The 57,671-nt window shown below is 71.6% G+C and carries 48 protein-coding genes, 1 tRNA gene and 2 pseudogenes (2 of these 51 running past the window's edge); 31 read left to right on the plus strand and 20 right to left on the minus strand.

Going from position 1 to position 57,671, the window contains the following annotated elements; translation table 11 throughout:
• The 5 genes from ABZT12_RS01525 to ABZT12_RS01545 form a co-directional block, all read left to right on the plus strand.
• Positions 1-1,486, plus strand: the 3' portion of a protein-coding gene (locus ABZT12_RS01525) for a (Fe-S)-binding protein (RefSeq protein ID WP_356375437.1). Its footprint begins 806 nt before the window's first position; 1,486 of the gene's 2,292 nt are visible here — the last part of the coding sequence; the start codon falls outside the window, past its left edge; the stop codon is at positions 1,484-1,486.
• A gap of 321 nt (positions 1,487-1,807) precedes the next feature.
• Positions 1,808-2,221, plus strand: a complete 414-nt coding sequence (locus tag ABZT12_RS01530) for a hypothetical protein (RefSeq protein WP_356375440.1) — start codon at positions 1,808-1,810, stop codon at positions 2,219-2,221.
• A gap of 104 nt (positions 2,222-2,325) precedes the next feature.
• Complete coding sequence (locus ABZT12_RS01535) at positions 2,326-2,766, plus strand: hypothetical protein (RefSeq protein ID WP_356375443.1); 441 nt, start codon at positions 2,326-2,328, stop codon at positions 2,764-2,766.
• 211 nt (positions 2,767-2,977) lie between these two features.
• On the plus strand, positions 2,978-4,474 hold the full coding sequence (locus ABZT12_RS01540; protein ID WP_356375446.1) for an FG-GAP and VCBS repeat-containing protein: 1,497 nt from the start codon (positions 2,978-2,980) through the stop codon (positions 4,472-4,474).
• Positions 4,475-4,618: 144 nt separating this feature from the next.
• Positions 4,619-5,542 (plus strand): Yip1 family protein, encoded by a 924-nt coding sequence (locus ABZT12_RS01545; protein WP_356375449.1) that lies wholly within the window; start codon positions 4,619-4,621, stop codon positions 5,540-5,542.
• 151 nt (positions 5,543-5,693) lie between these two features.
• Here ABZT12_RS01545 and ABZT12_RS01550 read toward each other — a convergent pair whose 3' ends face one another.
• The 4 genes from ABZT12_RS01550 to ABZT12_RS01565 form a co-directional block, all read right to left on the minus strand.
• Positions 5,694-5,942 (minus strand): SCO4226 family nickel-binding protein, encoded by a 249-nt coding sequence (locus ABZT12_RS01550; RefSeq protein ID WP_356375452.1) that lies wholly within the window; start codon positions 5,940-5,942, stop codon positions 5,694-5,696.
• A gap of 212 nt (positions 5,943-6,154) precedes the next feature.
• Positions 6,155-6,664 carry a phosphoribosyltransferase gene (locus tag ABZT12_RS01555; protein WP_356375455.1) on the minus strand — a complete coding sequence of 170 codons (510 nt, stop codon included), beginning with the start codon at positions 6,662-6,664 and terminating at the stop codon, positions 6,155-6,157.
• A 1-nt stretch (position 6,665) separates the two neighbouring features.
• Positions 6,666-7,241 (minus strand): dCTP deaminase, encoded by a 576-nt coding sequence (gene dcd / locus ABZT12_RS01560; RefSeq protein WP_356375458.1) that lies wholly within the window; start codon positions 7,239-7,241, stop codon positions 6,666-6,668.
• A gap of 100 nt (positions 7,242-7,341) precedes the next feature.
• Entirely contained in the window at positions 7,342-7,515 is a 174-nt protein-coding gene (locus ABZT12_RS01565; RefSeq protein ID WP_356375461.1) for a hypothetical protein, read from the minus strand.
• Between the two features lie 262 nt (positions 7,516-7,777).
• Between ABZT12_RS01565 and ABZT12_RS01570 the strand changes: the two genes are divergently transcribed.
• The 3 genes from ABZT12_RS01570 (at position 7,778) to ABZT12_RS01580 (ending at position 9,358) form a co-directional block, all read left to right on the plus strand.
• A tRNA-Gly gene (locus tag ABZT12_RS01570) sits at positions 7,778-7,851 on the plus strand.
• 219 nt (positions 7,852-8,070) lie between these two features.
• Positions 8,071-8,346, plus strand: coding sequence for a hypothetical protein (locus tag ABZT12_RS01575; RefSeq protein WP_356375464.1), 276 nt, complete (start codon positions 8,071-8,073; stop codon positions 8,344-8,346).
• A 22-nt stretch (positions 8,347-8,368) separates the two neighbouring features.
• On the plus strand, positions 8,369-9,358 hold the full coding sequence (locus ABZT12_RS01580) for a hypothetical protein (protein WP_356375467.1): 990 nt from the start codon (positions 8,369-8,371) through the stop codon (positions 9,356-9,358).
• A 570-nt stretch (positions 9,359-9,928) separates the two neighbouring features.
• Here ABZT12_RS01580 and ABZT12_RS01585 read toward each other — a convergent pair.
• Positions 9,929-10,255: a hypothetical protein gene (locus ABZT12_RS01585; protein WP_356375470.1), complete on the minus strand. Its 327-nt coding sequence runs from the start codon at positions 10,253-10,255 to the stop codon at positions 9,929-9,931.
• 91 nt (positions 10,256-10,346) lie between these two features.
• On the opposite strand from ABZT12_RS01585, the gene ABZT12_RS01590 reads away from it, so the two are divergent.
• A complete protein-coding gene (locus tag ABZT12_RS01590) occupies positions 10,347-10,808 on the plus strand; it encodes an IS5 family transposase (protein ID WP_356375473.1) in 462 nt (153 codons plus the stop codon).
• A 50-nt stretch (positions 10,809-10,858) separates the two neighbouring features.
• On the opposite strand, the pseudogene ABZT12_RS01595 reads toward ABZT12_RS01590, so the two are convergent.
• The 3 genes and pseudogenes from ABZT12_RS01595 to ABZT12_RS01605 form a co-directional block, all read right to left on the minus strand.
• Positions 10,859-10,990, minus strand: a pseudogene (locus ABZT12_RS01595) (IS5/IS1182 family transposase); the annotation flags it as partial.
• Positions 10,991-11,856: 866 nt separating this feature from the next.
• Entirely contained in the window at positions 11,857-12,180 is a 324-nt protein-coding gene (locus ABZT12_RS01600) for a hypothetical protein (RefSeq protein WP_356375476.1), read from the minus strand.
• A 571-nt stretch (positions 12,181-12,751) separates the two neighbouring features.
• Positions 12,752-15,814 (minus strand): tetratricopeptide repeat protein, encoded by a 3,063-nt coding sequence (locus tag ABZT12_RS01605; protein ID WP_356375479.1) that lies wholly within the window; start codon positions 15,812-15,814, stop codon positions 12,752-12,754.
• A 180-nt stretch (positions 15,815-15,994) separates the two neighbouring features.
• Between ABZT12_RS01605 and ABZT12_RS01610 the strand changes: the two genes are divergently transcribed.
• Positions 15,995-18,445: a tetratricopeptide repeat protein gene (locus tag ABZT12_RS01610; RefSeq protein WP_356375481.1), complete on the plus strand. Its 2,451-nt coding sequence runs from the start codon at positions 15,995-15,997 to the stop codon at positions 18,443-18,445.
• A 621-nt stretch (positions 18,446-19,066) separates the two neighbouring features.
• On the opposite strand, the gene ABZT12_RS01615 is transcribed toward ABZT12_RS01610, so the two are convergent.
• Positions 19,067-20,311: a hypothetical protein gene (locus ABZT12_RS01615; protein ID WP_356375483.1), complete on the minus strand. Its 1,245-nt coding sequence runs from the start codon at positions 20,309-20,311 to the stop codon at positions 19,067-19,069.
• 368 nt (positions 20,312-20,679) lie between these two features.
• Here ABZT12_RS01615 and ABZT12_RS01620 point away from each other — a divergent pair, with 368 nt between their 5' ends.
• Positions 20,680-23,886 carry an alpha-L-rhamnosidase gene (locus ABZT12_RS01620; protein ID WP_356375485.1) on the plus strand — a complete coding sequence of 1,069 codons (3,207 nt, stop codon included), beginning with the start codon at positions 20,680-20,682 and terminating at the stop codon, positions 23,884-23,886.
• Positions 23,887-24,002: 116 nt separating this feature from the next.
• On the opposite strand, the gene ABZT12_RS01625 is transcribed toward ABZT12_RS01620, so the two are convergent.
• Together ABZT12_RS01625 and ABZT12_RS01630 are read right to left on the minus strand one after the other, a co-directional pair.
• Entirely contained in the window at positions 24,003-24,446 is a 444-nt protein-coding gene (locus tag ABZT12_RS01625) for a PIN domain-containing protein (protein WP_356375487.1), read from the minus strand.
• A complete protein-coding gene (locus tag ABZT12_RS01630; protein WP_356375489.1) occupies positions 24,443-24,709 on the minus strand; it encodes a CopG family transcriptional regulator in 267 nt (88 codons plus the stop codon). Before ABZT12_RS01630 ends, ABZT12_RS01625 begins: the two co-directional genes overlap by 4 nt.
• A 171-nt stretch (positions 24,710-24,880) precedes the next feature.
• Here ABZT12_RS01630 and ABZT12_RS01635 point away from each other — a divergent pair, with 171 nt between their 5' ends.
• The gene (locus ABZT12_RS01635) at positions 24,881-25,114 is read left to right on the plus strand and encodes a DUF2945 domain-containing protein (protein ID WP_356375492.1); all 234 of its coding nucleotides are present in this window, start codon (positions 24,881-24,883) and stop codon (positions 25,112-25,114) included.
• A gap of 20 nt (positions 25,115-25,134) precedes the next feature.
• Here the strand turns inward: ABZT12_RS01635 and ABZT12_RS01640 are convergent, their stop codons facing one another.
• The gene (locus tag ABZT12_RS01640; protein ID WP_356375495.1) at positions 25,135-25,926 is read right to left on the minus strand and encodes a hypothetical protein; all 792 of its coding nucleotides are present in this window, start codon (positions 25,924-25,926) and stop codon (positions 25,135-25,137) included.
• A gap of 187 nt (positions 25,927-26,113) precedes the next feature.
• Entirely contained in the window at positions 26,114-27,064 is a 951-nt protein-coding gene (locus ABZT12_RS01645; protein WP_356375498.1) for an ACP S-malonyltransferase, read from the minus strand.
• A 198-nt stretch (positions 27,065-27,262) separates the two neighbouring features.
• On the opposite strand from ABZT12_RS01645, the gene ABZT12_RS01650 reads away from it, so the two are divergent.
• From ABZT12_RS01650 to ABZT12_RS01695, 10 genes and pseudogenes are all read left to right on the plus strand, one after another.
• A complete protein-coding gene (locus ABZT12_RS01650) occupies positions 27,263-28,975 on the plus strand; it encodes an acyl-CoA carboxylase subunit beta (RefSeq protein WP_356375501.1) in 1,713 nt (570 codons plus the stop codon).
• Entirely contained in the window at positions 28,972-29,199 is a 228-nt protein-coding gene (locus tag ABZT12_RS01655; RefSeq protein ID WP_356375504.1) for an acyl-CoA carboxylase subunit epsilon, read from the plus strand. Before ABZT12_RS01650 ends, ABZT12_RS01655 begins: the two co-directional genes overlap by 4 nt.
• A 164-nt stretch (positions 29,200-29,363) precedes the next feature.
• Positions 29,364-30,413, plus strand: coding sequence for an AfsA-related hotdog domain-containing protein (locus tag ABZT12_RS01660; protein WP_356375507.1), 1,050 nt, complete (start codon positions 29,364-29,366; stop codon positions 30,411-30,413).
• Positions 30,410-31,471: a 3-oxoacyl-ACP synthase gene (locus ABZT12_RS01665; protein ID WP_356375510.1), complete on the plus strand. Its 1,062-nt coding sequence runs from the start codon at positions 30,410-30,412 to the stop codon at positions 31,469-31,471. The genes ABZT12_RS01660 and ABZT12_RS01665 overlap by 4 nt, the downstream gene beginning before the upstream one ends.
• Before the next feature lie 122 nt (positions 31,472-31,593).
• Positions 31,594-33,363, plus strand: coding sequence for an FAD-dependent monooxygenase (locus ABZT12_RS01670; protein WP_356375512.1), 1,770 nt, complete (start codon positions 31,594-31,596; stop codon positions 33,361-33,363).
• Positions 33,360-34,373, plus strand: a pseudogene (locus ABZT12_RS01675) (beta-ketoacyl-ACP synthase III); the annotation flags it as partial. The gene ABZT12_RS01670 and the pseudogene ABZT12_RS01675, both read left to right, overlap by 4 nt.
• A gap of 338 nt (positions 34,374-34,711) precedes the next feature.
• Positions 34,712-35,953, plus strand: a complete 1,242-nt coding sequence (locus ABZT12_RS01680; RefSeq protein ID WP_356375515.1) for a beta-ketoacyl-[acyl-carrier-protein] synthase family protein — start codon at positions 34,712-34,714, stop codon at positions 35,951-35,953.
• A 110-nt stretch (positions 35,954-36,063) separates the two neighbouring features.
• The gene (locus ABZT12_RS01685; RefSeq protein ID WP_356375518.1) at positions 36,064-37,029 is read left to right on the plus strand and encodes an aldo/keto reductase; all 966 of its coding nucleotides are present in this window, start codon (positions 36,064-36,066) and stop codon (positions 37,027-37,029) included.
• Between the two features lie 101 nt (positions 37,030-37,130).
• Complete coding sequence (locus ABZT12_RS01690) at positions 37,131-38,864, plus strand: 3-hydroxyacyl-CoA dehydrogenase family protein (protein WP_356375521.1); 1,734 nt, start codon at positions 37,131-37,133, stop codon at positions 38,862-38,864.
• 36 nt (positions 38,865-38,900) lie between these two features.
• The gene (locus ABZT12_RS01695) at positions 38,901-39,641 is read left to right on the plus strand and encodes an HAD-IB family hydrolase (RefSeq protein ID WP_356375524.1); all 741 of its coding nucleotides are present in this window, start codon (positions 38,901-38,903) and stop codon (positions 39,639-39,641) included.
• On the opposite strand, the gene ABZT12_RS01700 is transcribed toward ABZT12_RS01695, so the two are convergent.
• Positions 39,601-40,530, minus strand: coding sequence for a ScbA/BarX family gamma-butyrolactone biosynthesis protein (locus ABZT12_RS01700; RefSeq protein ID WP_356375528.1), 930 nt, complete (start codon positions 40,528-40,530; stop codon positions 39,601-39,603). The genes ABZT12_RS01695 and ABZT12_RS01700 overlap by 41 nt on opposite strands.
• Positions 40,531-40,645: 115 nt before the next feature.
• On the opposite strand from ABZT12_RS01700, the gene ABZT12_RS01705 reads away from it, so the two are divergent.
• Together ABZT12_RS01705 and ABZT12_RS01710 are read left to right on the plus strand one after the other, a co-directional pair.
• On the plus strand, positions 40,646-41,335 hold the full coding sequence (locus ABZT12_RS01705; RefSeq protein WP_356375531.1) for a ScbR family autoregulator-binding transcription factor: 690 nt from the start codon (positions 40,646-40,648) through the stop codon (positions 41,333-41,335).
• On the plus strand, positions 41,328-42,056 hold the full coding sequence (locus ABZT12_RS01710) for an HAD family phosphatase (protein ID WP_356375534.1): 729 nt from the start codon (positions 41,328-41,330) through the stop codon (positions 42,054-42,056). Before ABZT12_RS01705 ends, ABZT12_RS01710 begins: the two co-directional genes overlap by 8 nt.
• 194 nt (positions 42,057-42,250) lie before the next feature.
• Here the strand turns inward: ABZT12_RS01710 and ABZT12_RS01715 are convergent, their stop codons facing one another.
• The gene (locus ABZT12_RS01715; RefSeq protein ID WP_356375537.1) at positions 42,251-43,021 is read right to left on the minus strand and encodes a glucose 1-dehydrogenase; all 771 of its coding nucleotides are present in this window, start codon (positions 43,019-43,021) and stop codon (positions 42,251-42,253) included.
• Between the two features lie 175 nt (positions 43,022-43,196).
• Here ABZT12_RS01715 and ABZT12_RS01720 point away from each other — a divergent pair, with 175 nt between their 5' ends.
• From ABZT12_RS01720 to ABZT12_RS01730, 3 genes are all read left to right on the plus strand, one after another.
• On the plus strand, positions 43,197-43,892 hold the full coding sequence (locus ABZT12_RS01720; RefSeq protein ID WP_356375540.1) for a TetR family transcriptional regulator: 696 nt from the start codon (positions 43,197-43,199) through the stop codon (positions 43,890-43,892).
• Between the two features lie 313 nt (positions 43,893-44,205).
• The gene (locus tag ABZT12_RS01725; protein WP_356375543.1) at positions 44,206-45,375 is read left to right on the plus strand and encodes a transposase; all 1,170 of its coding nucleotides are present in this window, start codon (positions 44,206-44,208) and stop codon (positions 45,373-45,375) included.
• A 204-nt stretch (positions 45,376-45,579) separates the two neighbouring features.
• Positions 45,580-46,386: an AfsR/SARP family transcriptional regulator gene (locus tag ABZT12_RS01730; RefSeq protein ID WP_356375546.1), complete on the plus strand. Its 807-nt coding sequence runs from the start codon at positions 45,580-45,582 to the stop codon at positions 46,384-46,386.
• Between the two features lie 16 nt (positions 46,387-46,402).
• Here the strand turns inward: ABZT12_RS01730 and ABZT12_RS01735 are convergent, their stop codons facing one another.
• On the minus strand, positions 46,403-47,347 hold the full coding sequence (locus tag ABZT12_RS01735; RefSeq protein WP_356375549.1) for a LysR family transcriptional regulator: 945 nt from the start codon (positions 47,345-47,347) through the stop codon (positions 46,403-46,405).
• A gap of 174 nt (positions 47,348-47,521) precedes the next feature.
• Here ABZT12_RS01735 and ABZT12_RS01740 point away from each other — a divergent pair, with 174 nt between their 5' ends.
• The 3 genes from ABZT12_RS01740 to ABZT12_RS01750 all read left to right on the plus strand — a co-directional run bounded on the left by ABZT12_RS01740 (position 47,522) and on the right by ABZT12_RS01750 (position 50,347).
• Entirely contained in the window at positions 47,522-49,024 is a 1,503-nt protein-coding gene (locus ABZT12_RS01740; protein ID WP_356375552.1) for an MFS transporter, read from the plus strand.
• A gap of 145 nt (positions 49,025-49,169) precedes the next feature.
• A complete protein-coding gene (locus tag ABZT12_RS01745; RefSeq protein WP_356375555.1) occupies positions 49,170-49,997 on the plus strand; it encodes an MBL fold metallo-hydrolase in 828 nt (275 codons plus the stop codon).
• A 200-nt stretch (positions 49,998-50,197) separates the two neighbouring features.
• Positions 50,198-50,347, plus strand: a complete 150-nt coding sequence (locus ABZT12_RS01750) for a hypothetical protein (RefSeq protein WP_356375558.1) — start codon at positions 50,198-50,200, stop codon at positions 50,345-50,347.
• A gap of 13 nt (positions 50,348-50,360) precedes the next feature.
• On the opposite strand, the gene ABZT12_RS01755 is transcribed toward ABZT12_RS01750, so the two are convergent.
• The gene (locus ABZT12_RS01755; protein ID WP_356375561.1) at positions 50,361-53,390 is read right to left on the minus strand and encodes a BTAD domain-containing putative transcriptional regulator; all 3,030 of its coding nucleotides are present in this window, start codon (positions 53,388-53,390) and stop codon (positions 50,361-50,363) included.
• A 243-nt stretch (positions 53,391-53,633) separates the two neighbouring features.
• On the opposite strand from ABZT12_RS01755, the gene ABZT12_RS01760 reads away from it, so the two are divergent.
• Positions 53,634-53,921 carry a helix-turn-helix transcriptional regulator gene (locus ABZT12_RS01760; RefSeq protein WP_356375564.1) on the plus strand — a complete coding sequence of 96 codons (288 nt, stop codon included), beginning with the start codon at positions 53,634-53,636 and terminating at the stop codon, positions 53,919-53,921.
• A gap of 49 nt (positions 53,922-53,970) precedes the next feature.
• Here ABZT12_RS01760 and hisC read toward each other — a convergent pair whose 3' ends face one another.
• The 3 genes in view from hisC to ABZT12_RS01775 are tightly spaced (at most 52 nt apart) and all read right to left on the minus strand, a layout consistent with a single transcriptional unit that may run on beyond the window.
• Positions 53,971-55,059: a histidinol-phosphate transaminase gene (gene hisC / locus ABZT12_RS01765; RefSeq protein WP_356375566.1), complete on the minus strand. Its 1,089-nt coding sequence runs from the start codon at positions 55,057-55,059 to the stop codon at positions 53,971-53,973.
• 32 nt (positions 55,060-55,091) lie between these two features.
• On the minus strand, positions 55,092-56,450 hold the full coding sequence (locus ABZT12_RS01770; protein WP_356375569.1) for a hypothetical protein: 1,359 nt from the start codon (positions 56,448-56,450) through the stop codon (positions 55,092-55,094).
• Between the two features lie 52 nt (positions 56,451-56,502).
• Positions 56,503-57,671 carry the 3' portion of an MFS transporter gene (locus ABZT12_RS01775; protein WP_356375572.1) on the minus strand. The gene runs 100 nt beyond the window's last position, so only the last 1,169 of its 1,269 coding nucleotides appear in the window; its start codon lies off the right edge, out of view; its stop codon occupies positions 56,503-56,505.

Consider the following 57,671-nt stretch of genomic DNA (forward strand, 5'->3'; position numbering starts at 1 on the left):
CAAGCCGATCGACTTCACCGACCCCGGTGACGACGACGTCTTCGGCGTCTCCCAGGTCGAGCAGTTCTCCTGGAAGGGCCTGCTGGACTTCTCCACCTGCACCGAGTGCGGCCGCTGCCAGTCGCAGTGCCCCGCCTGGAACACCGGCAAGCCGCTCTCCCCCAAGCTCCTGATCATGTCCCTGCGCGACCACGCGCACGCCAAGGCGCCCTACCTGCGCGCGGGTGGCGGCAAGACCATGGAGGGCGAGGAGAGGGCGAGCGCCGAGCAGCTCAAGGACGTACCCGCCGCGGCCCTCGCCGAGGCCGAGCGCCCCCTGATCGGCACGGCCGAGGAGAACGGCGTCATCGACCCCGATGTCCTGTGGTCCTGCACCACCTGCGGCGCCTGCGTCGAGCAGTGCCCGGTCGACATCGAGCACATCGACCACATCGTCGACATGCGCCGCTACCAGGTGATGATCGAGTCCGCGTTCCCGTCCGAGGCGGGCACGATGCTCAAGAACCTGGAGAAGAAGGGCAACCCCTGGGGCCTGGCCAAGAAGCAGCGGCTGGAGTGGACCAAGGAGGTCGACTTCGAGATCCCGGTCGTCGGCCAGGACATCGAGGACCTCACCGAGATCGAGTACCTGTACTGGGTCGGCTGCGCCGGCGCCCTGGAGGACCGCGCCAAGAAGACCACGAAGGCCTTCGCGGAACTCCTCCACATCGCGGGCGTCAAGTTCGCGATCATGGGCGGCGACGAGAAGTGCACCGGTGACTCCGCCCGCCGCCTCGGCAACGAGCCCCTCTTCCAGGAGCTCGGCATGGAGAACGTGGCCGCCCTGAACATGGCCTTCGGCGAGGAACTCGACGACGAGGGCAACGCGGTGGCCGAGTCGGCCAAGCCCCGGTCCGCGAAGAAGATCGTCGCGACCTGCCCGCACTGCCTCAACACCATCGGCAACGAGTACCCGCAGCTCGGCGGCGACTACGAGGTCATCCACCACACCCAGCTGCTCCAACACCTGGTCGACGAGGGCAAGTTGATCCCCGTCACCCCGGTCGAGGGCCTCATCACCTACCACGACCCGTGCTACCTGGGCCGCCACAACAAGATCTACACGCCCCCGCGCGAGATCATCGCCAAGGTCCCGGGTCTGCGCAACGAGGAGATGCACCGCCACAAGGAGCGCGGCTTCTGCTGCGGTGCCGGCGGCGCCCGGATGTGGATGGAGGAGCGGATCGGCAAGCGCATCAACAACGAGCGCGTCGACGAAGCCCTCGCCCTCGACCCGGACATCATCTCCACCGCCTGCCCGTTCTGCCTGGTCATGCTGACCGACTCGGTCAACGGCAAGAAGAACGACGGCAAGGCGAAGGAGTCCGTCCAGGTCGTCGACGTCGCCCAGTTGCTCCTGGACTCGGTGCGGACCCCGCTCGACGACGACCCCCCGGCGGGCACGACGGACCCGGAGAACGCCCCGGAGCCCGAGCCGGTGAAGTAACGCCCACGACGGCGACACCAGCCGAAACGGCCGTAGCAGCCGTGACAGCTGTGTCAGCTGTGTCAGCTGTCACAGGCGGATCCGCTACGGCGACGCCCCGCATCCCTCCGAGAGGGGTGCGGGGCGTCGTCGTGGCCGTCTCCGCCGGCGGCTCCGTAAAGGCGCCCGTGGTGGTGTCCGCGGCCGGGTGACCGCACGGGGTCCGCGGTCGGGGTGTAGCGGAGTACACCCCCGATCCGGGAGAGCGGTCCCTCGTGGTGGCGAGCGCGCGACGGAATCGTGGAGGGCAGAAGATCCCGCCCTCCACCCGAAGGACATCCCGTGAGGTCACCGCTCGCCACCCTGAAGTCGTTCGTCGCCGACCTGCTGCTGTGGTCCTGCTTCGCCGGCGGTCTCGCCACGAGTACGGCGTCCGGCGCCGTCCTCGACGGCACGGCCAAGTCCGCGGCCACCTTCGCCGGCATCGCCGTCGCCCTCGTCGCCGGCTCACGCATCGCGAAGAAGCCGAAGATCAAGGCGTTCCTGTCGAGGACGTCGACGCTGTGGTTCCTGTTCCTCTTCAACGGCGGTGTGGCCGTGGCCTGTTACCTGACCATGGACGGCGCCAAGGGCATCGCGACCGCCGCCGGCATGGGTCTGGTCTCGCTCGGCGCGGCGGGCGGCCTGATCGGCAACGTGCGCCGCCCGAAGGCCGGTTCGGCGCCGACGCGGACCGCCGAGGAGCCGTGGGCCTGACGGTCCGAGGGTCGCGCCGTACCACGAGTCGCCGTGCCCGCTGTTCCGCTCTCCCGCCGATGACGCGCCAGGAACCGCCCCCTCCCCCCGTACGAAAGGCCCCCATGACCAACCGAGTCCGCCCTCGCCGCCGCCCGCGCCTCACGGCCCACCGCGCCACCACCGTCCTCGCCCTCATCACGGCCGCCGCGCTGGCCACCGTCCTGCTCACGGGCTGCGACCCCACGGACACCGCCAACTCGTCTGCCTGTGGCCGGAGTTGGACCACGATCGCCGACAGCCTCAAGGCGATCCACGAGGCCGGCGCGGAGGCGGCGAAGGACCCGGGCCGCACCGACGACTCCATCGCCACGATCGACGAGAGACTCGACAGGATCGACGCGACCGACACGGACTCCGACGACAGCGAGACCGCCCGGGCGGTCGACGACCTGGACCAGGCGATCTCCGACTACAACACGTCGATCCTGCACGGCGACACCCACCCCGACACCAGTGGGATCGACACGGCGGCCGACCGGCTCAAGGACCTCTGCACGCCGTAGAAAGGGGACAACTGAGCCGATTGCAGGGGGCCTTGACCGCCCGTACCAAAGATTTGCCGACCGCCCGTACAACTGTCCCGCCCCCACCGAAGTCTCCTGATCGCCAACCGTCCATGAAGCCAGGGCCAACGCCCGGCGAACGGGACGGCACGCACCCCATCGACGCGGATTGCCCGCCGGGCATCCTCCGCATGCCGCAGGAGACCCCCGCATGCACCAGCAACACCAGCCGTACCTCAGACTCGCCCTCGCGACGGCCGTGGCCGCCACGCTGACCGGCGGTCTGCTCACCCTGACGGCGGCGACGGCGACCGCCGCCGACTCCTTCAGGACCGCGAAGGCCGACTTCAACGGCGACGGAATCGGTGACGTCGTCACCTCCGCGCCCGGCGCCTCCGTCAGCGGCCACACCAACGCGGGCCAGATCGTCGCGTTCTACGGCACCGCCACCGGCGTGACGTCCACCCGGCACTCGACCCTCAGCCAGAACTCGGGCACCGTGCCCGGCACCGCCGAGCAGGGCGACGGCTTCGGCCGTGAGACGGCGTACGCCGACTTCAACGGCGACGGCTACGACGACCTCGCCGTGGCCTCGCCGTTCGAGAAGGTCGGCACCGACACCGACGGCGGCGCCCTCGCCATCCTCTGGGGTTCCGCCAGCGGCCTCACCGGCAAGGCCAGCGACGTACCGGACCCGGCTCCCTCCGCACACGACGACTGGGGCCAGTCCCTCGCCGCCGGCGACTTCGACGGCGACGGCAGAGCCGACCTGGCCGTGGGCAGCTCGGCCGCCACGGTCTACGTCTACAAGGGAGGCTTCAGCGCCTCCACCGGGACGCCCGGCGGCCGTTACACCATCAAGCCCCCGATCAGCTCCGGCAGCAGCGGGTTCCCCTACGGCCCGGAGAGCCTGACCGCAGGCGACATCAACGGCGACGGCCGGACCGACCTGGTGGTCGACGGCTTCGAGACGCAGACGTCCAACGGCTGGAACACCAACTACTACGTGCCCGGCACCGCGAGCGGCCTCAGCGTCACCGGCGTGCGGACCCTGAAGACCGGCATCGTCACCGGTATCGGCGACATCAACGGCGACGGCTACGGCGACATCGTCACCGGCGCCGACTGGGACGCCAAGACCGACGACGGCCGGACCATCCCGGACTCCGCGAACGGCGGCAAGGTGAACATCACCTACGGCTCCGCGTCCGGCCCCGCCGCCACCACCGGCATCACCCAGAACACCGGTGCCGTACCCGGCACTTCGGAGAAGTCCGACGCGTTCGGCTGGGACCTGGACCTCGGTGACGTCAACGGCGACGGCTACCAGGACATCGTGATCTCCGCCCCCGAGGAGGACCTCGGCAGCGTGACCAACACCGGGATGCTCACCGTCCTGTACGGCTCGGCGAGCGGTGTGAACACCACCACCGGCATCCAGTCCTTCGCGCAGAGCACCGCGGGCGTGCCCGGCACCGACGAGAAGAACGACCTCTTCGGCATCGACGTCAAGCTCGACGACGTCACCGGCGACGGCAAGGCCGACCTGGTCATCGGCTCGTACGAGAACGGCGGCGACGGCGCGGTGACCTACCTGCCCTCCAACGGCACGAAGATCGTCACGACCGGCTCCCGCGCCATCGCCCCGAGCGCCCTGGGCGTCTCCACCACCGGAACACCGCAGCTCGGAAGCCTCTTCGCCGACTAGCCCGCACTTTCGTCACGCCGCCCGGCCCACCCCCGTAAGGGGCCCCGGGCGGCCCCCCTAGGGGATGTCACAGCTCGGCAGCAAAGCCGGGCCCGGAGACCCGGGCCCGGCACGCGATCGTTCGGGACCGGGTACGTTCGATCCGTGGCTGGATTCAGGAACGGACGCGGCGGCCGTAACGGCCGGGCCCCGCAAGCGCGCCCTCAACAACCTCCGTACGGGCAGCAGGCCCCCCAAGGTCAGCCGTACGGCTACCCGCAGGCGCCGCAGCAGCCCTACCCGCAGCAGCAACCCCGGTACGGCGGAAGCGGCGGCGGCTACGGCGGCCAGGGCAACCAGGGCGGCTACGGCGGCCACGGCGGCGAACCCGAGTACTTCGGGGACGGCGGCAACGGCTACCCCCAGGGCACCCCGGACCCGTACGCGGCCAACAACCCGGGACACACCCAGTCCTTCTCCGTAGGTGAGGACCCCTACACCCAGGGCGGTACCTACCACGCCGGCTCGGCCCCGGCCGGCCCGATCGGCCCCCGCCTGCGCTGGAAGGAACTGCTGCGCGGGATCGTCCTCGACCCCCGGCAGACGTTCCTGCGGATGCGGGACTACACGATGTGGGGCCCCGCCCTGATCGTGACGTTCCTCTACGGCCTGCTCGCGGTCTTCGGCTTCGACGGCGCCCGCGACGAGGCCATCCACGCCACCCTGGCGAACGCGGTACCGATCGTCCTGATCACCGCCGTCGCGATGGTGGTCTCCTCGTTCGTCCTGGGCGTGGTCACCCACACCCTCGCCCGCCAGCTCGGCGGCGACGGCGCCTGGCAGCCCACGGTCGGCCTCTCCATGCTGATCATGTCCATCACGGACGCGCCCCGCCTGGTCTTCGCCCTGTTCGCCGGCGGCAACGCCACCTTCGTCCAGGCCCTCGGCTGGGCCACCTGGGTAGCGGCCGGCGCCCTCCTCACCGTGATGATCTCCCGCTCCCACGACCTCCCCTGGCCCAAGGCCCTGGCCGCGTCGTCGATCCAGCTGATCGCCCTGCTGTCGATCGTCAAACTGGGCACGTTCTGACCCCGCCGCACACGCGAGAAGAGGGCCCCCAGGCTGAAACCTGGGGCCCTCTCCGCGTCTCCCGCTTTCCCACTCCCGCGCTCTCCCGCTCACTTCTCCGGCACAGGCCGACGGCGCGGACGTAGCCGTGGCCCGTGCGCGAGGACCCTGCTCACGCGGTCAGCGGAACCGGGTGGATCTCGTCGGCCTGGTGACCGGCGCGTTCGTGAACGCGCTGGACCGCTTCGGCCGAGGGGGCCTCGGAGAGGCAGTAGACGGTTCCGGACTCCGGGTCGGCCCAGGCCTTCTCGAAGTGGACGCCTTCTTCCTTCTCGATCGCCAGGTCGGCCTGGTGGGCTTCCATCAGCTGGCCGCCCGTGAGGCCCTTCATTCCGTGGTGGACGTCCATGAACTGGGCCATGGTGTCGTGCCTCCTTCGGCTGCCGCGCCCGGCGGACGCCGAGTCGCCTGCCGGCTTCGTTACGTCCATCCTGTGCCCATCCGCCCACGACGGCGACCGTGCGACACCCGCGCCCGGATTCCGGCACGGACGGCGAACGACGAGGAACCGAGCGACCGTCCCCGCCCCGCCCCGCCCGGGTGACCGGCTACTCGCCGCTGGAGCGCTCGTCGCTAGTGCGCTTCCTTCGACGGCGTCACCGGCTCGCCCGACTTGCGTACCACCGGCAGGACGCTCCACGGGAAGTTGATCCACGCGTCGGTCCGCTTCCACACGTACTCGCACTTGACCAGCGACTGCGACTTCTCGTAGATCACCGCGCTGCGCACCTCGGCCACGGCGTCGAGGCAGAAGTCGCGGACCAGTTTGAGGGTCTTGCCGGTGTCGGCGACGTCGTCGGTGATCAGCACCTTCTTGTCGGAGAAGTCGATCACGTCCGGGACCGGCGCGAGCATGACCGGCATGTCGAGCGTGGTGCCTACTCCGGTGTAGAACTCGACGTTGACGAGGCTGATGTTCTTGCAGCCCAGGGCGTAGGCGAGACCGCCCGCGACGAACACCCCGCCCCGGGCGATGCTCAGGACGATGTCGGGCTCGTAGCCGTCGTCCACGATGGTCTGCGCCAGCTCGCGCACGGCGACGCCGAACGCCTCGTAGGTCAGGTTCTCCCGTGGGACGCCCACATCACACCTGCGTGCGGTGGAAGTTGAGGAAGGACCGGGAGGCCGTCGGCCCGCGCTGGCCCTGGTACCGGGAGCCGTAGCGCTCGCTGCCGTACGGGTGCTCGGCCGGCGAACTGAGCCGGAACAGACACAACTGGCCGATCTTCATGCCCGGCCACAACTTGATCGGCAGCGTCGCGAGATTCGACAGCTCCAGCGTCACGTGCCCGGAGAACCCGGGGTCGATGAACCCGGCGGTGGAGTGCGTCACGAGTCCGAGCCGCCCCAGCGAACTCTTCCCTTCGAGCCGCGAGGCCAGATCGTCGGGCAGCGAGACGACCTCGTAGGTCGAGGCGAGCACGAACTCGCCGGGATGGAGAATGAACGGCTCGTCGCCCTCGGGCTCCACCAGCCGCGTCAGGTCGGCCTGTTCGACGGAGGGGTCGATGTGGGGGTAGCGGTGATTCTCGAACACCCGGAAGTAGCGGTCGAGGCGCACGTCGACACTGGACGGCTGCACCATGAATTCGTCGTAGGGATCGATCCGGACCCGCCCGGCGTCGATCTCGGCCCGGATGTCCTTGTCTGAGAGAAGCACGCCCCGAGGATACGCAGGGCGCGCCGGGCCACCACAATCGCGACGACCCGGCGCGCCCGGCTCCCTACCACTCCACGCGGCCCGTGCCCGCTTACTACGCCTACCGCTCCTGCTTCTCCAGGGTCACCGGCACCACACTGCGGAGCCGGGCACACCGTGGACACCGCACGAGCCGGCCGGGGCCGAGCCGCTCGGCCTGCTGCATCGGGAACGAAGCGGTGCTGAACACATGCCCATCGGCACAACGGACGACGGTGCGCTCCATCAAGTCCATGAGTCCCTTCCCCAAGAGCCGCGCCGGGCTGCTGCTCGCCCGACACCGAAAGGCACATTACGGGATCAAAGAGACACCCTCACAGGCGGCACTCCGGTCCCCCCGGACCCCCGCGCCACCCCTCCACCGTACGCCCCAACTCCGGCGCCGCGCAGCCCCGTCCACCCCCCGGAACACCCCCGGACCGGACGGCTTCAGCACCGCCGGCCAGGCATGAGGTAGAGTGACCGAGCACTCGACACCGGCCCGACCGGCGTCTTGCGCGGGTGTAGTTTAGTGGTAGAACATCAGCTTCCCAAGCTGAGAGTGCGAGTTCGATTCTCGTCACCCGCTCCACGACAAAGGCCCAGGTCATTGACCCGGGCCTTTTTGCTGTGCTCTGCGATCACTCGCCGCGTGCCAGATTCGTGCCAGAACGGTGATCGTCGGGGCGGCCGTCCTCGGTTCTGGCACGGCCGCAGCTTCCTGCACTTCTTGGCGTGCCTTGCGGACGGTCGCGTCAAGGCCAGCTGCGAGGTGTTCGTTCCCGGCCGGGTCAACGCGGCAGGCAAAACCGTGACGGACTTCGAAGTGCATCCGAACCACATCGCGGATGCCATCCGCAGCAATCCCAACTACCACGGCGAACCGGTACGCCTCATCTCCTGCTACTCCGGCGCCGACGCGAGACCTCCCGAGCTGCCCCTGGCTCAGTCCGTCGCCAACGAGCTCGGCGTACCCGTGACCGCCCCCACGAGCAAAGTGGGGACGTCACCCCAACTCGGCCTCAACCAGAACCCCACCATCGGCAACAATGGCTATTGGCGCACCTACCTGCCCATGGCCCACTAGAGGCAGGCTCACAGGAGTGAAGATGATCAAGCGAGCAGGCTTCTACAGGGAGATCGGCGGCCAGGCCACAACCGGAGACGATGCGCCGTCCCTGCGGGATGCCGTACGGGACAGTGGGCCCTGGGACCAGGACCGCGTCCTCACCTACCTGGAATCGGCCCTGGAGATCTACACCACGATGGGCGTCGAGCGCGACGCCCTCACCGGCGAAGAGTGGATCACCGGCTCCGGATCCCTGATGACGGATGGCACCTGGCTCTGGCCCGTTGACCTCGTGCACTACGTGCGCCGTCACCACGCTGCCCTCCCGCAGGAGTTCCTGGACCACATCCGGACCACCAACTACACGGTCCCTGCCGTACCCGAAGACCAAGCCAGACGCATTTTCCAGGAGGAGTTCCTGGACAGCGCCCCCGCCACGACTCCGTCCAAGGCAATGGGCTTCTTCACCTGGTACGTGCCGAAGCTGAACAGCACGAGCGCCCATCAGTTCCTCGCCCATCTGGAGACCGCGGGACTCTCCGCCGTGCACCCCCTGACAAACCAGCTCTTCGGATTCCGCGAGACGCCGACCGGAAACCGCGAACCCCTGATGGGTGATGGCACAGCCCTCGCGGCCGCCCTGGCCGACGACCGCTACCCGAGAGCCGAGTTCACCTGCTGGAAGGGGTACGACCAGTCCCTGACCGGCATCGTGCTCCGCACGGACGAGACGATGCAGAGCATCACACTGCGCCTTACCGACGTCCCGGCACCCGACCGCGAGGAGGCCGTAGCAGCACTGGTGCGCACGCTCGACCAGGACGCGACCGAGTGCCGCGGTTTCGTCATCGACCGGACCGGCGTTTCGGCTTCCCAGGACTGGGACCGCATTCTCACGGGCTACGGAGCACCCTTCACCGTGTGGCCCGACACCATCGGCATCCTCCGGGACCGCGTCGGTAACCACCCTGAGCTGGCCCACAGCAAGCCGACCGCTTACGGCCCGCTCGACGTCTTCCACCGCGTGTGAACCAACGAAACGCCGTAGCAGGCCCCCGGGATGAGGGCGTCGCCACCACAACAGCGTGGCTGAGGCCGATGGTGGTGCAACAAGACACACGCGCGCCTGATCGGTTGGGTGGCCCGGCATCGTGGCCGGCTGCCGCCGGCTGAGGTTCAGACGGGCGGAGTCGAGGGCGCCGCCGTCGGCCGAGCCGGCGTTCGCAATGATCAACGATGGGACGTCCGACGGTAGCCGAGGTCACTCACCGGCTGCCAACAACGACAGACCAGCCCCGATGAGGGCAACAGCACGAAGAGATCGCGCCAGAACCGTGCCAGTTCGTACGGGGAACCACGAGGAACCACGGGGAATGGCGGGGTCCAAGTCGTCGACCAGCCAGGTGCGGTAGCCAGTCGCCCCGCCGCAGGTCAGGCCGGCAATCGCCCCCAGAGGACCCAAGCTCCCCAAGCTGAAAGTGCGAGTTCCGATTCTCGTCACCCGCTCCAATACGAACCCGCAAGTCATGGACCCGGGGGTTATCTGTTGTCCGTACCAGTGGGCGGGGTGCGCACCACATCCCGCGCCACAAGGGCGCGGCTAGGGCCGCGACCGGGTGGCGATCACGGTGGCGGTCGTGCCCGCCGTTCCGTACAGCGTGTACAGGAGGCCCTGGCCCAGGAGGTCTCCGCGCTTCACCTCCTGGGCGTACTTGAGCTGATCATATGTGGCCGTGCCGGTCGAATCGCCGCCGTGGACGCTGTAGTCGAGCGCGCAGGTATAGCCCTGCCGCATGGGGCCGGGGTGGTCCTCGCCGTCCTCGCCCAGCTGAAGCCCCGGGCAGTCCGGAACGCCGTGGGCCGTCCCGGCCCTCAGCAGGGTGATCACCCCCCACGCCAACGGCACCAGGAAAAGTGCGATGAACACTCCACGTAACCTCATTGCAGCACCCTAGGTCGTTTCTGATGGCTCTTGGTGTTCCGGGTGGATCTCGGAGGTTGCCGGGCAGGACGCTCGAATGGTGCGGCGACACGAGCTCACGGACGCGCAATGGCGGAAGATCGAGTCCCTTCTGCCGGGCAACGGCAGGCCGGGCGGGCAGTGGGCGGATCACCGCAGGGTGATCAACGGGGTGCTGTTCCGGGCCCGGACCGGGGTGCCCTGGCCTGACCTGCCGGAACGGTGCGGGCCTTGGCAGACCGTCTACGAGCGTCAGCGCCGCTGGTCGGCCGACGGCACCTGGAAGACCGTCCTTCAGGAACTGCAGAGCGAAGCGGCTGCCGGGGAGCCGGACGGGGTGCTCGCCCGTCCCTTAGGCCGGCAGGAGTGGGCCGTGAACATCTACTCGACCTCCTGCTGGCCGCATCAGCACGCGGCCGGGGGCGCCCTGCAAGCCCCCGGCCGATCACCCGCAAAAAGGGCGGGACGCGTGAGGAAGCGCATGGGCGCGAGGCGTTGGGACGTTCGCGGTGCGGGCTGACCACCAAGGTCCATCTGTTCTCCGACGACCGGGCCCGGCGTCCCCGGTTCCTTGCGGTGGGGCCGCTGGTCGTCGGGGTGCGCGATGGTGGCTTTGATGCCGCGCCGTCGCAGGTAGGCGCGGTTGTCGCGGCTGGAGTAGGCCTTGTCTCCGCGTACCCGGTCCGGCCTGCTGCGCCGGCGGCGAACGACTCGACGCCTACTCCGCTTACGCCGGCACGCTGATCAACTACCGCCGCTGCCTCGTACACCTGTGGTTCTGTGAGCACGAACAACCGCCACCGGAAGATCCCGACACCGTCCGGATCCGCGCATACGACCTGCGCTCCAGCGCACAAGAGGCCCCGTGAAAGCGGCCCAACTCGACCGGACCCCAATCCACCTGTTCGCCCAGTTCAATGACCGAACCAGCCACAAGTACCCGCAGCTTCCCAAGCTGAGCGTGTGAGTTCGATTCTCGTCACCCGCTCCATGGTTGAGGTCCAGGGCAGCGATATGGGCATTCTTCGTCGTCCGGTCCTGTCCGGTTGTCACGCGCCACACCTCCGCACCATTGCGGCCGGCAGCGGCCGCTTACCGTGCCCCGTCGCCCGTCGCCCGCCTCGGGTCGCCGCCGGCACCTCGCGAAAGGGAGTGCCGTTCAAGGCTGCGGGTGCGTAGGCGCTCGCGGCTGGGTCCGTCCCGGGTGAGGCGTGGGGTGACAGCGCTGGGTCGGTGACAGGCACGCAGGCACCGGGGCCACAACCGGGGGATGATCCGCTGATGCGCGTACGACGAGAGGCTCGTTGGGTCTTGTGGGGGTTGTGGGGTGCGTGTCTGGTGTTCTCCATCTGGTTCGTGGCGGAGGTGATCACACTGTTCCAGGCCGAGTCCTGGTGACGCGGCGAGGTGTCGTGTCGTCGCGTCAGTTCCGCGCCGAACGGGTGCGGAATCAGGGGGGATTGGGGGGGCGCCGGGGTGCGTATCTCCGCACGGAAGCTCAAGTCAGGATGCCTCGGGTCACGTCTGTGACCGTCCGACCTCGCTCTTGATGTGGGCGTCCAGGGCGCTCATCGTGTCCACACCCGCTGGAACTCCGCGGCGGGGACGGTGTCCAACGGATCCTCTTCAGGGTCGACCGCTTGGTCTGTCAGGCCGCCGTGCTCGTCTTCCAGGTGCCCCCAGCTGTACCGGTGGAGCCGGCCGGCCGGAGTGAGTTCCGCTTGTTTGATGACGATCAGCTCACCGTGGTCCGGGTCCGGTACGGCCTCGACGTACCAGAGGCCGCCTTCCTCATCAGCGTGCCGGAAGTGGTGGCGCAGGGTGGCGCACTCGTCGAGTGTTCGGTAGTACGCCGTGGTCTCCGCCGCGATGCGCTCCAGGTGGTCAGTCACGGGACCAACATGCCAGTGCGCACGCGCTGTTGCTCCGGCGTGGCATCCACGAGTGACAGCAACAGCGCTGGAAGCCAGCGTCTCTGGAGGGTTGCTCTCGGGCCCAGTCGTCGTCATCTGCGGGGTCCGGCCACGCCCCAGGAACGGGCGTCATCGTTTCAGGGCCGCCTGCGCACCGGAGCGGTCGCTGTCGGCCACGTCGAAAAGCCGGTGTCCGGCACCGGGCCGCGCGTCGGCGGTAGGTACCGGACACCGGGTCACTCACATGCCCAGATAGGTCGGGCCGGAGCCACTGGTGATTGCGTATGCAATGCATGTAAGTGTCGCGGCCACGAGCAAGAATTTCACGAAACCATGTACCCTTCGGTTTTTCACGGGGCGTGTGGCGCTGGTCAACGTCTGGAGCGCGAGCAAGGCGGACCTCCGACCAGGTATGGCGGCGTCAGAACCTCGCACGTGAAGATACTACGGCCTCACTCGGACATGCGTGTGCTCACCGATGGCAGCGCGGCTGAACGCGGCGACGGTTTACGCGCGTATACCCGCGCTCCGACCGCGCCGCCCTATCTCGCTACGTCCTGAATTCGCCCCGCAGCTCGGCCAGCATTTTCGCGGCACGAGCCGCTTCGAGGGGCGCCTCTATACCTTCGCTGATCGCGAGGCCCTGCTCCAGGTGAGCCATGGCCTGAGCCGTGCGCCCCGCATCCCGTTCGGCCAGGGCCAGGTTGTAGAGCACGTCTGCCTCGACACCCGCCGCGTGAATGGCACGCGCCACCTGAAGCGCGGCGACGTGATGCCGCAGGGCATCCTCCGTGCGGCCGATCGTGCGGTAGGCCCTTCCGATTCTCGTGAGCGCGATAGCCTCCGCACGGCGGTCTCCGACGGCCCTCAGTACCGGTAGCACCATGGCGAACAACGTGAGGGCTTCGTCGGTCCTGCCGAGCTCATCCATGACGGACGCCACATTCATCTGGAGTGTGGCTTTATCCCTCGGATTTCCCATCCGCTCCGCCACGATCATCGCCTTTCGGTAGGCGACTTCTGCGGCCTCCAAGTTTCCTGTTCTCTTGTGTAGTTCCGCTGTGTTGTTCAGCGCGGTGTATCTTCCACGCTCGTCTCCTATTGTCGTGAAATCGGCAATAGCTGAGGTGAAGCACGCCAATGCGTCCTCATTCTCCGCGAGATGCAGGTGGGCCATTCCGAGTAAGTTTCGGCAGCGTGCGATCCGCAGCGTGTCGCCTGTTTGCAAGAGGAAATCTAGCGCGTGTATTTGAAGTGATCGGAGAAGTGTGTACTGACCTGTTTGCCATAAGGCGATCGAAAGTTGGTGGATGGACTCGCTCTCCAGTTCCCGGTCCCGGAGAGACCGCGCGACATCGAGCGCCTCACGCGCGGCCGAGATCGCCTCGCCGTAGCGGGAGCCGTGGGAGTACACGGCGCAGAGGTCGAGCAGAGCTCGCGCCCTGGACCCGGCGTCACCTGCGACGTTCCAGTGGTCGGCGGCGCGTATCAGCAAGGGCTCGGCCGCGGCGAGGTGTCCCTCCATGTCCAGGAATCCTGCCAACACGTGGACGGATAAGGCGAGTTGCTGTTCCGTTCCAAACTTTACAAGCCAGCCCAGCGTGTCCAGGAGATTGGTCGACTCGGCGATCAGCCACTGTTCGGCCGACTGCGCGTCGATGATTTCCGGATGCGTTGGCCAGGCGAAATCCTCGGCAGCGAGATCAGTACGGGAGCGGAAGGGATAGGCCAGCCGGTCGGCCCGGTCGGCGGTGTGAACGTAGTGATCCACCAGGTTCTGTGCGGCCCGTCGGACGTCGTTCTCGGAATCGATGTCGGCGGCCAGTGATCGCGCGTAGTCGCGTAGAAGATCATGCATGGTGAATCGGTACGGCGTGGGCTCGGACACAAGGCAATGGGCCAGAAGTTCTTCGAGGACCCGTTCGGCCGTTTCCGCGCTGAGTCCTGAGAGTGCGGCAACCGCCCGAGGCCCGAACTCCACTCCCACATGCAGTCCGATACGGCGGAAGACCAGCTGCTGCTCGGCGTTCAGCGCGTCGTAGGAGACTGCGAAGACATGGGTCAACGTCCTGTCTGCATCGCGCAGTTGGGCCAGATGGCCGCCCTCACCGCCGCCGCCCAGTTGGCGCAGCAGGTCCGATGTGGTCCACGAGGGACGGGCGAGCAACCGGCTCGCGGCGATCTCGACGGCGAGCGGGAGGTGCCCACAGATACGGAGAATGTCTGCCACGTCCGACGGATCGGTGTCGCGCCCTCTCCCCAGCCGCTGCGAGAAGAGCGTGGCCGCGTCCTCGGGCGACAGAACGTCCAGCGAGACCGGCCGTATGCCAGGGAGTCCGGGCAGCCGACGGCGGCTGGTCACGACGACCGCTGTCGGGGAAGCCCCCGGAAGCAGGGGACGGATCTGAGCGGAGGAGCTCGCGTCGTCGAGGATCACCAGCATGCGGCGGTCACGTGTCGCCGAGCGCCAGAGGGCGACCAACTCGTCGAGCTCGGAGGGGAGTTTCTTGGTGGCCGTGCCGAGCAGCCGCAACAGTTCGGTGAGCGCCCGGACAGGAGTCGGCGGTGTCCGTTCGGCGGAACCGCCCAGGTGAAGGAAGACGCGCCCGTCCGGAAAGCGGTCCCGTAATCGGTGGGCCAGATGGACGGCGAGGGCGGATTTACCGACACCGCCCATTCCATGGATCGCCTCGACCGTGACGACGTCCGAGGCGCCCTGTCCCTCCCCGAGCGCCGCGGTGAGCCGCCGTAGTTCATCGCGCCGTCCGGCCCAGGGAACATCGCGCGGCAGATTGTCCGGTACGTGACGCGGCGGCCGCCGGGTCGGCTCCTCGGCCGCTCGGGCGTGGGGGAGGAGGGCCGCCGCAGGAGTCCCCGCCAGGATTCCCTGGTGGACGCGGTGCAGCCCGCGCCCGGCGTCAAGACCGATGTCACGGACGACCCGTTGCCGCGTCCGCTGGAGGAGTTTGGTCGCCTCGGCCGTCCGGTTGCTGCCGTACAGGGCGACGGCCAGTCGTTCGGCCAGGGACTCGTCCACGGGATGCGCCTCGGCCAACGGCAGGAGCACGGGAACGGCGTCCGTGAACTTCCCGCCGCCGAGCAAAATGTCGGCTCGGGTCATCGCGGCCACGAGACCGGTCGCACCGATGGCGGCGCGCAGTTGCTCGGCCCAGGATCCGGAAATTCCCGCCAGCGGTTCACCGTGCCAGAGGCGTTCCGCCCGGTCCAGCAGGCGCAGAGCGGTCACGTCGTCGCCGCCGTCCCGGAGGGAACGGGCTCGCTCGACGCAGGTGGCGTAACGCCGCAGGTCCACCCGGTCGGGGTCGACCTCCAGTGAGTACGCGTTCGTATGGCTGACGACGACGGGTGCGTCGCCCGCGGCGGTCCGCAGCGAGCCGCGGATGCGTGAGATGTGCGCGTGCAGCGCTTCCCTGGCCTTGCCGGGCGGATGCTCGTCCCAGATGCGGTGGATCAGTGTGTCGACGCTCACCGTACGGCCCGCGTCCCAGGCGAGGGCGGCGAGCGTCACCCTCGTTTTCGTCGACCCGAGATCTTTACGGCGGCCCGCTACCCGAATTTCCACCGATCCCGAAAGCCTGATCTCGAACTCCACCAGCGTCCTCCCCGCCGGTAGGGCCTGATAGCGCCCCGAGCATTCGAGAGTGTCATGGCCTGGCGCGAGTGACCATAAGAGGATGTCAGGCGCTCAAATTTGACCGATAAACAGCAGTCGTAGTTCACGCCTTCTCCGGAGCGGGGAGTGACTCCCTGGAGACCGAAAGGGGTTGCGTACGTGCGTGCTTTCTCGTCGGACGGACTGGAGGCGTTGCTGTCGGCCGTGGCCGCCTGCGGCGCCGACGCGGAATCTCCCGCGTGGCGCGATCTGGCCCGGGTGGTGGACACCGCGGCCCGCGCGGACCCGTCGGTGACCCGGTTCTGGCCTCCGTACGCCACGCGGGGACAGCCGACCGAGTCGGCACTCCGGCGTGAACTGGCCCAGAGACTGGTCGCGTTGGCCTCACTCGACACGGCGACACGGCTGGCGCTGACCGAGTGGTTGCACCAGCATTCTGGCCTCGCCCGCACACCACCCGACCCCGCACCCGCGGCGACCACCAATGCCATCAGCGGCCATTCCGTGCTCCACGGCCCCACCGTGCAGGCACGGGACATCCACGGGGGCATCCACTTCCACCCGCCCTCTCCCGCCTCCCCGTCCCGCGTCCCCGTGCCCCGTCAACTGCCTCCGGTGACCGCCCGGTTCATCGACCGGGAGGCCGACCGACTGGCCCTGGACACCCTGCGTGCCCAGCGGCCGGCACACGCACCGCAGGTGGTGGTGGTCAGCGGGCTCGCGGGTGTCGGGAAGACCGCCTTCGCCTCCCACTGGCTGTACGAGCACGCAGGCAGCTTCCCCGACGGCCAGCTCTACGCCGACCTGGGCGGACAGACCACCGGCACGGAGGACGGCCCAGTCCCCCCGGGCGTCGTCCTCGAAGCGTTCCTGGTCGCACTCGGCGCGTCCGAGGTGCCGGCCGGGACCGCCCAGCGGAGCGCGCTGTGGCGTTCGATGACCTCGGGCCTACGGCTGGCCGTCCTCCTGGACAGCGCGTTCACGGCTGCTCAGGTACGTCCGCTCCTGCTCGGTACAGCATCCGGCCTCACCGTGGTGACGAGCAGAAACAACCTCACCGGGCTGCGCGTCGACGGCGCGTCCGTGCACCGGCTGGAGGGGCTTCCGGCCGAGTCGGCCGTCGAGCTTCTCGCCGTCGGCGGCGGAACGCGGGTGACCCGGGAGCCGGCCGCCGCGCGTGAAGTGGTCAGACTGTGCGGCCGACTGCCCCTGGCCGTCGCCCTGGCCTCCGCCCAGCTCGCCCTGCGCCCCCACCACTCCCTGTCCGCCCTGGCCGCCGCCCTGTCCCAGGGTCAGGGTGCCGTCCACACACTGCGCATCGACGGTGAGGCCGTCATGCGAACGGCGCTCGACCTGTCGTACGAGGTCCTCCCTGACGCGAGCCGCGCGCTGTACCGCCGGATGGGACTGCTGCCGGCGGATCGCCACGATCTCGCGCTCCTGACCGCCCTGGCGGCCGACGGTGAGGGAGCGTGTGACCCCGTGCAGGCCACCGACATCGCCGTCCACTCTCTCGTGGAGGCGAATCTCCTGGAGGAGACGGGTGCGGCCACCTATCGATTCCATGACCTCGTCCAGCCGCATGCCCGTCGGCTCGGCGAAGAGCTGGAGGAGCCCGGCGGGCGCGAGCGCACGCTGCGCCGCTTCGTCGACTGGTGCCTGTCCACCGCGGCTGTGGCGGAGAGCATCCTCACGCCGAGCCACCGGCTGCCGGGGCACGACCTTCCCTCGGAAGCGGTGCCACCGACCCCCCTGGACGGACCCGAGGAGGCGCTCGCCTGGCTGAGCACACACCGGAACGGACTGATGGGCGCGGTGCGGCACTCGGCGCGGGTCGGCTGGCACTGGTCCTGCTGGCGCCTGACGGACCTCATGTGGCCCCTTTTCCTACGGTTGCGTCCGTCCGAGATGTGGATCGAGGCACACCACCTCGGTCTCGAAGCGGCTCGCCGAAGCGCATCGAGGGAGGGGGAGGGCCGCATGCTCACCTCCGGCGCGATCGGCCTGCGCAACGCCGGCCGCTACCCGGAGGCGGCCGACTGGTACCGGCAGGCGCTGGAGATGGCCACGGCCGACCAGGACGTCCGTCAACAGGGGCAGGCGGTAAGCGGATTGGGGCACGTCAGTCTCCTGGCCCACCGGCTCGACGAAGCACGCGACCACTTCGAGCACGCCCTGCGGCTGAGGGAGTCGATCGGCTACCGGCGCGGGGCCGCACTCTCCCGGCGGCGCCTGGGCGAAACCGCCCTGGCCGGCGGCGACCTGGTCACGGCCGCCGAGCAGCTGCGCCGGGCCGGCGACGAACTGGACTCGCTCGGAGAGACCTACGAGGCGACCCGTGTCCTGGCCCTTCTCGGCCATGTCCTGGACCGCCTTGGGGACCGTGAGGGAGGCGTCCGGCGACTATGGGAGGCACTTACACGCTTCCGAGCTGGTGACGCCCGGTCCGAGCACGGGGAGGCGCGCTGCCTGGAATGGCTCGGCCAGGCCGCCGAGTCACGTGGTGATCATGCGGAATCGATACACCACTACGAGGCCGCCCGGGATCTCTTCCGACACCTGAGTCCTGAGGACGCACAACGTCTGGACGGCCGGCTGCGGCAGCCGTGAGAGCCGCCGCAGCCGGCCGTCCCGACGGTCATCGACGCGGCATCGGGGTGAGGGAACGCAGCGTGCGGGGCGACCTTCCCGCCACCACCCAGGCATGGACGACCGCGACGATCACGTGCGGCGGGATCGGGGCGTCGGACCCGCCCCGCGCCGGCCGTACGAACGACAGGGCACCTGTCCGGTTCCGTACTCCGACGACACACCTCGTGGCCGTATCGGGTACCGCTGCGGCGAGACAGCCAGGATGGCTCGCCAGCAACTCACGCACCCGCCGGTGACCCGACTCGGGCGGCAGCGGCACACGGCTCACGAGCACATCGGCCTGTTCCCTGAGCGCTGTCCGTTCCGAAGTGTCCGCGTCCACCCACAGGTGCACATCGCAGGGAGACGGCCCGGGCGCGTGCGAGCAGGGAAGAGGATACGGACAGGGCTGCTCTCCCGTGGACGAGGGCAACGGGTCGGATCGGACGAGAACCGGACCGTGCGCCGCGTCCGAACGCCAGACGACGAACGAGGATCGGTCGTCCACGCCTTCGGCGCGGGGTGCCCCGCCGGTCCGTGTCACCCGGAAGCACACCGTGGCCCACGCGGCATCCGGTTCCGTGATCGCCGGCCGGCCGCTCACCGTGCCGTTCCGCTGCCGACGGAGCTCGCCCATCGCGTCAGCGACGGCGGAGGCGAAGGCGGTGCGACGAACGGCGGTCGGGCGGGCTCTCCCAGCCCGAGCATCCGGTAGACCACCGAACGCATCCGTCGGTGGAACTGACCCGGCGCCGACGACAGGGAGGCGGCGACCTCGTCGTACTGCCCCGGGCGGCGCAGCCGGGCCGCGTACTCCAGTTGCTCGGCCAATGGGTACACCGGCGAGACCACGGGCGCGATGGTGGAGAGCAGAGCCGCCGGAGAGCGGTCCGACACCTCGCGCCGGGGTCCGGCCGTCAGGAGCATCGTCGCGTCCGTGAGCGTGCCGTACGCGGTCAGCGATCCGTGGTCGCCGATGATCCAGTCGGCCGCGATCAGCAGTGCCTGCCAGTCGGCTTCCGGGGGGAGGACCGCGATCCCCTGGCTCCGGCAGCAGGACAGCCAGCCGTGCACCTGCCGGAGGCCGTGGCCCGCGAACACGTTGGGATGGACCAGCATCGCGACGCGGTAGTCGTCGCTCGGCAGCTGGCTCAGCAGTTGCGGTACCAGGGAGTCGAGCCGCCCGAACGTCGAAGCCGGTCCCCAGGTGGACGTGACGACCACGAGCCGCTGTCCGTCCTCGATTCCCAGCGCACGGCGGTAGGACCCGCGCAGGGGACCGCCTGCCGTGATCCGGTCGACGCACGGATCACCCACCACGTGGGCCACCGGAAGCGCCTCCGGGCAGGACCTGGCGAGCTCCTTCAGATCCCGGTCGTGCGCGTAGACGATCGCCGCCGGGACCAGCCGCCCCTCGTGCAGCAGGTGCTGGCGGCTCAGCATCCCGGGCGATCTCCGCTCTCCCGGCGCCAGTGTGCTGACGTCGGTGAGCAGTTTGATCTGCCCCGCCCCGTGGGAGATGCGAACGACCGGAGTCCGCAGTTGGTGAACTCCGCGGGAGCCCGCCGCGAGCGCGAGGTCGAACTCGGCACGCAGGGCCTCCTCCCAGGGCACCGTCGTGATGTCCAGGTTCCGCAGGTACTCGTTGACTCCGCTGCCGAAGGCATGTGGTGCGACCGTGAAGACCAGTTGAATGCGGAGGTCGGTCTCGAGCAACTCGAAGACCTCACGCAGTCGTTGGGCGAAGGTCACGGTGTGCGCGACCACCAGGACCCTCTTGCAGTCCCGGACCGTCAGCCAGTGGCCCTGTTCGATCAGTGCTGGTTTCGTCGTTCCGACAGACACGCGATCCCCCGTCGCTCGTCGCTGCGTACTTCAGACGGCAGGGGGGTTCCCGGTGCGGACGGCGCTTTCCTTGCATGCACCTTGCAGGACCCTTGCGCCGGCGTGTGGCGCGGGAGGGAAGGTGCCAGGGCGCCGTCCCGATCAGGGGTCGGGCCGTGTTCGGTTTCGGGTTCGCCGGTGGGCGATTGAAAGCGTTCAATTCGATCCCGCCCGGCCCGTTCACCGGGCTTGCCCGGAGTATGCGTCAAGTCGCCCTGGCAGAAAAAGATATGCACGACGATTGACCCTCGCCTCAAGGCGGCTCTACGTTACCCACGCCTCTTCAATATGAATCGATTCATCCATTCCGTGCGAGTGAGGGAGTCGTAATGATCAGCAGGAGGAACATTCTCGCGGGTGCGGTCGCCACGGTCGCGGCGGTGACCGTGGACGGTGTGCCGGCCGTGGCCGCGTCGGGGGCCGGGCCGGCGCGGGCGGGGGCAGGGCGTGGCGGACTGCGCGTCACGGCGCCGACCGTGGAGTACGTGCGGCATCCGTTGGGCCTCGACGTCCAACGCCCGCGGCTGAGCTGGCCGTTGGACTCCGACGGGGTGGGTGTGCGCCAGAGCGCCTATCAGATCCGGGTGGCCACCAGCGTGGCGGGACTGTCCCGGCCGGACGTCTGGGACAGCGGGAAGGTCACCTCCGGTGAGTCCGTCCTGGTGTCCTACGGGGGTCCCGCGCTGACGCCGCGGACGCGCTACCACTGGTCCGTGCGGGTGTGGGACGCCGACGGGCAGGTCTCCGGCTGGAGCGCGCCGTCCTGGTGGGAGACCGGACTGATGGACGCCGGGTGGAGCGCCGACTGGATCTCCGCACCGGCGAGCCTGGCGGTGGCGCCGTCGTTCGAGGGCGCTTCCTGGGTCTGGTTCCCGGACGGGGATCCGGCCAACGGCGTTCCGGCGGGCACCCGTTGGTTCCGCCGTACCGTCGGACTGCCCGACGGGATCACGGCGGCGACGCTCGCCATCACCGCCGACAACGTGTACGCCGTCTCCGTGAACGGAGCCGAGGTGGCCCACACCGACCTCGACACGGACAACGAGGACTGGAAACGCCCGGCGGTGATCGACGTACTGGACCGCGTGCGGGGCGGCGACAACGTTATCGCCGTCTCCGCCACCAACGCGACCGACGGCCCGGCGGGACTCGTCGCCGTCCTGGTGGTCGAGACGGCCGCCGGTGGGCAGAAGGTGTTCACCGACGCCTCCTGGAAGAGCACCGACCAGCAACCGGATGCAAACTGGCGGGAGTTGGCCTTCGACGACGGCGACTGGCGGGCGGTGAGGGTGGCTGCCGCGTGGGGCGGCGGACCGTGGGGAAGGGTCGTCCCGGTGTCGTACGCCGTCACCCAGGTCCGGCACGCGTTCCGGCTCCCGCGCCGGAAAGTGGCACGTGCGCGCCTGTACGCCACGGCGCTCGGCCTGTACGAGGCCCACCTCAACGGCAGCCGGGTGGGCCTCGACCACCTCGCCCCCGGCTGGACGGACTACCGCACCCGCGTCCAGTACCAGACGTACGACGTCACCTCGCTCCTGCGGCCCGGCGCCAACGCCATCGGGGCGTATCTGGCGCCCGGCTGGTACGCAGGCAACGTGGGCATGTTCGGGCCCGGTCAGTACGGCCAACACCCGGCTCTTCTCGCACAGTTGGAGGTGGAGTACGCGGACGGGACGAGCGAGCGCATCACGTCGGACACCGACTGGCGGGCCGCCTCGGGGCCGATCCTCGCCGCCGACCTGCTGAACGGTGAGACGTACGACGCGCGCAAGGAGACGCCCGGCTGGGCCTCGCCCGGCTTCGACGACACGGGCTGGCTCGGCGTCCGCGCCGCCGGGGACGTCGGTCCCGGCCTGATCGTCGCGCAGGTGGACGGTCCGGTGCGGGTGGAGCGGGAGCTGAAGCCGAAGAGCGTGTCCCAGCCCAAGCCCGGCGTCCACGTGTTCGACCTGGGCCAGAACATGGTCGGCGCGGTGCGGCTGCGGGTGTCGGGCGAGGCGGGGACGACCGTCCGGCTGCGGCACGCCGAGGTGCTCAACCCCGACGGCACCGTCTACACCACGAACCTGCGGAGCGCGGCGGCGACCGACACGTACACCCTCAAGGGAGGTGGGGAGGAGGTCTACGAACCCCGCTTCACCTTCCACGGTTTCCGGTATGTCGAGGTGACCGGGTTCCCCGGCACCCCCTCGGCGAAAGCCGTCACCGGCCGCGTCATGCACACCTCCGCCCCCTTCACCCTCGACTTCGAGACCGACGTACCGATGCTCAACCAGCTGCACCACAACATCACTTGGGGCCAGCGCGGCAACTTCCTCTCCGTTCCGACCGACACCCCCGCGCGCGACGAGCGTCTTGGCTGGACCGGGGACATCAACGTCTTCGCGCCCACGGCCGCGTACACGATGGAGTCGGCCCGCTTCCTCTCCAAGTGGCTCGTCGACCTGCGGGACTCGCGGACCGCGGAGGGCGCGTTCACCGACGTGGCGCCGATGGTCGGCACGGTCGGCAACGGCACGGCCGGCTGGGGCGACGCCGGGGTGACGGTCCCCTGGGCCCTCTACCAGGCCTACGGTGACCGGCAGGTCCTGGAGGACGCCTGGCCCTCGGTCCAGGCCTGGCTGACGTATCTGGAGAAGAACAGCAGCCACCTGCTGCGTCCGGACCAGGGGTACGGCGACTGGCTGAACGTCGAGGACGAGACGCCCAAGGACGTCATCGCCACCGCGTACTTCGCGCACGCCGCCGATCTCGCGGCCCGGATGGCCGGGGAACTCGGCAAGGACACCGCGCCCTACCTCGACCTCTTCGGACGGATACGCACGGCCTTCCAGAGCGCCTACGTCACCTCCGACGGCCGGGTCAAGGGTGACACCCAGACGGCTTACGTCCTGGCGCTGTCGATGGACCTGCTGCCGGACGCGGCGCGGAAGGCCGCGGCCGACCGTCTCGTCGCCCTGACCGAGGCCAAGGACTGGCACCTGTCGACAGGTTTCCTCGGCACGCCCCGGCTGCTGCCCGTCCTGACCGACACGGGCCACACCGATGTCGCCTACCGGCTGTTGCAGCAGCGCTCCTTTCCCAGTTGGGGGTACCAGATCGACCGGGGCTCCACCACGATGTGGGAGCGCTGGGACTCCGTCCGGCCCGACGGCACGTTCCAGGACCCGGGTATGAACTCCTTCAACCACTACGCCTACGGCTCGGTCGGGGAATGGATGTACACGAACATCGCCGGCATCTCGGCGGGCGGGCCCGGCTACCGCGAGATCGTCATCCGCCCCCGTCCCGGCGGCGCCGTCACCTCCGCCCGCGCCGAGTTCACCTCGGTCTACGGCCCTGTCTCCACGCAGTGGCGGACGCGGGCCGGGCACTTCAGCCTGACCTGCGTGGTGCCGCCCAACACGACCGCTGAGGTGTGGGTGCCCGCGTCCGGTCCGGAGGCGGTCGGACACACACACGGGACGTACCTGCGTCAGGAGGACGGTTCCGTGGTCTACCGGGTCGGCTCCGGTACCCACCGTTTCACCACCTGACGTTCCTCCGGACCCGCGAGGCGGACGCGGCTCGCCTGTGCCCGCCTCGCGGTGCCGAAGTCACCGGCCGACCTCTGACGTTACGTCACATGACAGGCGGGCAGGCCGTGTCGGTGTCAGAGCGGGAGATCGTCGGGCAGTACCCGGAACGCCTTGTAGCGGCCCAGCGGGCGTACGGCACGGAAGTCGCGGCGGTCGAGGGTGAGGATCGCGTCGGTGTCGTAGTCGGCGGCCAGAGCCACGTTCACGGCGTCGGCGAGGTCCAGGCCGAGCGCGCCGTAGCGGACCCGGACCGACTGTGCGGCGCTCAGGTGGTCGTCCGTGATCTCCGGCAGGACGACACGGCCGCGGCTCATCCAGCGCCGGATGTCGTCCACGGCGCTGTGCGCGGCCTCCCTGCCGAGTTCGCGCGTGGCGACGTGGTCGAGTTCCGCCAGCAGGAGGGGGGACATGACGAGGAGCCCGGCCGTCATGATCGCCTCGTTCGCGGCTCCGTGCTCCGGGTGTGCGGAGTCGAGGGCGGCCAGGAGGCCGGAGGTGTCCGCGATGACGATGATCACGCGGCTGTTCCCGGTCCCGTGCCGGTCTCCCGTCGGACGGCATCGGCGACCGCGTCACGCGTCTCGGCCCTGGACGGCGTACGCCCCGGCCCCTCGAAGGTGCGGGAGAACAGCGGCTCGTCCCAGACACGGTTCGCCATGGCCGCGAGATGGATGCCCTGGCGGATGATCTCGGCTTCGCTCACGCCCCGCCGCTTGGCAGCCTCCTTGATGATCGCCAGGTCCTCGGGGTCCGCGTAGACGTTCGTGCGCTTCATGGACATGTACCAAGCTTAGTCCATGTACGTGAGTGATGTATCTGCCCCGAGGTGCGCGTGCCGGCGTCCCGGCGTCTCGGACAGACGACCTCTCCGGCTGTCGCGTGCAGTGCCCGAGGTTGTTATGGAGGGGTCTGTCCGGGTACGCGGAGAGCCGGCGAGTGGAGGTGGCGGCCCATGTCCGCGAAGAAGCAACCGCGCGAGGGCGACCGGGTCTCGTGGAAGAGTCACGGGTCCGAGGCGACGGGCGAGGTGGAGCAGAAGATCACCGAGAGGACCGAGGTGGCCGGGCGCACCGTCGACGCCTCCGCGGAGGAACCGCAGTACGAGGTCCGCAGCGAGAAATCCGGGCGCACGGCTGTGCACAAGCCGGGGGCTCTTGAGGAGAAGAAGAAGGGGAAGGACGAGTGACGCAGCCGGGCCCCCGGCTGTCACGGCGCGGTGGCCGGGCGGACGTCCTTGTGTGTGGTGGCCAGGTAGGTGACGAGGGCGAGGATGGCGGCCGTCCAGTAGAGGGTGACCGGGCCGAGGCCCAGGTCGAGGCCGCCCCGGGTGTGGCTGAGGGCCATCCAGTCGGCGACGGACGCGCCGAGGGGGCGGGTGATGACGTAGGCGGCCCAGAAGGCGGTGACCGCGTTCAGGGTCCCCCACCGGTGTGCCACGGCCGGGACGGCGATGGCGAAGGCGTACAGGACGGCGGAGCCCAGGTAGCCGAGGCCGATCGAGGCGGTGAGGTCGCCCGCGGCGGTGCCCAGCGCGAAGGTGGCCAGGACGGCGGCCCAGTAGAAGGTCTCGCGGCGCCGGGTGTGGATGCTGTGGATCGAGAGGGTTCCTTCGGAGCGGTACCAGAGGACGAAGACGGCTGCCAGCGCGGCCATGAAGAACGGTGTGGAGAGCGTGTACGGCACGCCGAGGCCGACGTGCAGCACGTCCGCGGCCATCGTGCCGAAGACGCTGACCATGACGATCGCCGTCCAGTAGATCCAGGCCACGTACCGGCCGACGGCGAACTGGACGGCCAGCGCGGCGGCCAGGGCGAGACCGCCGAGGCCGACCGCGGGAATCGGGCCGAAGAGGTGCGCCAGGAAGTCGGAGGCCGTCTCGCCCATGCCGGTCGTCAGCACCTTGATGATCCAGAAGAAGACGGTCACCTCCGGGACCTTGCTCGCCGCGTGCCGGGTGCGGCGCGGAGGCCGGTTGTGCGTGAGGTGATCTGTCGTCATGGCGGCACCATGACACGGGCCACGACGGTTGCCCCAGTCCCCTTTGCCAGAGCTTTGTTGCTTGCGGTGCATGAATTGCCCGTGGCCCTCGCGGACCTGAACGCAACCTGAACGGCGCGGCCGAAGTGCTGGTCAGCGGCGTGCGACCGGTGGTATCGGGCTCCGCGTCCCGGCCCGCGGCGTGCGGTCAGGCCCGCTGCGGGACAGGTGCGCCGAAGCCGCGCGACGGCACCCCGGGCAGGGTGCGCTTGGCGAGGCTGGAGAGGGTGGTGCCGGGGCCGATGTCCAGGAACGCGGTGGCGTCCAGCTCCTCGTGGAGGGCGCGGAGGGTGTCCACCCAGCGGACGGGGGCGACCAGTTGGCGGGCGCACCGTTCGCGCCAGCCGCTGCCGCCGTAGTGCACCGCGGCGTCGACGTTGGCGACCACCGGGATCGCTCCGGCCCTGAACTCCGTCAGGTCCAGGGCCCGGCTCAGCGCCTCACCGGCCGGTTCCATGTACGGGCTGTGGCAGGCGGCGCCGACCGGGAGCACGCTGTAGCGCAGCCCGGCGTCGGCGGCGCGGTCGGCGGTGGCGAGCACGGCCGTACGGCTGCCCGCGATGACCGTCTGGCGGGGGCTGTTGTGGTTGGCCACCCACAGGTCGGCGCCGTCGCGGCGGGCCGCCTCCACCAGGGCGGTGACCCGCTCCAGGTCGCCGCCCATCACGGCGGCCATCGCTCCGGGCCGGCGTCGGGCCGCCTCGGCCATGGCCCGGCCCCGCTCGCCCACCAGCCAGGCGCCGTCGGTCACCGACAGCACCCCGGCCGCCACCAGGGCCGCGTACTCGCCGAGGCTGTGCCCGGCGAGGGCGACCACCCGGGTGTCCGGTTCGCTCGCGCGCAGCTCCGACCAGGCCAGCAGTGAGGCGGTGAAGACCGAGATCTGGGCGTGGTCGGTGCGGGAGAGGGTCTCCTGGTCGGCGGTGAGGAGCAGTTCGGCGACGTCGAAGCCGGAGACCCGGGAGACGGACTCGACGAGTTCCCAGGACGGGGTCGTCCGCCACGGTTCGCCCATGCCGGGGCGTTGCACTCCCTGGCCGGGGAAGAGGACGGCGTACCGCGGGGCGGCGGCGGAGCCCTGAACGTGCGTCGTGAGCATGGTCGTTCCTCTCGGCGGTGCTGATGACGGTCGGGAGGATTCTCACGGGGGCCGGCTCACATTCCGGCCCCCTTTTCGCTCAAGGGCCGGAAAAGGAGCCGGCCGCTTTTCTCCGGCTTGAGTCAGGCATTGCCGGTGACCCCGAACCCTTCTTCACGACGGCCCGTTCCGGACGCCGTCCCGAGGAGAGGACAGGGCATGACCACCGTGGTCGACAAACCCGTGACGCAGATACCGGTGCCGCTCGCCGAGCCGGCGAAGAGGGCCGGTCCCCCGCCCGTCACCGAGACCGAGAGCGAGAGCGGGACCAAGGACGAGCGCGAGACCGAGGGCGGGGCCGGAACGGTCGCCGAGCGGCCCGACACCGTGCACGCACGTGTGGAGGAGTTGCGGCGGCTGCGCGCCGAGGTGCACGCGGGGCCCGGGCCGCAGGCGACCGAGGCGCAGCACGCGCGGGGCAAGCTGACCGCCCGCGAGCGCATCGAACTGCTGCTGGACGAGGGGTCGTTCACCGAGCTGGAGCCGCTGCGCCGGCACCGCGCGACCGGCTTCGGCCTGGAGCGCCGCCGCCCGCACACCGACGGTGTCGTCACCGGCTGGGGCACGGTCGACGGCCGCCAGGTCTTCGTCTACGCGCACGACTTCCGTATCTTCGGCGGCGCGCTCGGCGAGTCCCACGCGGCGAAGATCCACAAGCTGATGGATCTGGCGGAGGCGTCCGGCGCCCCGCTGGTGAGCCTGTGCGACGGGGCGGGCGCGCGGATCCAGGAAGGGGTGACCGCGCTCGCCGGATACGGCGGCATCTTCAGCCGCAACGCCCGCGCCTCGGGCGTCATCCCGCAGATCAGCGTGATCCTCGGCCCGTGCGCGGGCGGCGCGGCCTACTCGCCGGCGCTGACCGACTTCACCTTCATGGTGCGGGGCGTGGCGCAGATGTTCATCACCGGGCCGGACGTCGTGCGGGCGGTCACCGGCGAGCGGGTGAGCATGGACGAGCTGGGCGGCGCCGACGTGCACGCGTCGGTCTCCGGGGTGGCGGCGTTCGCGTACGACGACGAGGCGGGCTGCCTGGAGGACGTACGGCATCTGCTGTCGTACCTGCCCTCCAACAACCGGCAGGCGCCGCCCGCGCTGCCGTGCGACGACCCGGCGGACCGGCGCACCGACCGGCTGGCCACGCTGGTGCCGGCCGATCCCGCACGCGGTTACGACGTGCGGGACGTGATCGAGGAGATCGTCGACGACGGCGAGTACTTCGAGACGCAGCCGACCTGGGCGGCGAACGTGGTGTGCGCGTTCTCCCGGATCGACGGGCACGTGGTCGGCATCGTCGCCAACCAGCCGATCGCGGGGGCCGGGGCGCTGGACATCCCGGCGAGCGAGAAGGCGGCGCGGTTCGTGTCGCTGTGCGACGCGTTCAACATCCCGCTGGTCACCATGGTCGACGTGCCCGGTTTCCTGCCCGGTGTGGCGCAGGAGCACGGCGGCATCATCCGGCACGGCGCGAAGCTGCTCTACGCGTACTGCAACGCCACGGTCCCGCGGATCCAGCTGATCCTGCGCAAGGCGTACGGCGGCGCGTACATCGTCATGGACTCGCGCTCGGTCGGCGCGGACCTCTCCTTCGCGTGGCCGACCAACGAGGTGGCCGTGATGGGGGCGGAGGGCGCCGCGGGGGTCATCTTCCGCCGGCAGATCGCCGCCGCCGACGACCCCGCGGCGATGCGCGAACAGATGGTCAAGGAGTACCGGGAGGAGCTGATGCACCCGTACTACGCGGCCGAACGCGGCCTGGTCGACGACGTCGTCGAGCCGGGCGAGACCCGGGCGGTGCTCGCCCGCTCGCTGGCGATGCTGCGGACCAAGCACCGGGCGCTGCCGCAGCGCAAGCACGGGATCACCCCGCTGTGAGCGCCGCCCCGCCGACGCCGGCCGACCTGTTGCGCGAGGCCGCCGTCCGGGTGGTGCGCGGCCATCCCGCGCCGGACGAACTGGCCGCTCTGATCGCCGTGTTGACCGTGGTGCGGGCCCGCGCCGAGGCCGCCGGCGGACCGGCGGAGGAGGCCGGCCCCCGCGCGGCCTGGGACCGGCCCGAACACGGCTACCGAGGGCCGCTCGCCTGGGTGGCCCGGTAGACGGCCGCACAACTCCGGCCATCCGACCTTGAGTTCGCTTTTAGTCAGTGATGTGCGACCCGCCCCGACAATGAAATCAAGCGAGAGAGAAGGGAATTGCCCGCCGATTCTCGACGGTCTCGCCAATTCCCCTGGCTTCTCGCCGAATCAGGAGGACGACGAAGATGACCAGCGTCGAAAAGAAGACCTGCCTGCCGGGCGCCGCGAACCTCGAGTTCATGCGCACCGTGGACCGTTCCCTGCTGCACCGCTGGGCGCTCTCCGAGGTGTTCCTCACGGACGCCCGCCAGGCCGGCCCGGACGAGTATCTCGCCGCCGCCCAACTGCCCCTGCTGCACGCCTACTACACGGGCCACACCTCACGGCTCGACGCCCCCGACCCGCTGCTCCTGCTGGAGTGCTGCCGGCAGGCCGAGACCTACGGCGGCCACGAGTACGCCGGGGTCTCGCGCAAGAGCAAGTTCCTGCTGCGGAACTGGACGATGGAGCTGCCGGGCCTGCTCACCGTCCCGCAGCAGGACCGGCCCGGCGAGCTGCGCATCTCGGTGCGGACCAGCGACCGCCGCGGCACCCCGGGCGATGTGCGGCGGCTGAAGTTCGGCATCGACATGAAGCTCTACCAGCGCTGCCTCGGCTTCGTGCGGATGGACGTCGGCTACATCCCCGCCGAGGTCTACGACACCGTCCGGCTACAGGGCCGCGGCCGGCCGCTGGTGCCGTTCAAGGACCTGCCGCGCCAGACCGCGCACGTCGCCCCGCACCTGGTCGGCCGCAGCGACCCGGCCAACGTCGTCCTGGTCTCCGCCACCGTGGGCAGCGACAGCGCCTCCGCCGCCGTCCGGGTCCCGCTGGAGAACCGCAGCATGTTCGACCACGGCCAGGACCACGTGCCCGGGATGGTGCTGATGGAGGCGGCCCGCCAGCTCTGCCTGCTCGGCGTCTCCGACCTGTGGGGCGCCTCGGTCAGCCGCAGCACGGTGGCCGGCTTCGACTTCTCCTTCATGCGCTACGCCGAGCTGGACGTCCCCACCACCGTCCACATCCGCAAGACCGAGCCGTACGCGCACGAGGACAACCTCAGCCTGATGCTGCCGGAGCTGCGCACCTTCTACCTCGACTTCGAGCAGGACGGCGACATCATCGCCTCCGGTCAGATGCACACCACCACCGCGTCCACGGGTGTCGCGCTGCTCGACGGGGAGGAGTGCGCGTGATCTCCGACGACGTGTGGCTCGTCCCGGCCGAGTGGCTGCCGCCCGAAGCCGAGAAGACCACGGACGCGCTGGCCGCGGGACGGGTGAGCGCCGACGAGGCGGACGCGATGGGGTACGAGCAACTGCCCGTCTCCACCGGCCTGTCGGCACCCGAGATGGCGGTACGGGCCGGCCTGCGCGCCCTCTCCCGCGCCGGTGTCCCGGCCGGTGACCTCGCCGCCATCCTGCACGCCTGGACGTACTACCAGGGCCACGACTTCTGGTCGCCCGCCCACCACGTGGCCGCCGGGACCGGCGCCCTCGGCGCGGTGCCGACCGGAATCCAGCAGATGTGCAACGGCGCGGCGGCGGCCCTGCGCGCCGCGGTGCACCACCATGCCGCGCACCCCGGCGGCGCCCCGGTCCTGGTGACCACCGCCGACCGCTTCGCCCCGCCCGGCTTCGACCGCTGGGGCGGTGACTACGGCGTCTGGTACGGCGACGGCGCCACCGCGGCCGTCGTGGGCACCGGGACGCCGGGTCGTCGCGGCCCCGGTTCCGGGATACCGGAGGGCGCGCTGGCCCTGTGCGCCTTGCAGACCCGGGCCGCGCCCGAGCTGGAGACCGCGCACCGGGACACCGGCACCTTCCACCCGGCGCCGCACACCCGCAGTGCGGCCGTGGACGTCCGCCGCACCAAGAAGGCGTTCCTGGCCGGGCACGGCAAGCCCCGCTTCCTCGACCGGCTGCGGCACGAGACCACCGCCGTACTGGCCGCCGCGCTCGCCGAGGCGGGCATCGGCTCCGGCGGGCGGCGGCTGACCGAGGTCCTGCTGCCGCGCCTGGGCCGGGCCACCGCCCGGGACGTCTACGGTCCCGCCGTCGCCGAGGTCACCGACGCGCCCTTGGCCGACCTGGGCGAGCGCACCGGCCACCTGGGCGCCGGTGACCTGCTCTCCAACCTGACCGCCCTGGCCGCGGAGACCGGCCCGCACCGCCTGGAACCCGGCCGGTACGCCGCCGTACTGAGCGCGGGCGCCGGCTTCACCTGGAGCGCGGCGGTCCTGCGCCGGGCCTGAACTCCCGCGCAAAGCGCACCAGTTGTCCGTACTCCCATAGCTCGCCGTTGATCACTGTTGATCACTGTTGCTCGCACTCGCTCACTGTCGCTCACCGCTTCGCATCGATGAAAGGCACCGTCATGACGTTTCCGCAGCGCGAGGGTCCCGGCGGGAGGCGTCCCGTCCTCGTCGTGGGCGCCGGCCCCGTGGGACTGGTCCTCGCCACCGAACTGCTCGCCCAGGGCGTCCCGGTCCGGCTGGTCGACAACTCGGCCGCCGGTCCCGCCCAGCACTCCCGGGCCAGCGTCGTCTGGCCGCGCAGCCTCGAACTCCTCGGCCGGATCGGCGCCTCCGAGCCGCTGATCGAGCGGGGCAACCGCCTGGACTCGGTGCGGTACTACTCCGACAAGCGGCCCCTCGGCGCCGTCGAGATGAGCCGGCTCACCGGGACCCCGTACCCGTTCGGGGTGGTCGTCCCGCAGGACACCACCGAAGAGGTGATCCGGGGCCGGCTGGCCGCGTACGGCGGTGAGATCGAGTCCGGGTCCGTCACCGGGCTCGACACCTCGGGGCCGGTACCGGTCGTGGACATCGAGCGGCCCGACGGGCGCACCGACCGGGTGGAGGCGGAGTGGGTGATCGGCGCGGACGGCGCGCGCAGCGCGGTACGCCGCCTCGCCGGGATCGACTTCCTGGGCACCGGCAACGACGTGCTGTTCGCCATCGGTGACGGCCCGGTCGCCGGCGACCTGGACCCGCACGCACTCGTCTACGGCTACTCCCGCAGCGGCGCCCTCGGCATCGCCCCCTTCGGCGACGGCCTGTTCCGGCTCGCCATCAGCGTGCCGGACTGGCGCGAGGAGCAGGGGCCGCCGCCGGAGCTGTTCCAGAAGTTCGTCGACGAGCGCTCCCCGCGCCCCGGGGTGGTCGGCGCGCTGGACTGGTCCACCATCTTCCGCGCCCGGCGCCGGGTCGCCGAGACGATGCGGGCGGGCCGGGTCTTCCTCGCGGGCGACGCCGCCCACGTGTTCAGCGCGGCCGGCGCCCAGGGCATGAACACCGGCATCCAGGACGCGGTCAACCTCGCCTGGAAGCTGGCGGGCGTGGTCAAGGGCGCCTTCGAACCGGGCATCCTCGACACCTACGACAGCGACCGCCGGCTGGCCGCGGAGCGGATCGTGCTGACCACCGCGAAGCAGACCAGCTGGGGGCTGTTCAAGCGGCGCCACGAACTCGCGCTGCGCGACGGCGCGGTACGGCTGGCCCACCGGACCGGGGTGCTCCAGCGGTTCGGCGCCCCGCTGATGGCACAACACGACGTCAGTTACCGGCCGGCCGAGTCCCTGCGGGACACGCTCCCCGGGCTGACCCGCAGGGTCCGCGCCGGTGACCGGCTGCCCGTCTTCGCCTCGCACGACACGCCCCAGCCGGGCGCCGAGCGCTGGCCGGCGATCGATCCGGCGCGGCCGACGCTGCTGCTCTGGGCCGGGGAACGGCAGGACGCCGCCTGGGTGGCCGCCGTGGCGGCCGTGACGGCGGCCGTGCCCGGCGGCGTGACGGTACGGGACATCTCGGCGTGGCCGGGCTTCACCCCGCTGCTCGGCAGCGCGCCGAGGGCCGTCGTCGTCCGCCCCGACGGACACATCGCGACCCTCACCGAGCCGGACCCGGTCGCGGTCCGCACGGCCCTGCGCCGCGGGCACACCACGTTCCGCACGGGACGCGCGGACACCATGGAGACAGCGGAGACAGCGGAGACCGTGGAGACCGCAGAGGCGGCAGGGGCAGCGCGGGCAGGGGGCGCGACGGACGCGCCGGCCGCCCGGCTCTCCGCCGTGGCGGACCCCGCCGACCGCGCCGCCGACGCCAACGCCAACGCCACCGACAACGTAGGGGAGTTGGTGTCGTGAGCCGGGCCGCCGTGCTCTGCGGGCTGGGCGGGGCGCTGCCCGCGCGGGCCGTCTCCAACGAGGAGCTGGCCGCCCGGCTGGACACCTCCGACCAGTGGATCCGCACCCGCACCGGAATCCGTACCCGCCATGTCGTGGCGCCCGGCGAGGCCACCTCCGACCTCGCGGTGGCGGCCGGGGAACGCGCCCTCGCCTCGGCCCGCCGTACCGGCGGGGAGACCGCCGCCGAGGTGGACCTGGTGGTACTCGCCACCAGCACCCCGGACCGGCCCTGCCCGGCCACCGCGCCGGACGTCGCCCAGCGGCTCGGGCTCGGGACGGTACCGGCCTTCGACGTGGCGGCCGTGTGCACCGGGTTCGTCTACGCCCTGGCCGCCGCCGCCTCCATGATCACGGCGGGGGTCGCGGAGCGGGCCCTGGTGATCGGCGCGGACACCTTCTCCACCATCCTCGACCCGGACGACCGCACCACCCGGGCCATCTTCGGCGACGGGGCCGGAGCCGTGGTGCTGCGCGCCGGGGAGCCGGACGAACCGGGGGCGCTGCTCGGTTTCGACCTGGGCAGCGACGGCTCGGGCGCCGATCTGATCACGGTGCGCGCCGGTGGCTCCCGGCAGCGTTCGAGCGCCGAACCCCCGGGCGCCGCAGACCACTTCTTCACCATGGACGGCCGGCCCGTCTTCACCCAGGCCGTGCTGAACATGAGCCGTTCCGCGCAGACGCTGCTCGACCGTGTCGGCTGGCCGTCCGCCGAGTTGGACAAGGTCGTGGCGCACCAGGCGAACATCCGGATCCTGCACGCCGTCGGCGAGCAACTCGGGCTGGAGGAGAAGCAGATCGTGGTCAACCTGGACCGGGTCGGCAACACCGTGGCCGCCTCGATCCCGCTCGCCCTGTGCGACGCCGCCGACGACGGCGAGCTGCGGCCGGGCCACCGCGTCCTCCTCACCGGCTTCGGCGGCGGCCTCACCTGGGGCTCGGCCGCGCTCGTCTGGCCGGAGCTGGACCCCGGCCCCACCGGACCGCACCACCGCACCATCGCAACCGACACCGAGATCACCGAGAACACCACTGAAAGGAACACCGACATGAGCATCCCCACCGTCCACACCCAGGAGTCCCTCAAGCACCGCGTCTCCGTCCTGATCAGCGAGAAGTTCGGGCTCGACGAGACGGAACTCCTCTCCGGCGCCACCTTCGACGAGCTGGAGATCGACTCCCTCATCCTGGTGGAGCTGAGCCTCATCCTGCGCAAGGAGATGGGCATCGTCCTGGTGGAGGGCGAGCTGAAGTCCTCCTTCACCCTGGACGAGGCCGTCGCCGTGATCCGTGCGAAGGCGGATCAGGCATGAGCGGCGTGGCCCGGGGCCGCGGCGTCGCGGTCACCGGCATAGGTCTGGTCACCCCGGCCGGCATCGGGGTGGAGGAGAACTGGCGGCGCGTGCTGTCGGGCGTCTCCGCCGCGACCACCGACCCCGAACTCAAGGGCGAGCGGGTCGACATCTCCTGCCGGGTCCCCGGCTTCGACGCGACGGCCGAACTGGGCCGGCGCACCGCCTGGCGGCTGGACCGCTTCGCCCAGCTCGCCGTGGTCGGCGCCCGGCAGGCGGTCGCCGACTCCGGCCTGGACACCGCGTCCTGGGACTGCACCCGGGTCGGCGTGGTCATCGGCAACTCGCTGGGCGGCGCGAGCACCCTGGAGAAGCAGCTGCGCACGTACTTCGAGGGCACCCCCGAGGACGTGTCGGCGCTGATGATCCCGATGGGCATGGTCAACATGGTCGCCGGGTACGTCGCGATGGACCTGCGCATCCACGGGCCGAGCCTGGTCACCGCGACGGCCTGCGCGTCGGGGGCGTCCGCGATCGGCACCGCCCGCGACTGGCTGCTCTCCGGGCTGTGCGACGTGGTGCTGGCCGGCGGCACCGAGTCGGCGATCAGCCCCGGCACGCTCAACGGGCTGGCCCGGATGGGCGCGTTGTCGGGCCGTACCGACGAACCGGGCGCCGCCTCCCGCCCGTTCGCGGCGGACCGGGACGGCTTCGTGGCCGGTGAGGGAGCGGCGCTCCTGGTGCTGGAGCGGTGCGCCGACGCCACCGCCCGGGGTGCCCGGCGCTACGCCGACATCGCCGGCTTCGGCGCCACCTCCGACGCGCACCACGCCACCGCCCCGCATCCGCGGGGCGACGGCCTGGCCCGGGCGCTGCGGTACGCGCTCGCCGACGCGGGGGTGCTCCCCGACGAGGTGGAGCACGTCAACGCGCACGGCACCTCCACCCCGATGAACGATCTGACGGAGGCGCGGGCCCTGCACTCGGTGCTCGGCGCCGGTGCGGCCATCACCTCCACCAAGGGCGTCACCGGACACACCCTGGCCGCGGCGGGGGCGGTCGAGGCTGCGTACACGGCTCTGTCGCTCTACCACGGCGCGGTGCCGCCCACCGCGAACGTGCAGTCGCTGGACCCGGCGATCGACGTCGACATCGACGTCGTCACGGGCGCGGCACGGCACCGGCGGATGAGCGTCGCCGCGAGTACGTCGCTGGGGTTCGGCGGCCACAACGCCGCGCTGGTCCTCACCGCCGCCTGACGGGGCCGGGGTCCCGCACCCCCGGCCCCGGCACCACCCCGCCTCCGGCACCCGCACCCGCACCCCGACCACCTGACCACCCAACACCCCTCGAAGGAAAAGGAGTTCGCGTGAGCACGCGTCGCCTCGGACCGACCGGACTCGACGTCCACCCGGTAGGACTCGGCTGCATGGGAATGAGCTGGGGCTACGCCGAGTCCCAGCGGGACGACTCGGTCTCGGTCGCCGTCGTCCGGCGCGCCCTCGACGCCGGTCCGGTCCTGCTGGACACGGCCGACGCCTACGGCGCGGGCCACAACGAGACCCTGGTCGGCCGGGCCCTCGCCGGACGCCGTGCCGACGCCGTGGTCGCGACCAAGACCGGCATCGTCGTGGACGACCTCGCCACCCGCACCCTGAGCCGGGACGGTTCCCCCGAGCACATCCGGCGCTCGGCCGACGCCTCGCTCCGGCGGCTCGGCGTCGACGTCATCGACCTGTACTACCTGCACCGCGTCGACCCGGCCGTACCGCTGGAGGAGTCCTGGGGCGCGCTCGCCGAGCTGGTCGACGCGGGCAAGGTGCGCCACCTCGGGCTGTCGGAGGTGACCCGGGAGCAGGCCGACGCCGCCCACCGCGTCCATCCGGTGGCGGCGGTGCAGTCCGAACTCTCCCTGTGGACAAGGGAACCGCTCGACGAGGAGACCGGGATCGCCGGCTGGTGCGCCGCGCACGGTGCCGCCTTCGTGCCGTTCGCACCGCTGGGCCGGGGCTTCCTCACCGGCCGCTATGCCCGGCCGGAGGAGTTCGAGGCCGGTGACTTCCGGGCCTCCAACCCGCGGTTCACGGGCGAGGCGTTCACCGCCAACCTGCGCATCACCCAGGCGGTGGAGAAGGTCGCCGCCCGGCACGGCGCCACCCCCGCGCAGACCGCGCTGGCCTGGACGCTCGCCCAGGGCGACCACGTCGTCCCGGTGCCCGGCACCAAACAGCTCCGCTATCTGACCGACAACCTGGCCGCGGCCGGTCTGCGGCTGACCGAGGGGGACCTGCGGGAGCTGGACGCCGTCCCCGCCGCCACCGGCAGCCGCTACTGACCCAACTCCCCCTGTCCTTACCGCCCTTCCGCACCTCGACAACCGACAGGCACCCCGACAACCGACAGGCACCTCGACACCCCACAGGCAGGAGCACAGTCATGCCCGCTCAACCAGGCGCCGCCGCCGCGCCGTCCCCGTACACCGTGGCCGTCGTCGGTCTGGGCGACACCGGACTGGCGCTGGTGCGCCGGCTGGCCGGCGCCGGGCTGCGGGTCGTCGGCATCGACGACGACCCCGCCGCCCTGGTCCGCGCCCTGGCGCTGGACCCGTCCGAGCGCGCCCGTACGCTGACCCGCTTCCCGGCCGGGGTCGCCGAGGCCGACCTGGTCATCGAGGCCGTACCGGAACCGGCGGCGCTGAAGCGGCTGGTGCTGGCGCGGGTGCGCCAGCACCGGCGGCCCGGCACCCCGGTGCTCACGACCGTGCTGACCACTCCCCTCGCCGAGCTCGAAGAAGCGGCCGGCGCCGACCTGTTCGCCCTGCGCTTCCTGCGCGCCGACGCCCTGGACGCGGTGGAGCTGGCCCGCGCTCCCGGCGCCGGGGACGCCGCCGCCGAGCGGGTGGAACGGGTCCTCGCGGCGGCCGGGATCACCGCGCACCAGGTCGTCGACCGGCCCGGTTCGCTCGCCCCCGGCCTCCTGCTCGGTCTGCTGAACCGGGCCGCGTGGATGGTCCAGGACGGCTACGCCACCGCCGAGGACGTCGACACCGCCGTACGGCTCGGCTGCGGCTGGGCCGAGGGCCCGCTCGCGGTGCTGGACGCGATCGGCCTGGACACGGCACGCGACGTGCTGAGCCGGCTGCACGGGCCGGGCGGGGAGCACGCGGCACCGGCACCGGTGCTCGACGAACTGATCGCCCGGGGCTCCCTCGGCCGCAAGACGGGCCGCGGCTTCCACCGGTACGACGGGCAGGGCGCCGACGCCGGCGGCTCGCCGCGCCGGCCGGTGGAGCCGACCGCCCCGCCCGGCCGCCGGGTGGCGGTCGTCGGCTCCGGCACGATGGCCACCGGCATCGCCGAGGCGTTCGTCCGCGGCGGCTTCGACACCACGCTGCTGGCCCGCACCGAGGAGAAGGCCAGACTCGCCGCCGAACGCGTCGTGTTCGCGCTGGAGCGCACGGCGCCGGACGAGGCGGAGCGGGAGGCCGGCTTCACGGCGACCGCGGACCGCTCGGTGCTGGGCACGGTGGACATCGTCGTGGAGGCGGTGGTGGAGGAACTGGAGGTCAAGCGGCGGCTCTTCGCCGAACTGGGCGAGGTCTGCGCCCCGCGCACCCTGCTGGCCACCTCCACCTCCAGCCTGCCGGTGGCCGCCTGCACCGAGCCCGCGGGCCGCCCGGCGGACGTACTGGGGCTGCACTTCTTCAATCCGGCGGCGGTCATGCGGCTGGTGGAGCTGGTCCCCGGGGAGGGCACCAGCGAGCACAACCTGGCCCGGGCCCGCGCGCTGGCCGAACGGCTCGGCAAGCGGGCCGTGCAGTGCGGCGACCGGGCCGGCTTCATCGTCAACGCGCTGCTCTTCCCCTACCTGAACCAGGCGCTGGGCCTGCTGGACACGGACGGGACGACGACCGCCGCGCTGGACGCGACGGCCCGGTCGGTGGGCGGCCAGCCGCTCGGTCCGGTCCGGCTGCTCGACACGGTCGGCGCCGACGTGGCCCTGGAGGTGCAGCGCCGGCTGCACGCCGACCCCCGCTGCCGCGCCCCCCGGCCGGCGCCGCTGCTGGAGGGGCTGGTGGCCGCGGGACACCTGGGCCGCAAGACGCCCGGCAAGGGAACCCGCAGCTATCTGACCGCCCGCGCCGCCGCACCGGCCCCGGTGTCCGCCTGATCCCCTGCCGCTCCCCCTTCCCGGAAGGCGCACCCGATGTCCTCTGTCCCCGGCTCACCGAACGCCCCCGTCGAGATCGCCTTCTTCGATGTCGACGAGACGCTGATCACCGTCAAGAGCATGTTCCGGTTCCTGGAGTTCCACTACCGGGAGCGCGGTCTGCCGCCGTCCGCCTACGAGGCGGCGGCGGGGTCGCTGCGGCGCAGGTCGGCGGCGGGCGTCTCACGGCTGGTCACCAACCGCGAGTACTACCGCCTCTACGCGGACCGGCCGCGCGAGGAGCTCTTCGCGCACGGCCGCGCCTGGTTCGACACGGAGGTGGCCGGCGGCAGCCTGCTGCATCCGCCCGCGGTCTCCGCGCTGCGCCGGCACCAGGAGCGGGGGGCGTTGATCGCCCTGGTGTCGGGGTCGTTCCGGCCGTGTCTGGAACCGCTGGCGGGGCTGCTCGGCGCCGACGAGATCCTGTGCAGCGAGCCGGAGTACGCCGACGGCCGCTGCACGGGCCGGGTGGACCACCCGGTCATCGGTGTCGAGAAGGGCCGGCTGGCGCGCGCGCTGATGCGGCGGCACGCGGTCTCCCCCGCGCGCGCCGCCGCCTACGGCGACCACGCCTCCGACCTGGATCTGCTGCTCTCCGTGGGTCATCCCGTGGCCGTCGGCGGGGACATGGTGCTCGGCGCCCATGTGGCCCGGGTGGGCGGGGCCACGCTGCCGGGGGCGGTCCGTGCCCCGGACGTCAGCCGGTCTGCCCCTTGGCGACGGACACCAGTGCGGTGAAGCACGGCAGCTCGTTCTGACTGATCGTCACCAGGAAGCGGGCACGGCCGAGTTGGTCGTCGGGCAGCAGCTGGGCGTGGACCCAGCAGGGGGCGTCCAGCTCGACGTAGCGGTGGAAGACGGTCTCCATCGCCTCGGCGACCCCGACCCGGGGGTGGCGCATGGTGCGCGCGGCCTGCTTGGCCGCCTCCAGCAGGAGGATGCCCGGGGCGTGGTCGCTGGGGTGGTCGAAGTACATCGGGTGGTGGGTGTCGATGCGCAGCTGCCAGCGGTCCCGGGCGTCGGTGGGCGAGAGCACCGCGTCGCGGAACTCGTCGCTGGCGCCGGAGGCGGGGGACGGCAGCGGGCGGCTGCGGGCCAGGGCGAGCATCTGGTCGGCGTCGCCGTGGGGGCCGCGCAGCCGCTCGTAGACGGCGGGCTGCTGGATGGTGAAGAGGGTGTGGGCGGTGGCCAGTTCCTCGCCGTCGCGCGAGACGGTGATGGCGAGCGACAGGGCCGTGACCCGGCCGCGGCGGCGGACCACGTCGTCGCAGTGGATGCGCAGTTCGGGCCGGCCGCCGGTGCCGCCCTCGCGCAGCGTCCGCAGGTTCAGCGTGTACCGGTACTCGCTCCAGAGCAGACGGTGGCCGAACGGGACGTCGTAACCGGCGTGCGCCAGCAGCGGGAAGGTCTGCCGGATCGACTCCGTGAGCAGTACGGCCCCGTCCTGGCGGCTGTCCCCGGTGGCCCCGAGCCAGGCCGTGTCCGTCCAGTCCGCGACGACGAGGAACTCGTCCTCCGCCGGCCGCCGGAACCCGCTGAGCAGCACCTGACCGGCGTCGTGCTTGTGGACGAGGTCCTTCGCGACCCGGGCCGGGTGCGAAACGGCAGCCGTCACTGTCTCGTTCATATGGATCCCCCTGGTGAAAAGCCACGACACGCGCTGTCTCCCCGTGGTGGCGGAACCGCGCCATGGCACGTAACATAGAGGACGTTCTTTTTTTTGTCGAGACCGGGATGCGACCATGGCACCAGCGAAACAGAACCGCGCCCCCAAGCAGGAGCGCGCGGTGCAGACCCGAGAGCAGCTTCTGAAGGCGGCGGCGGAGGTCTTCGACGAGTACGGCTACGCCGGCGCGGGGATCAACAAAATCCTTCAGCGCGCGGGGCTCACCGCGGGTGCGCTCTACTTCCACTTCAAGGACAAACAGAACCTCGCGATGGAGGTGATGAACGCCCAGCGCGGCACCATCGAGCCGCACGTACCCACCACCGGCCTGCAACGTCTGGTGGACATCACCCTCATCTGGTCCCACTCGCTCCAGGCCGACCCGCTGCTGCGCGCCGGCGTCCGGCTCACCGGCGAACAGGCCGCCTTCGGCTCCCAGGACGCCACGCCCTACACCGTCTGGGCGCGCAGCTTCGAGGATTGCCTGGACGCGGCCCGCGCCCAGGGCGAACTGCGCGCGGACGTCAGCCCCGACGAGCTGGCCGAGTTCGTCGTCGGCGCGTGCACGGGTATGCAGGAGTACGCGCAGGTCGTCTCCCGGCGGGCCGACCTGCCCCGCCGCACGGTCACCATGTGGCGGTTGCTGCTGCCCGGCATCACCGCCGGCCCGGCACTCGACAAAATCGAGAACAGCGAGGAGCGCGCGATGTCCCTGTGGACCGCCGTGCGCGCACCCGACCAGGGGAGGGAACCCGACCATGCCTGACCGACCACGCAGACTGCGGCTCGCCGCCGTGAACATCGACGGCGTCCTGCTCGACGACACCTTCAGCCCGCTCATCCACCGCTTCGTCACCCGCCGCGGCGGCACCTACTCGGCCGAGGTCGAGCGCAGCATCTTCTCCCAGCGGCAGGCCGACGCCGGCCGCGCCCTGGCGGCGGCGGTACCGCAGCCGATGACCGGCGAGGAAGCCCTCGTCTCCTACTTCGAGGAACGCGCCGCCCACCTCGCCGACCACCCCGTCGAGATCACCGAGGGAGCCGTCCCGCTGCTGGAACGGCTGCGCGCCGCCGGACTCGACGTGGTCTGCTACGGCGGCCTGTCCGCGTCCCACTTCGACGAGCATCTCGGCGCCCACGCCGGGCTGTTCACGCCGCCGCGCTACATCTGCACCAACGACGTGCGCCCCGGTCTGCGCGAGATCACCGCGCACTTCAAGCTCGACCACGGCCAGGTGCTGTTCATCGACGACGTGGCCCGGGTCGCCGAGGCGGCGCGGGCTCTCGGGGCGCCGTTCGTCGGCCACCCGAGCCGGTACGAGCACAGCCACCAGGCCGCGTTGATGCGGGAGGCGGGGGTGCGCCATGTGGTGCGGTCCCTGGACGAGATAGACGAGGCGCTGCTGCGCACCCTGGACGAGGAGGCGGCGGCCGGCACCGTGTGGCCTACGACGGCCTCCGACGGGCCGGCCAGGACGGGCGGCTAGCGCGGCCGGCCCGGACAGCACCGGCCGGGCCGCGGACCGTCCGGCGCCTCGCTCACGCGAGAGCCCGGACGGGTCCCGTACGGCGTCCCGGCGCGAGCAGTCAGTTCGCGGACGTCTCGTACGGCTCGGGTGCCGCAGCACCCCGTACGGCCCGGGTGCCCGCGCGTCTCGTACGGTCCCGATCCCCGCGCGCCTCAGACGGCGAGGGTGCCGCCGTCCACGGGTACCGTCGCGCCGGTCACGAAGGACGCCGCGTCGCTGCACAGCCAGAGCGCGGCCCGCGCCACCTCGACCGGCGCGGCGAACCGCTTCTGCACGGCCCGCGCGAAGAACGCCTCCTCCAGACCGGGGAGTTGATCGATGGCCGACTGCATCATCTCGGTGAGCGTGCTGCCCACGGCGAGCGCGTTGACCCGGATGCCCCGTTCCCCGTACGAGGCCGCCGCCGCCTTGGTCAGCCCGATCACGGCGTGCTTGGCGGCCACGTAGGGCGCGCCCACACCGGTGGCGATGAGACCGGCCACGCTCGCGGTGTTGACGATCGCGCCGCCGCCGGTGTCGAGCATGGCGCGTATCTGATGGCGCATGCAGTTCCAGACCCCCCGGACGTTGACGTCCATGACGGTGTCGTAGTCGTCGTCGGCCATCTCGTGCAGATCGACGCCGAGCGTGGCCCGGCCCGCGTTGTTGAAGGCGGCGTCCAGGCGGCCGTAACGCCGTACCGCCGCGTCCACGATCCGTTCGACGTCCTCGCTCCGTCGCACGTCCCCGGCGACGGCCACCGCCCGGCCGCCCTTCGCCTCGATCTCCTCGGCTAGCGCGACGAGCCGGTCCTCGCGGCGGGCCGTGATCACCACCTCCGCGCCCTGCTCGGCGAAGAGCCGGGCGGCCGCCGCGCCGATGCCCGACGAAGCTCCGGTGATCATCACCACCCGGCCGTCCATTGCGCACAGTTGTTCGATCATGACGGGCAGTCAAGCAGCCGCCCGGCGGCGAGTCAGCCGGATCCGATCCCTCCATATCGGCCAACCTGCCAAGAACGTCCTCAGCTGCTGGTTCTCCGGATCTCTTGGGCAACTCTTGACCTATGGTGGTGCCGTTGCGGCCGGTACCCGGGCCGAGAGGGAGGCGCGAGCACAGGTGGCGAAGCAGGAGCGGGCGGAGCAGACCCGGCAGCGCCTCATCGAGGCCGCCGCCGCCGAGTTCGCCGAGCACGGCTACGTCGGCACCTCCCTGCACCGGATCGTCGACTCGGCCGGGGTCACCATGGGCGCGCTGACCTTCCACTTCCGCACCAAGTCGGCGCTGGCCGACGCCGTCCAGGAAGCCGGTACGACCGCCACCCGCGAGATCGTCCGCGCCGCCGCGCCCGCGCCGGGCGTGCGGGGCGTGCTCGACGGGGTGCTGGCTCTCGCCGACGCGTTGCGTACCCGGCAGAGCATCCGCGCCGCCGCCCGGCTCACCCGCGAGGGGCATGCCCCGGGCTCCGGCTGGTACGACTCCTGGGCGCCGGGTCTGCGCGACTCCGTGGAGCGGGCCTGGCGCGAGGAGCCCCCGGACGGCGGGCTGACCCCGTTGGCGGCCACCTCGCTCCTCTCCCACGTCCTGCTCGGCGTCGAGGCCGCGGCCTGCGCCCCGGACGCGCTGCGCACGGTCACCGGGGACGGTCCGCAGGAGAGCCTGAGTCAGGCCCTCACAGCGCTCGGCGCCCTCCTCACCCCGGCGGCTCCGGCGGGAACGGCGGACGGCACGGATTTCACTTACGGCACGGAGACCCCACCGCTCCCGCCCTCCTCGCCGCCCTCACCCAAATCGCCGTTGGGCAGAGTTGGCTGACGGATCATCAGGCCCCGTGGAGGGCCCTGTTTCAGGATCGCCCGCCTCACTGACTGCACCGTTCCGCACACACGCCGTGGCGCGGAGGCCGGTCCGCGGGCCGGTGCCGCACCGCCCCGCGCGGAATTTTCCGGGCCCCGCCCCGCCCGCGGCCGTAGGCCTCGTCGCAGCTCAGTACGGCTGGACGAGGTGTCGTAGGGCCACGCGGCGCGCCTCCTCACCACTGTCCGGCCGGCACTCGGCCTAGAAACATAGAGAATGTTCGCTATATTTCATGGAGCCGAGGAGCAGCCCGGAGGAGAGGAGCCCGCGCATGTACCAGGTCGACGAGCACGGCCGCGTCCAGGACCCGGCCGCCCACCGGCTCTTCGCCCATCTGCCGCGGGCCGACCAGCGGCGGTGGGCGGGCGTCTACCTGCGAGGGCTGCTGGCCACCCAGGGCAAGAAGACGCTGCGGCGCGTGGCGGCCTCGGTGACGCCGTCCCCGACGGCACCCCAGTCGTTGCAGCAGTTCGTCAACGACAGTGCCTGGCAGTGGCGTCCGGTCCGCGCCGAACTGGCCCGCTGGGTGGCCGAGCACACCGCCGCGTACGCCTGGACGCTCTCCCCGGTGATCATCCCCAAGCGGGGCGAGCAGTCCGTCGGCGTCCACCGGCGCTTCGTGCCCGCCTTCGGACGCACCGTCAACTGCCAGCTCGCCGTAGGGGCGTTCCTCTCCGGTGACCGCGGCGACCTCTCCGTCGACTGGGGGCTGTACCTGCCGCGGCGCTGGACCGAGGACGCCCAGACGCGCCGCCGAGCCCGCATACCCGACGGCACCGGCCACGCCACCGCGGCCGAGCTCTGTCTCGCGCTCGCCGACCGGCTGGCGCGGAGCACGCCCCGGATGCCGCCGGTCGTCGTCCACACCGACGGACACATCGACGCCCGGGCCGTGGCCGAGGGTCTGGAAGCCCGCGGTATGGAGTGGATCGTGGCGGTGCCCCACACGCTGCCCCTCTCCCTCGCCCCGGCCGCCCTCCCCCACCCGGCCGGCGCGCCGGTCCGCCCCGGGGCCCCCGTCCCGGCGGGCGACCTGCTGCGCCGGCACGCCAGGCCGGACTTCACCGCGCGCCCCAGCCCCGACCGCCCTCAACTGGGCGCCGTACGCGTGCGGTTGGCGAGCGGGGCACGGACCGCTCTGCTGGTCGGCGGCTGGACCGGACCGTTCCCTGCACCCGACCGGGTCTGGCTGACCAACCTCCCGCCGGCCCGGCAGGACCAGGCCCTCGCGGTCATCGCCGCCGCCTGCACGGCGCGGGTCGGGGTCACCGAGGCGGAACTCGGCCTGCACGACTTCGCCGGCCGGTCCTACCCCGGCTGGCACCGCCACGCCACGCTGGTCTCCGTCGCCTCCGCACACCGCCGGCTCGGGCACGAGCCGTGTCCGACCCCGGGCGCCGGGCGGCTCCGCCCCCGGCCGCTCCGGCCCCCGGACAGCTGACCGGCCACCACCCACACCCCCGTCCCGCACACCCCGAGCCCCCGTCCCGCACACCGCACCCCCACGCGCACCGAACGCCTCACCCCACCCCCACGCACAGCACCACGGGAACCCCCGCCGCGCGCGGCGCCGGGCTCCCGCCGAACTGTTCGCCCGCACACCGCTCGGCGCACCGGGCGGTGACACCCACCTTGAGGAGGGGCTGTGGAGTTCCGTGTCCTTGGACCGATCGACGTCCGCGAGCGGGGGCGTGACATCACCCCCAGCGCACCCAAGCAGCGGCAGGTGCTCGCCCTGCTCATGGCGAAGGCCAACCACCGGGTGTCCGTACCGGCGTTGCTGGACGAGGTGTGGGACGGCGAACCGCCCCGCACCGCCACCACCGCCCTCCAGACGTACATCGGGGCGATACGCAAGGCGCTGGCCGCCGCCACCGGCACCGGCGCCCGTGCTGTCGCCGACCACCGGCTGGTGACCGACGGCAACGGCTATGTGCTGCGGCTCCAGCCCGAGGAGTGGGACCGGCCGCGCTTCGAACGGCTGGTCCTGGACGCGCGCTCGCTGCTGGAGCGGCGCGAGGCGCAGGCCGCCGTGGACGTCCTGGGCGAGGCGCTGGCCATGTGGCGCGGCGCCCCCTTCTGCAACGTCCGCCCCGGCAGCCGGCTCACCGCGCAGGCCCGGGTGCTCAACGAGGCCCACCTCGCGGCCTGCGAGGCGCGCATCGACGCGCTGCTGCTCTGCCGGCGCTTTCAGGAGGCGGTCGGGGAGGCCGTCGCCCTGGTCGGCGACCACCCGTACCACGAGAACCTGCACACCCAGCTGATGCGGGCGCTGTACGCCTCGGGGCGCAGGGCCGCGGCGCTGGACGTCTACCAGTCGCTGCACCACCGGATGACCGACGACCTCGGCATCCCGCCGTCACCCACCACCACGACGCTGCACCATGTGATGCTCCAGGACCGGCCCGACCAGCGGTACCTCGCCGCCGCCGGGGCCGGGGCGCTGCTCTGAGCCGGGTCCGCCCCGCTCAGGCGTCCCCGCCCTCCTCCGCCCACAGGCTCTCCACGGCCCGGGTCGGGCCGCCCGCCTCGCGTACCCGCTCCATGGCCACGTGGACGAAGGCCCGCAGCCGGGCGGTCTCGTGGCCGGCGGGCCAGATGAACGCGTAGTCGATCCGCGGGGCGTCCGTGAACGGTTTGAAGACCAGGCCGGGTCGGCTGTAGTACTGCGCGCCGGCCGCCGCCACCGGTGTCACGCCCTTGCCCGCCAGGACCAGCGAGAGCGCGTCCTCCCAGTGCGTGATGGCCTGCCCGTGCGGGATGGGCCGGCCCGACGGCGTCTGGCGCGGGAAGTGGTGGTCGAGCCAGTGCGCCGGCACGCTCCCGCCGACCGTCAGCAGCGTCGCCTCCGCGAGGTCCTCCACGCTGACCGCGTCGCGGCGCGCGAACGGGTGCGCCGACGACATCAGCAGCACCCTCGGCTGCGACAGCAGCACCGGACCCAGCGTCAGATCGGGCTCGGCCACCGGCGGTTCGGTGACCTGGAGTTCGATGTCCCCGGCGCGCAGCGGGCCGTAGGGGTCGGAGATCTGTACCTGCCGGATCGGCACGTCCACGCCCGGGTACCGGCGGCCGAACGCCTCGGCGATGCTGTGCAGCAGATGGCCGGTGAACGCGCCGGAGAAGCCGATCCGCAGCGTGCCGGTGATCCCCCGGCCGGCCGCCATGGCCCTCGCCACGGCCTCCTCGACGGACCGCCACGCGGGCGCGACGTCGTCCCTGAGCTGCTCCCCGATGGGCGTCAGGGTGACCTGGCGGCTGGTGCGCTCGAAGAGCCGGGCACCGATACGGCGCTCCAGCCGGGCGACGGTCTGGCTGACCCGGCTCTGCGATACCCCCACGCGGTCGGCGGTGCGGCCGAAGTGCAGTTCCTCCGCGAGGGTCAGGAAAATCTCGATCTCCTGGCGTTCCATTCCCGTCTCCCCGTCTCCCGCGTCTCGCCGTCTCCCGCACCCCTCACCGCCGCGACCTCGAACGATGAGTCCGGCGAATCGATCGTTGCACAGATCGTCCTTGTTGCGCAGGTCTCCGGATTCGAAGCTGGTCAGGCCAGCCGCCACTCCGTGTCCGCAAGGGAAGGACCGCTCATGACCGTCACCGAATCCTCGCCCCCGACCGAACCCACGCACGCCGTCCTCGCACCACCCGAGCCCGCCGCCGGCGCCGCCGCGGGGGCCGCCGCCGGCACCGGCGGCGCCGTCTTCGGGGCCCGCGAGTGGCTCGTGCTGATCACCCTGTGCTGCGCCACCTTCATGTGCGGCCTGGACTTCTCCATCGTCACCGTCGCCCTGCCCGACATCGGCAGCGCGCTCGGCTTCTCCTCGGCCGGCACCCTGCAGTGGGTGGCCACCGCCAGCCTGCTGCCGTCGGCGAGCCTGCTGCCGCTCTTCGCCCGGGTCGCCGACCTGATCGGCCGCAAGCGGCTCTTCACCCTCGGCGTCGCCGTCTTCACGCTCTTCTCGCTCGGCGCCGCCTTCGCCGACAGCCCCGGCGTGCTGATCGGCGCCCGGATCGGCCAGGGCACCGCCGCCGCGATGATCGCGCCGGCCGCCATCGCCCTGATGACCGGCTACTTCGCCGAGGGCCCCAAGCGTGCCCGCGCCCTGGGTCTCAACGGCGCCGTCATGTCGCTGGGCTTCGTGCTCGGCGCGCTGGGCGGCGGGGTCATCACCAGCGGCTTCAGCTGGCGCTGGACGATGGTCGCGCTCTGCGTGATGGGAGCGCTGGCCCTGGCCGGCGCGCTGGCCCTGCCGGCGATCCGCGAGGCCAGTGCGGCGAAGCGGATGGACATCCCCGGCGCGATCCTCGCCACGCTCGGCCTCTTCGGTCTGGTCTACGGCATCTCCACCGGCGGTGACCAGGGCTGGACCCGCGCCGCCTCGCTCGGCCCCATCGTCGGCGGCCTGGTGCTGCTGGCCGCGTTCCTGGTGGTGGAGCGGCGCCACCCGGAGCCGCTGGTGCCGCTGTCCGTGCTCAACCGGCCGACCATCAAGTGGTCGGGTCTCTTCGGTGTGATCACCTTCGGGATGTGCGCCGGTACGACGGTGCTGCTCAGCCTGTACATGCAGGACGTGCTCGGCTTCAGCGCCCTTCAGGCCGGTCTGAGCTACCTCGGCGAGGGCGCGGCGGCGACGGCGGGCGGCATGTTCGTCGCCCGGCTGCTGGGCCGGTTCGGCGGGGTGCGGGTGCTCGCCGCGGGCCTGCTCATCCAGGGCGTCGGCACCGTCTCGATGTTCGCCCTCCCGCAGCACGTCAGCCTGCCCGCGTTGCTGATCACCTCCTCCGTCATGGGTCTGGGCCACGTCTTCAGCGTGGTGTCGTTCATCACCGTGATGACCTCGGGCGTCAGCGAGGCCGACCAGGGCGTCGTCGGCGGCCTCTCGCAGCTGCCGCAGTACGTGGCCGCGATCGGGGTCTCCGGGCTCAGCGCGATCGCCGCCGCCCGCACCAACGCGCTGTCGTCCGGTTCCGTCCCGTCGGCCGCGGACATCCTGGGCGGCCTGCACGCCGGGATGGTCACGGCCGGTGTCGTCGCGCTGGCCGGTGCCCTGCTCGTCGGTGTCGTCCTGCGCAAGCGGACCGCTGCGTAGGCCGTCCCGTGCCCGGCACCCGGCACTGCCCGCCGGCACCGCCGGCGCGCCCGGCGCGTCCGTCCGCCGCCCCCCGGCGGACGGGCGCGCCGCCCCCGTGTCCGGGCCGCGCCGGGCGCCTTCGCCGCCTGCGAGGAGACCGACCGTGAACGACAGCCGACTGCGCAGGCCCTCCGCCGTCCGCACCCTGCGCGTGGGGGCGCTGAAGGTCAGCTACGTGCCCGACGGGGCGATGCTGCTGAAGCCGGCCGGCCCGCTGCCCGCCGCCGTGGACCGGCACTGGCCCAGGTACGGGGCCTACCTCAACGACACGCGGCGGCTGGTCGCCAACACCGGCGCCCTGCTCGTCGAGGACGGCGCCCGCGCCCTGTTGATCGACGCGGGGTTCGGCCCGCGCGCGGTGCCCGAGGACCCCGCCCATCCGCACCGGGGGGCGGTGCACGGCGGTGCGCTGCCCGGCAACCTGGCCCTGCTCGGGCGGGCCCCGGAGGAGATCGAGACGGTGGCCTTCACCCACCTCCACGCCGACCACATCGGCTGGGCCTGCGTCGAACCGCCGCTGTTCGGCCGGGCCGCCTACGTGGTCCCCAAGGAGGAGTGGGACCACCGCGGGCCCGAGGCCGCGGCCCTCGAACCCCGGGCGCGGCTGGTGCTCGCCGGTGACGAGGTCTTCCCCGGTGTGCACGCGCTGGCGCTGCCCGGCCACACCCCGGGCCACACCGGTTTCGTCATCTCCTCCCGCGGCACCCGCCTGCTCGCCTTCGGGGACGCCCTGCTCTCCCCGCTCCAGATCCGCCACCCGGAGTGGTCGGCCGGCGGTGACGACGATCCCGCGCAGTCCGAACGCCACCGCCGCCGCCTCATCGCCGAACTCCGGCGCCCGGACACCCTCGGTTTCGGCGTCCACTTCGCGGACGTGGTCTTCGGCCGCGTCGCCCCGCACGCCGACGGAGCGGTCTGGTGCCCGCTGTGACGTGCCCCCGGTGCCCCGCCCAGCGGGCGGCTGCTCCGCCATCGGTCGCCCTGTGTGATGTTTCCGCCGCGTACGTGTAACGGCCTGGGAACCGATCGGGAACCCGATCGGCCACAGTGAGCCACACATCGGGGGGTGTGTCCGACACGGGCCGCCTTCCGGGCGTATCAGCGGACACGAGTGAAGAGGACTGGACTTCGATGGAAAAGCTGGCCTTTCGCACCACCTATCTGATGCTGGGCGCCGCGGCGCTGACCGGCCTGGCCCTCACGCTGCCGGGCACGTCCGCGGCTCCCGCCTCGCGGGTCTCGCACGCCTCCGACGGCGGCCCGAACGCGGTACGGCGGTAGCCGCCCGCCGGGGTCAGCGACGGCACTCCTCCGGCACTCCGATGTCGGTGAAGAGTTCCTCGGCGGCGGCACGGGCCGCGACGGCGGTCTCCGGGTCGCCGAGTGCTGCCGCCGCCGCGGCGACACCGGCCTGGGCCCGGGCCATCTCCACGCGTAGATTCATGGCGGCGGAACGCCGGTGCGCGGCGCGGTGCAGGGTGAGGGCGGCGGCGTAGTCGTGCCGGCGGCCGTGCACGCGGCCGAGCACGTTCTCGATCTCCGCGCGCCGGATCGCGCCGCTCAGCTCCATCAGCGTCAGCGCGCGCAGCGCGCAGGTCTCGGCCTCCCGCGCCCGGCCGAGCCGTTGCAGCGTCTCGGCCCGGTAGGCGAGCATCAGCCCTACGGTGCCGGGCTGGCGGAAGCCGTCCGACTCGCCCTCGATCCCGGCGAGCCGCAGCAGCGCCTTGTCGGGGCGGCCCATGCCGAGATGGGCGACGGCCAGTTCGGTGAGGGCGTAGATCTCGTGGTCCCGTTCGCCGAGCAGCCGGTCGAGGCGTACGGCGTGCTCCGCGGCCTCGGCCGCCGCCGCGTACCGGCCCAGGCAGTTCAGCGCCGAGGCGGTGTTGGCGAGGGTCTCGGCCTCCTCGCGCCGGCAGTCCAGTCGCCGGTGCAGGGCGAGGGCGCGGTCGAGCCGGTCCAGTGCCTCGGTGTACTGGCCGAGGCTGGAGTAGCACATGCCGATCCGGCTCAGGGCGGCGGCGATCCCGTGCACCTCGGAGGTCCGCTCGGCCAGCGCCAGCGCCTCGTCGAGCCGGGTCAGGGAGCCGCGCAGGTCGCCCAGTTTCCACAGCGCCATGCCCAGGTTGGTCAGGCTGATGCGCAGCAGCAGCGGATCCTCCAGCCGTCGCGCGGCGCGTACGGCGAGCAGGCCCACGTCCCTGAACTCCCCCCACCAGCCGCGCAGGTTGAGGTAGAAGGCGAGCCCGCGCGGCAGGTAGGCGGCGTGCAGGTCGAGCCGGACGTCGTAGGCGAGCTGGGCGGCGTCGCGCAGCGCCGGGTACTCGTCGTCGAGCCAGCGCAGCGCGTCGGCCTCGGAGTCGAAGTCGGGCACCGACCCGGTGCTGTTGGGCAGCGGGACGAGATGCCGGGTGCGGCCGGGGAACAGCAGGTCGCAGGCGCGCTCCAGGGTGAGCAGATAGTGGTCGAGGAGCCGCTGGACGCCGTGCTCGTCCCGGTCGTCCGGGGTGTTGCCGCGCAGGTCCCGGGCGAACCAGCGGACCAGGTCGTGCAGGGTGTAGCGGCCCACCGTGTGCTGTTCCAGCAGGTTGACGTCGAGCAGTTCCTCCAGGATCGCCTCCGCCTCCTGGACGTCCGTGCCGAGCAGCGCGGCGGCGCTGAGCACGTCGAAGTCGGCTCCCGGGTGCCAGCCCAGCAGCCGGAAGGCGGCCCGGTGGGTGCGGTTCATCGCGCCGTACGACAGCTGGAGGCTGGCCGCGACGCTGCGTTCGCCGACGCGCAGTTCGGTCAGGGTCCGGGCCTCCGAGCGCATCCGGTCCACCAGGTAACGGACCGTCCAGTGGGGGCGGTTGCGCAGCCGGGCCGAGACGATGCGCAGGGCGAGGGGCAGCCCCGCGCACATGCCGGCCAGCAGGGTGCGCGCCTCCGTGCTGTCGTGGTGTTCCCGGTCGGCTGGGTCTTCACGGTCGTCGCCGAGGACGCGGCCGAGCAGCTCCATGCTGTCCTCCATGGAGAGGCTGCCCACCGAGTACCACTCGGCGCCGTCGATCTCCACCAGCCGGGTCCGGCTGGTGACGATCGTCGCGGAGTTCCCGGTGCCCAGCAGCAGCGGCCGCACCTGCGCCGACTCCCGGATGTTGTCGAGCACCACCAGCAGGCGCCGGCTCGCCGTCACCGACCGCCACAGCGCCCGGCGTTCGACCAGACCCTCCGGGATCCGGTCGCTGGGCACACCGAGGCTGCGCAGCAACTGGTCGAGGGCGTCCAGTGGATGGAGCGGCGGATGGCCCGGGGTGAAGCCGTGCAGGTCGAGGAAGAGCTGCCCGTCCGGGTAACGCTCGGCTAGCTGGTTGGCCACGTGGACGGCGAGCGCCGTCTTGCCGCTGCCGCCCATGCCGTCGATCGCGATGATCCGCCGGTCGTCGGCGAGCGCGTCGCGGATACGGCGGACGGTGTCCTGCCGGCCGGTGAAGTCGGGCAGGTCGTAGGGGAGGGTGCAGCGGACGATGACCGGTTCGGGTACGGCGGGTTCCAGCAGCGGCGGGTGGGCGGGGGCGCCGCCGAGCCCGGGGCTGCGCCGCAGGATCGCCTCGTGCAGTTTGGCCAGCTGCGGGCTGGGGTCGGCGCCCAGTTCCTCGGCGAGCAACTGGCGGACCTGGGCGAACTCCTCCAGGGCCTCCGCGTGCCGGCCGGTGCGGTAGAGCACGGTCATCAGCAGTTCGCGCAGCGACTCATGGAGCGGGTGGGCGTCGACGTACTGCCTCAAGTAGGTGGTCAGGCCGTCGATCTGGCCGACCTCGATGCGCAGCCGCGCGTACTGCTCGACCGCCGCGAGCCGCATTTCGGCCAGGACGTTCGCGGCGAGGTCGATCGGCTCCCCGTCGTGGCCTTCGAGCACCGGGCCGCGCCACAGGTCGAGGGCGGCGCGCAGTTCGCGCCGGGCGTCCGTGGGGCGGTCCGTCGACAGCGCGTCGGCGGCGGCCCGGAGGTGTTCCTCGAACTCCTTGAGGTCGAGCTCGCGGGCGGAGACCGCGGCGCGGTAGCCGGCGCCGTCGGTGCGCAGCAGTGCGGCGCCGCCGGGCAGGGTCCGGCGCAGGGTGGAGACGGTCTTGCGGATCTGGTGCGCCGCCGTGGAGGGGGGTTCCGTGCCCCACACCACCTCCACCAGGCGGGCGACGGTGACGGAGCGGTTGGGCGAGAGCAGCAGGAATCCCAGGACCCGTTCCGCCTTGGCTCCCCCCAGGGCGAGGCGCCTCCCGTCGGCCCAGCACTCCAGCGAGCCCAGCACGTTGAGGCGTATGCCCTCTCTTTCCTCGGCGAACTCCACATCTCCCCCTCGGTACGACATCTGTGCAGGCCTGGCCCATCCCCTCCCAGAAAGAGTAATTGACCGGTAACCGTTCGGGATATGGGCAGGGCAGCCTGGGGGGAGCAACGGGGGACGGCAGCGCATTAACGGCAATGTCCGTCACCGGGGGAAGAAACAAGACGGATATTTTACCGAGCAGGGGAGACGCGCCCCGATCTGGCGTGCTACGGGGAGTGCGGCCGGCCTCAGAGAGGTATTCCATTGTCCATCGCCGATATATGCACCGAGCGGCCGACCGGGCGGGAGCGGCAGGTCCTTGAGCTGCTGGCCGCCGGTCATCTGGACGAGAGCATTGCCCGCCAGCTCAACATCTCGATCCGGACCTGCCGCCGGATCATCGCTTCGTTGATGGACCGACTTGAAGCCAGAAGCCGTTTCCAGGCGGGGGTGATCGCGGCGGCCCGCGGCTGGATGGATGCACCTGCCCCGCACCCGCCGAGGGAAATGATTTCGACCGTGGGCCGAAAAGGAATTTCGTTCAACCGTTAACGGATCTTCGGTGTCGTCCCACTTCTCTTTCGCACATTCATGGGATGACTCACAGCCCGAAGGCGGCGGCCGCCGAGAGGAAGGCGTCGTTCTGGTCCGGGGAACCGATCGAGACGCGGACGCCGTCCCCCGCGAACGGCCGCACGACGACGCCGAGCCGCCCGCAGTGCTCGCCGAACGCGGTGGCCCGGTCGCCGAGCGGGAGCCAGAGGAAGTTGGCCTCGCTCGGCGGCAGCGGCCGGCCCCCGGCCGACAGGACGCCCCGCACCCGCTCGCGTTCCGCCACCACCGTCTCCACCCGCGCCATCAGCTCCTCCCGCGAGCGCAGCGCGGCGACGGCGGCGGCCTGGGCCACTCCGTTGACGCTGAACGGCAGATACGTCTTGCGGACCGCGTCGGCCACCACCGGGTGCCCGACCAGGAAGCCGACCCGCAGCGCGGCCAGGCCGTACGCCTTGGAGAAGGTGCGCAGGACCGCCACGTTGGGCCGCCCGGCGGCGAGTTCGAGGCCGTCGGCCGTCGTCGCGTCCCGCACGTACTCGCGGTAGGCCTCGTCGAGGACGACGAGACAGTCCGCGGGCACCCGGTCGAGGAAGGCGCGCAGCCGGCCGGCCGGGACCACCGTCCCGGTCGGGTTGTTGGGGTTGCACACGAAGACCAGCCGGGTCCGGTCGGTGAGCGCGCCGGCCATCGCGTCGAGGTCGTGCGCCCCGTCCCTGAGCGGGACCTCGACGGCGGTCGCCCCCGCCAGCCGGGTCAGGATCGGGTACGCCTCGAACGACCGCCAGGCGTACACGACTTCGGCCCCCGGTTCGGCGACGGCCGCCATCAGCGTCTGGGCGACCCCGACCGACCCGCACCCCACGGCGACCTGGTCGGCGCCCACCCCGAACCGCTCCGCGATCTCCCCGGTCAACGCCGAACACCCGTTGTCCGGATAGAGGTTGGCCTGTGCCGCCGCCCGCCCGATCGCCGCCAGCACGGCGTCGGGCGGCCCGTACGGCGACTCGTTGGCCGCCAGCCGGTACGTCGGACCGGGCGCCGGCGGGGCCGTGCTGGGCCGGTAGCTCACCATCCGGTCGAGCACCGAACGGAAGCGCGGCACACCGGTGGTGGCGGCGGTGCTGACCTGGGGCATCTGCGCCTGCTCTCTGCTGGTCGGGGCGGTGCTCACTCGGCCGGTGCGGACAGTTCCGTCAGCGCCGGTCCCGAGTGGATGCCGTGCGCCCGGTTCATCACCACGTCGCCCAACTCCGCCGCCGTGGCACGGACGTTGGCGCCGCCGTAGCCGTTGACGACGGAGAACATCCCCCACAGCAGGTTCCAGGGCTTCAGCTCGCCGTTCTCGTCCGGGAACAGCTCCGGAGTGGGCCGGACCCGGCGCTGCAGGACGTGCGGGGTGTCGAGGGCCGCGTCGAGCCCGGCGCGCCACTCGCGGTCGGTCAGCTCCGGGGTCCAGCCGAGGACGACCCCCCGGTTGCCGTAGAGCGAGGTGGGCTTGAGGACCAGTTCGCGGCGGTGCTCGACCGCGTGGTCGAAGAGGTCGGCGCGTTCGCCGTTCTCCAGGGTGACCTGGCCGGGGCGCACGACGCGGGTCCACGGCAGCAGCCGGGCCGCGCTGGTCCGCTGCTCCTCGGTGAACAGCCCGTGGTTGGCCTCGTCGGAGAGCATCTCCAGGGCGCCCTTGCTGGCGTAGGCGGCGGTGTCCAGCGGGGTGAACATCTTGACCTCGCCGCGCTGGACGGCGTCCAGGAGCGGGTCGAGCAGCTCCGGCGCCTCGGTGATCTGGGAGATCGCGAAGGTACGGAAGACAATGTCGACGGGCTTGTCCTCCAGCCACACCCGGCCGCCCCTGACCTCCAGCTGGCCCACGTGGCACGGGTGCGCGTCCAGGCCCAGTTCCCGCCAGCGAAGGGCGAGTTGGCGCATGTAGCGGATCTCGTTGTCGAAGTAGCTCGGCCAGTCGGCCAGCGCCACCACCGGCCGGTCACCGGGTGCGAACCCCGACTCGACCAGCACGTTGTTGACCTGCTCACGCAGGGTGTCGACGTAACCGAGGTGGTGGTCGGCGGCGAACCGGGCGAGCAGCGGGTGCTCCAGCAGGCCCCGGGCGAGGTCGGCGTTGTCCATCCCGCCGATCGAGCTGCCCATGTTGAACTCCAGCAGCTTGAACCCGCCGTCCTGGACGAACAGGTCGGCCCGCGCCTGCCGGGTCATGGCCGGGCCCCGGCCGCGCACGACGGCGGCGACCTGCGGTTCGCTGAGGCCGGCGGCGCGCGCGAACGCGGCGAAGTCACCGCCGAAGAGCTTGTCGGGCAGGCTGCTCAGCGCGTCCATGACGTGCCGGACGTCCTCGAACGCCCGCACCCGCTCGGCATGTCCGAGGAAGACCGGGCGGGAGAGGAACGTCCCCTTGTAGAACGCGGCGAGCATCTCCGACTCCGGTAGCCTGCCCACCAGTTCGGCCGCCTTGGCGCCGCTCCCGGTCACCCTGCCGAGGTACTCCGCCGTCAGGGACTCGCGGTCCATGAGGGTCCTCCTTGAAGTCGTGTGCCTGTATGTGAGTTCGGGGGTACGGCCGTCAACTCGCGTTCGCGGGCGCGGAGTCGGCGGGCTGGGCGGGCGGCTCGAAGTGGACGGCCGCGGGCGGCAGCAGCCGGGCGGTACGGTGCAGCACGGCCGCGCCCAGCAGCGCGGTGGCGGTGATCACCAGCCAGGGCAGCCTGCCGTCCACGGCGACCAGCGCCGTGAAGACGGTGGGCGCCAGGGCCTGGGCCAGCGCCCACGACGACTGGTAGGCGGCGAGGTAGCGCCCGCGCAGCTCCGGCGGCGCGGCGTTCTGCGCCAGGGTGCTGGCGGCCGGGCTGTGCACCAGCTCGGCGAAGGTGGCGACCACCACGCAGGTCAGCAGGGCCGTCATCGCCAGGGTGGTGTCGTGCGGGCGCACCGTGCCGAGGACGAGCTGCCCGGCGAACGCGGCCACGAAGAGTCCGGCACCCGCCACCGCCATCCCGTTGCGGGTGCGGAACCGGCGCCGGGCGAGCGCGGCGACCGGCACCCCGAGCGTCGCGCACAGCAGGGTGTTGACGATGAAGGCGCTGCCGATGAGGCCCTGCGGTATGTGCAGCCAGCCGGTCGCGTAGACCGGGATCAGGATGGTGAGCGAGGTGTAGCCGATGGCCAGCGACAGGTTGGCGAGGCCGAGCAGCAGGAAGGGCCGGTCCTTGGCCACCAGCCGGTAACCGCCGCTCTTCACCGGCCTGTCGCGCTCGACGTGCGGGCTCGCCGGGGTACGGGTGGCCAGCACCGCGGCGACCACGAAGCTGGCCGCGTTCAGCCAGGCGGCGGCCACGTAGCCGTGGTCGCCCATGGTGGCGATGATCAGCGAGGCGATCAGGGTGCCGCCGCCGAGACCGGCGTTGCCCAGGCTGCGGGAGAGGGCCTGCATGCGGTCCCGGTCGGTGCCGGTGAGGAGTTCGGCGAACCTCGCCTGGAGGGTGGAGGGCGCGGTCCGGGTGCCCACGGCGGTGACCAGTGCCAGCACGAAGAAGAGGGACAGGCTGTGCGCGAGCGGGTAGAGGGCGAAGCCGATCGCGCGCAGCAGGTACAGCGCGATCAGCGTGCGCAGCGCGCCGAACCGGTCCACGGCCGAGCCGCCCAGCGGCAGCGCGGCCATCGCCAGCAGGCTGGCCACGGTCAGCACCAGACCGATCTGCGCCAGCGGGAGGTGGGTGACGTGCCGGAAGAAGA

The sequence above is a fragment of the Streptomyces sp. NPDC005423 genome (genome assembly GCF_040606415.1).
In the GTDB taxonomy this organism is placed as follows: Bacteria; Actinomycetota; Actinomycetes; order Streptomycetales; family Streptomycetaceae; genus Streptomyces.

Coding starts and splice junctions, on each gene's coding strand:
- ABZT12_RS01700 (WP_356375528.1), bottom strand. CDS start 40,530: ATGAACGAGACAGTGACGGCTGCCGTTTCGCACCCGGCCCGGGTCGCG.
- ABZT12_RS01705 (WP_356375531.1), top strand. CDS start 40,646: ATGGCACCAGCGAAACAGAACCGCGCCCCCAAGCAGGAGCGCGCGGTG.
- ABZT12_RS01620 (WP_356375485.1), top strand. CDS start 20,680: ATGATCAGCAGGAGGAACATTCTCGCGGGTGCGGTCGCCACGGTCGCG.
- ABZT12_RS01650 (WP_356375501.1), top strand. CDS start 27,263: ATGACCACCGTGGTCGACAAACCCGTGACGCAGATACCGGTGCCGCTC.
- ABZT12_RS01580 (WP_356375467.1), top strand. CDS start 8,369: ATGATCAAGCGAGCAGGCTTCTACAGGGAGATCGGCGGCCAGGCCACA.
- ABZT12_RS01645 (WP_356375498.1), bottom strand. CDS start 27,064: ATGCTCACGACGCACGTTCAGGGCTCCGCCGCCGCCCCGCGGTACGCC.
- ABZT12_RS01740 (WP_356375552.1), top strand. CDS start 47,522: ATGACCGTCACCGAATCCTCGCCCCCGACCGAACCCACGCACGCCGTC.
- ABZT12_RS01630 (WP_356375489.1), bottom strand. CDS start 24,709: ATGTCCATGAAGCGCACGAACGTCTACGCGGACCCCGAGGACCTGGCG.
- ABZT12_RS01690 (WP_356375521.1), top strand. CDS start 37,131: ATGCCCGCTCAACCAGGCGCCGCCGCCGCGCCGTCCCCGTACACCGTG.
- ABZT12_RS01770 (WP_356375569.1), bottom strand. CDS start 56,450: ATGGACCGCGAGTCCCTGACGGCGGAGTACCTCGGCAGGGTGACCGGG.
- ABZT12_RS01715 (WP_356375537.1), bottom strand. CDS start 43,021: ATGATCGAACAACTGTGCGCAATGGACGGCCGGGTGGTGATGATCACC.
- ABZT12_RS01550 (WP_356375452.1), bottom strand. CDS start 5,942: ATGGCCCAGTTCATGGACGTCCACCACGGAATGAAGGGCCTCACGGGC.
- ABZT12_RS01710 (WP_356375534.1), top strand. CDS start 41,328: ATGCCTGACCGACCACGCAGACTGCGGCTCGCCGCCGTGAACATCGAC.
- ABZT12_RS01535 (WP_356375443.1), top strand. CDS start 2,326: ATGACCAACCGAGTCCGCCCTCGCCGCCGCCCGCGCCTCACGGCCCAC.
- ABZT12_RS01540 (WP_356375446.1), top strand. CDS start 2,978: ATGCACCAGCAACACCAGCCGTACCTCAGACTCGCCCTCGCGACGGCC.
- ABZT12_RS01680 (WP_356375515.1), top strand. CDS start 34,712: ATGAGCGGCGTGGCCCGGGGCCGCGGCGTCGCGGTCACCGGCATAGGT.
- ABZT12_RS01640 (WP_356375495.1), bottom strand. CDS start 25,926: ATGACGACAGATCACCTCACGCACAACCGGCCTCCGCGCCGCACCCGG.
- ABZT12_RS01670 (WP_356375512.1), top strand. CDS start 31,594: ATGACGTTTCCGCAGCGCGAGGGTCCCGGCGGGAGGCGTCCCGTCCTC.
- ABZT12_RS01750 (WP_356375558.1), top strand. CDS start 50,198: ATGGAAAAGCTGGCCTTTCGCACCACCTATCTGATGCTGGGCGCCGCG.
- ABZT12_RS01735 (WP_356375549.1), bottom strand. CDS start 47,347: ATGGAACGCCAGGAGATCGAGATTTTCCTGACCCTCGCGGAGGAACTG.
- ABZT12_RS01725 (WP_356375543.1), top strand. CDS start 44,206: ATGTACCAGGTCGACGAGCACGGCCGCGTCCAGGACCCGGCCGCCCAC.
- ABZT12_RS01635 (WP_356375492.1), top strand. CDS start 24,881: ATGTCCGCGAAGAAGCAACCGCGCGAGGGCGACCGGGTCTCGTGGAAG.
- ABZT12_RS01660 (WP_356375507.1), top strand. CDS start 29,364: ATGACCAGCGTCGAAAAGAAGACCTGCCTGCCGGGCGCCGCGAACCTC.
- ABZT12_RS01565 (WP_356375461.1), bottom strand. CDS start 7,515: ATGGACTTGATGGAGCGCACCGTCGTCCGTTGTGCCGATGGGCATGTG.
- ABZT12_RS01590 (WP_356375473.1), top strand. CDS start 10,347: ATGGTGCGGCGACACGAGCTCACGGACGCGCAATGGCGGAAGATCGAG.
- hisC (WP_356375566.1), bottom strand. CDS start 55,059: ATGCCCCAGGTCAGCACCGCCGCCACCACCGGTGTGCCGCGCTTCCGT.
- ABZT12_RS01695 (WP_356375524.1), top strand. CDS start 38,901: ATGTCCTCTGTCCCCGGCTCACCGAACGCCCCCGTCGAGATCGCCTTC.